The sequence below is a fragment of the Streptomyces sp. NPDC047043 genome, assembly GCF_040644055.1.
Taxonomy (GTDB): Bacteria; Actinomycetota; Actinomycetes; order Streptomycetales; family Streptomycetaceae; genus Streptomyces.
This window is the reverse complement of sequence record NZ_JBEYVO010000021.1, coordinates 170,955-218,494: the sequence shown is the minus strand read 5'-3', so window position 1 is coordinate 218,494 and position 47,540 is coordinate 170,955. Positions and strand designations below refer to the sequence as shown.

The window sequence follows — 47,540 nt, the reverse complement described above, 5'->3', positions numbered from 1 at the left end:
AGCAGCGGCAGGGTCTGCGAGGCGGTGACCAGTTCCCGCAGCGGATGGCGGGCCAGCACCGCATCGACCTCCGGCGTCAACGCCGCCGCCAGGCGGGTGGCGACCGGCAGGGTGTCGTCGCGCAGCGTCTGCGCCGCGGCCAGCACCGCTGCCCGCCCCGGGCCCTGGGGCACCCCGGCGGCCATCCGGTCGTACAGGTCGGCGCCCTCCTCGAGGACCAGGCCGGTGTCGATGCCGGCCGGGACCTTGATGCGGGCGGTGCGCCGCCAGGTGGTGACCGGGTCGCTCCAGGCCTCTACGCGGAACGTCCAGCGGCCCTCCGAGGTGGGCGTCACCTCGGCTCCCCAGCGGTCGGAGCCGGGGGCCAGTTCCCGCATCGGCGTCCACGGGCCGTGCTGGCCCTCCGGATCGGTCAGGACGACATTGGCGGCGACCGCGTCGTGGCCCTCGCGGAACACGGTCGCGGTGACCTCGAACGTTTCCCCGACGACCGCCTTGGCCGGGCGTTTTCCGCACTCCACGGCCGGGTGGACGTCCCGCACCGGGATGCGGCCGATGGCCGGAATAGAACTCATGAGTCTCACCTCAACCGTGCTCAAGACCGGGCCCTTCTGGCCCGGTCGGGGGGTACGAACTGCGCCGGAAGGCCTAGGCCTCCGCGCGGGAGCGTCGGTGCGCCTTCGGCGGACCGCGCCGGCCGACGGCCGGCGTCCGGGGCCGTTCGTCCTGCTCCTGGAGATAGGCGCCCAGGGTGGAGCGCAGATAACGCTCGGCGGCGTCCGCGGCCTCGCGGGCGCAGCGCTTGCCCATCAGCACGCACAAGGTGTAGCCCGAGTCCTCGAAGGTGGCCCGCACCGCTCGGTCCGCGGGGGACGCGAGCATGACGCGTTCCCAGGCCCGATAACGCCGCAGTTGCCGGGCGACTTCGGCTTTGGCCGGTAGCAGCATGGCGCCGTTCCCCTTCCGGGCTCGATCGCGCGTCTCCCGACCGTCGGGTGGCGGCCGTGCGTGCGCGGGCACGCACGGATGCGTTTACGGGCATCGAGGTCTTCACACATGGTGCATGCATGAGCACTCAACGTCCTGTTGGATCTTCAACCATCTCTGCCGTCCCAATCGTCCCGACAACCCCGGATGTGTGCTCGTGTTGCACGTATGGCGTAGTGCTCCCACTCTTGAGGTGACTCAGAAGCGATCAGCGCTCACGCTTCGCGTTCGGGTGCCCGTCCCGCCGGGACGGGGAAGGAGCGGGAGTTTCGCCGGTGAGGAGCCAACGAAGATGAAGACCGCAGTGCCCTGCTACTACCACCTCGACGTGGAAGTCGGCCCGGAGCGGATCGGACAGGTCAGGCGCATCCTGGCCGCTCACCTCAGGCTCTGGGATCTCGAGACGCTGGTCGAGCCCGTCTGCGGCGGGACCGAACTGCTGCTGAAGGCCATAGACGAACACGCGACGGACAAGAGCACGTCGATCGAGATGTGGTGGAACGGCCAGCATCTGATCACCGCCATCGGGGAGAACGACTGCGAGCTCCGCCCCGACCAGGACCTGCGTTCCTGCCTGGAACACATCGCCGCGATGAGCGACGGCTGGGGCTGCTGCGCCACCGACAACGGCAGCAAGGTCATCTGGTTCTCGCAGCGGGCCCGGGCCGGCGAGCGCGTGCCCCTCGTGCCGCTGCCGCCCGCGCCGAGCCTGCGCGAGGTGCTCCAGGTGCCCCGCGAGATGCCGGCCGCGGCGCTGGCCGCTCCGGCAGGCGATCCGGACGGCGCCCTGGAGGACGCCCGGTGACCGCGAAACGCCGGCGCAAGGCAAAGGCAGGGGTGCCCGTCTGGAGCGGGCACCCCTACCCGTTGGGCGCCTCCTACGACGGGAAGGGCACCAACTTCGCCCTCTTCAGCGAGGTCGCCGAACGCGTCGAACTGGTCCTCGTCGACGACGGCGGCGGTGAGCGCAGCGTCCCGGTGACCGAGGTCGACGGCTTCGTCTGGCACTGCCACCTGCCGGACGTCGGCCCGGGGCAGCGCTACGGCTACCGGGTGCACGGGCCGTGGCAGCCGGAGTTGGGCCATCGGTGCAATCCGGCGAAGCTGCTCCTGGACCCGTACACCCGGGCGGTGGACGGACAGGTCGACAACCACGCCTCGCTCTTCGAGCGCGCGGCCGACGGGCGTTCCCGGTACGACAGCGCCGGGCACACCATGCTCGGCGTGGTCACCGACCCCGCCTTCGACTGGGGCGAGGACAGCCCGCCCCGGCGGCCGTACGCCGACAGCGTCATCTACGAGGCGCACGTCCGCGGGCTGACCCGCACCCACCCCGACGTCCCCGCCGAACTCCGCGGCACCTACGCCGGGTTGGCGCACCCGGCGGTGATCGAGCACCTCACCGCGCTGGGCGTGACGGCGGTGGAGCTGATGCCGGTGCACCAGTACGTGCAGGACGGCGTCCTGCAGAGCCGCGGACTGTCCAACTACTGGGGCTACAACACGATCGGCTTCTTCGCCCCGCACAACGCCTACGCCGCCCACGGCACCCGCGGCCAGCAGGTCACCGAGTTCAAGTCCATGGTGAAGGCGCTGCACGCGGCCGGCCTCGAAGTGATCCTCGACGTCGTCTACAACCACACCGCCGAGGGCAACGAGAAGGGCCCCACCCTCTCCTTCCGCGGCATCGACAACGCCTCGTACTACCGCCTGGTGGACGGCGACTGGGGGCACTACTACGACACCACCGGCACCGGCAACAGCCTGCTGATGCGCCACCCCTACGTGCTGCAGCTGATCATGGACTCGCTGCGGTACTGGGTGACCGAGATGCACGTCGACGGCTTCCGCTTCGACCTCGCGGCCACGCTGGCGCGGCAGTTCCACGAGGTGGACCGGCTGTCGGCGTTCTTCGACCTGATCCAGCAGGACCCGGTGATCAGCCGGGTCAAGCTGATCGCCGAACCGTGGGACGTGGGGGAGGGCGGCTACCAGGTCGGCAACTTCCCGCCGCTGTGGTCGGAGTGGAACGGCAAGTACCGTGACGCCGTACGGGACTTCTGGCGCGCGGAGGAGCACACGCTCGGCGAGTTCGCCTCCCGGCTGACCGGCTCCTCCGACCTCTACCAGCACAGCCGGCGCCGCCCGCGCGCCAGCGTCAACTTCGTCACCGCGCACGACGGGTTCACCCTGCGCGACCTGGTCTCGTACAACGACAAGCACAACGAGGCCAACGGCGAGGGCAACCGGGACGGCGAGAGCGACAACCGGTCCTGGAACTGCGGCGTCGAGGGCGGGACCGACGAGCCGGGCGTGCTGGAGCTGCGCGCCCGTCAGCAGCGCAACTTCCTGGCCACGCTGCTGCTCTCGCAGGGCATCCCGATGCTCGGCCACGGCGACGAGCTGGGCCGCACCCAGCGCGGCAACAACAACGCCTACTGCCAGGACAACGAAGTCTCCTGGATCGACTGGGAGTTGACCGAGGAGCAGCGCGAACTCGCCGACTTCACCCGGTACGTCATCGGTCTGCGCGCCGCCCACCCCGTGCTGCGCCGGCGCCGGTTCTTCCGCGGCGAGACCGCGACGCACGCCCGTCAGCCGCTGCCCGACCTGGTGTGGCTGGCGCCGGACGCACGGGAGATGAGGGAGCAGGACTGGCGGCGCTCGGACGCACACTCCGTCGGCGTCTTCCTCAACGGCGACGCCATCGCGGAACCCGACCCGTGCGGCCGCCGGGTGGTGGACGACTCGTTCCTGCTCCTGCTCAACAGCTACTGGGAGCCGATGGAGTTCCTGCTGCCGGACGTCACCTACGGCGAACGCTGGACGACGCTCGTCGACACCGCCGTCCCGCTGGGCACCCCCGACGAGACGGAGCACAAGGCGGGCAGCACGATGACCGTCGAGGCCCGCAGCCTCGTCCTGCTCACCCGCCCCTCCCGCACGGCCGGCTGAGGGGCGGCGGAGGCCGGTTGTCCACGGAGGCGATCTGGCGCACGGGATCGTCCCCGGTTCTAATCAATGACTGTGGACGGGAGCATGGCAGCCGTCATCGGTGCGGCAGTGGGGGCGGTCGGAGGGCTTGGCGGCGGTTGGCTCTCTGTGGTCGGCCAGTTCCGGCACCATCGTGCGCAGCAGCATGCCGCTCGCGAACGGTGGCGTGACGAAATGAGGCGTGACGCCTACACCGCATACCTGGCCGCTACGCGTCAACTCAACGCGGCATGGTGGAAGATGGCCGACCAATTGGCCGCGCAAGGAAGCACACCGGCCGAATGGCAGGCAGCCTTCACGGAGACGCACGATGCCTGGGCAAGGTTCAGCACGGCCTCGTCGGCTGTGGCTGTGGCGGGGCCGCGGACGGTGGCCACCACTGCGGCAGACCTTCACCGGGCAATGCGGGAGTGGGAAATGATCGGCGTGGAGTGGGCGCGCGCGGCAATCCGGGACGGCATGGGTCATGTGACCGAATACCACGCCCGGTTCGAGGCCGCTGCCTCTGCCAAGCAGACGCCGCTTGCCGCCTTTCAGCAAGCCGCGCGCGAAGCGTTGAAGACAGAACACTGAAGCATCGGCCGGTCGGGGAGCACCCGCAGGCTCAGTGTTCGCGGCGTGAGGTCACCGTGAACTGCGCGCCGTCCGGGTCGCGCAGTACGGCCTCCTCGCTGCCCTTCGACAGGACGCTGCCGCCGTGCTGTTCCGCCGCCCGCACACAGGCCGCCACGTCCTCGACGGCGAAGTGGATCTGCCAGTGCGGCCGGATGGTGGGGTCGGGGGCCGCCCCCAGAGCGCCGGAGACAATGCGCGCCACGATGTCGCCCTGGCTGCGCAGCACGACCTCGCCGCCTTCGTACTGGACCTCGCAGCAACCGGGACGCTCGGTCGCCCAGTCCAGGACCTCGCCGTAGAAGATCGCGGCGTCGAAGGCGTCTCGCGTGTGCAGCCGGATGAAGGTCGGGGCCGCGAGCCGCCACTTCTCCCAGTTGGCGACGAGCGCGCCCTCCCAGATCCCGAAGGTCGCCCCGTCCCGGTCGGCCAGCAGCGCCGCCCGCCCGGGCGGGAAGGAGAGCGGCCCGACCGCGGCCGTACCGCCGCGCTCGGTCGCCCGCGCCACGGCCTCGTCCGCGCTGGGCACGGCGAAGTACGGCGTCCACGCCACCGCCATCTGCCACATGGTGGCGACGCCCGCGATCCCGGCCACCGGCGTCCCGTCCACCAGCGCCATCCGGAAGCGGTCGCCCAGCTTGGCGGAGCGCCACTCCCAGCCCAGCACGGCCCCGTAGAAGTCCTCGGTGGTGTCGAGATCACGGCTGGTCAGGCTCACCCAGCAGGGCGCCCCGGCCACGGAGTGCGAGGAGACGACATGTGTCGTGCGGCGGGGGCGTGAGATGTCGTGGTTCATGGCAGTCGCGTCCTGGTCTCGTCCACCGGCAGCCACCGGTCTCGTACCAGTGTCCAACCGGAACCGCTCCATGCGCCTGCCGAGTACCCGCTCGGCCGCCCCGAAACGGGTGGCGCGCCCTTCCGGCGCCCGGTGGCAACAGGGCGGATGAGTGACACGATGGAGGGGCCGGATGTGTAGACCCACGCCGCCGACGGGAGGTGACCATGCCCATGGACGAGGGCTCGGACCAGATCTTCGCGTTGCAGGAACAGGTCCAACAGCTCAAGGAGGCAGTGGTCTCGCACGCCGTCGTCGACCAGGCGATCGGCATGGTCGTCGCGCTCGGCCGGGTGACGCCGGACGAGGGCTGGGAGGTGCTGAAGGAGGTCTCCCAGCACACGAACATCAAGCTGCGCAACGTCGCGGAACTCATCCTCATCTGGGGGCGCAGCGGAACGATCCCCCCGGAGATCAGGGCCCATCTGGAGGACGCCCTGGACCGCTACGGCCCCACGCAGATCCCGGACGCCCCACCGGAGCGGTGAGGCGAGGAACCCACCAGGGGCCGTACGGCGCCTCGGCTCAGCGGGCCTCGGCGAGGAGTTCCTCACGCAGCTGGGAGAAGCAGCCGCTGAGCAGGCGTGACACATGCATCTGCGAGATGCCGAGCTGGTCGGCGATCCGGCTCTGCGTCATGCCCCCGAAGAACCGCAGGTACAGGATGGTGCGCTCGCGCTCCGGCAGCGCCTTCAGACAGGGCCCGACCGCCACGCGGTCGACGACGACGTCGTACGCCGGATCGGGGCCGCCGATCGCGTCCGCCAGCGCGTAGCCGTCGGTGCCGGGCATCTCGGCGTCCAGCGACAGCGCGGAGAAGCACTCCAGGGCCTCCATGCCGGTGCGCACCTCGCACTCGCTCAGCTGCGCGCACGCGGCGATCTCGGCCACGGTCGGGGCCCGCCCCGGTATGGTCTGCGACAGCTCCTTCACGGCCTGCCGCACCCTGTTGCGCAGGTCCTGGACCCGGCGCGGCACGTGCAGCGTCCACATGTGGTCGCGGAAGTGCCGCTTGATCTCGCCGGTGACGGTCGGCACCGCGTACGCCTCGAAGGCGTGCCCGCGGGCCGGGTCGTAGTGGTCGACGGCCTTGACCAGGCCGAGCGCCGCGACCTGGTAGAGGTCCTCGAGGGACTCGCCGCGCCCCTTGAACCGGACGGCGATCCGCTCGGCCATGGGCAGCCAGGCCTGGACGAGGTCATCCCTGAGCCGCCTGCGCTGCGGGCCGTCGGAGAGCCCCGCGAGCCGCTCGAAGTCCGTGCCGGTGTCGGGCGCGTCGTCATGCGGGTGGGGTTTGGTTCTGCCACTGGTGCTAGGCATCGTGCGCACCTCCCTGAGGCGGTGCCGGAGGGACGGACACCACGGGAGATGCGGGCTCGGACATGGAGACATCCGGGGCCTGACCGGCTCCCGTGGACGTGCCTCCTGTCCGAAGCACTCCATGCAGATGCCCGGGATGGGGCATACGAAACAATCCGGACGCTGCGGTGACGCTCCGCGGTCCTGCGACTGTGCACCGCCACGCTTTACCGCCGCTTGGGCTCATTACCTCTGCTACAGAGCTAATCTGTTGATGTGGAACCGGAAACCTTCCCGGACGAGCTGATCGACGCCCTCATCGGCGTCCAGCGACTCCTGCGGCGCCGACTGCGCCGGCAGATCGCCCCGCAGCTGCGCGGCGCCGAGGTCGAGCTGCTGCGCCTGGTCGTGGCGCAGCCCGGCATCGGCATCTCGGACGCCGCCAAGGACCTGTACCTGGCGAGCAATTCGGTGTCGACGCTGGTCAACCAGCTCTCCCGGCAGGGCTATCTGGTCCGCGAGACCGACCCCGCCGACCGGCGCGCCGCGCGCCTGATGCCCACCGCCGCGGCCGAAGCCCGGCTCGCCGAGTGGCGCAAGCGGCGCGGTGAACTCGTACGAGACGGACTGGCCGGACTCGACGAAGCGGACCGGGAGGCGCTCGCCGCGGCGATCCCGGCGCTGCGGACACTGGCCGACAACCTGCACGAGGAGGCCGAGGAGACATGACGCGGGACGCAGACACCGACCAGGCGGAGGCCGTCGCCTGCACCGGACTCGCCTACTCCTTCGGCGACACCCAGGCGGTGGACGGGCTCGAACTGTCAGTGGGGGAGGGCGAGGTCTTCGGACTCCTCGGCCCCAACGGCGCCGGCAAGACCACCGCGATCCGATGCATCACCACCCTGCTCCCGGTCCCCGCCGGCATGGTCCGCGTCTTCGGCCACGACGCCGCCAGGGACCGCATGGCCGTACGCCGTCTGCTGGGCTACGTACCGCAGCAGTTGTCCGCCGACGCCGGCCTGACCGGACGCGAGAACATCGCCCTGTTCGCCCGCGTCTTCGACGTCCCGCGCCGCGAACGCGACGCACGCGTCGGCCAGGCCCTGGCCGCCGTCGACCTCACCGACGCCGCCGACCGGCTCGCCGGCACCTACTCCGGCGGCATGGTCCGCCGCCTCGAACTCGCCCAGGCTCTGGTCAGCGCGCCCCGGCTGCTGATCCTCGACGAGCCGACCATCGGCCTCGACCCGATCGCCCGCACCGACGTGTGGGAGCACATCAACGCCGTGCGCGCCGCCACCGGCATGACCGTGCTGGTGACCACCCACTACATGGACGAGGCCGACCACTACTGCGACCGGGTCGGCCTGATGCACCGCGGCCGCATCCGGGCCCTGGGCACCCCCACCGAACTCAGGGAGGGGCTCGCCGAAAGCCGGGGCACGGACACCCTGCCGACCCTGGAGGACGTCTTCCGCGACGTCGCCGGCAGCGGCCTCGACGACCAGGCAGGAGATTTCCGCGATGTCCGAAGCACCCGCCGCACCGCGAACCGCGTCGGCTGACCGCACCCCGGCCGACGGCATCGATCTGTTGCTCAAGCCGCCCCAGCCCCGCGCGGGCTGGCGGCTGCTGCCCGCCCGGGTGGTCGCGATGTGCGCCGTCGAACTGCAGAAACTGCGCCACGACCGCACCGAGCTCTACACCCGCGCCGTGCAGCCCGCCCTGTGGCTGCTGATCTTCGGCCAGACCTTCACCCGCATCAAGGCGATCCCCACCGGCGGCATCCCCTACGTCGACTACCTGGCGCCCGGCATCATCGCCCAGTCCGCGATGTTCATCGCCATCTTCTACGGCATCCAGATCATCTGGGAGCGCGACGCCGGCATCCTCAACAAGCTGCTGGTCACGCCGACCCCGCGCTCGGCGCTGATCACCGGCAAGGCGTTCGCGGCCGGGGTGAAGTCGCTGATCCAGGCCGTCGTGGTCATCGTCATCGCCGCGCTCCTCGGCGTGGCACTGACCTGGAACCCCCTGAAACTGCTCGGCGTCGCGGCGATCGTGGTCCTCGGGTCCGCCTTCTTCTCCTGCCTGTCGATGACCATCGCCGGCATCGTCCTCAGCCGCGACCGCCTCATGGGCATCGGACAGGCCATCACCATGCCGCTGTTCTTCGGCTCCAACGCCCTGTATCCCGTGTCCATCATGCCGGGCTGGCTCCAGGCCATCAGCAAGGTCAACCCCCTGAGCTATCAGGTCGACGCCCTGCGCGGCCTCCTCCTCGGCACGCACGCGCACGTGGCCCTCGATCTGGCGGTGCTGTTCGTGGCCGCCGCACTCGGCATCACGGCCGCCTCCTCGCTCCTCGGCCGGCTGGCCCGCTGATCATGCCCTTCGGAACGTGATGTGCGGCACGCGCGCACACGCGCCGGCCGCGCCCGTGTGCCGATTGTTCCTGCGCACGGCTTGATCACTGATCAAAGGGGGCGAAGCCGCTGGCCACAGCGCATTCTGCTCATTTGACAGTGCGCTCAGGGCACAGATAGGAAGCAGCTCTCTGAGGTCGAAGAGGTGGACTGTGTACGAGCCGAACGTGGTCGGGGACTGGCAGGAGTACGACGAGCATGCCGGTCTGCGTCTGCGCGTCCACCGACTGGAAGCCGCCGAGCCGCCGCGCGGACGGGACGACGCGGCCGCCGGGCTGACGTACTTCAGCCTCCGGGTGACCGTGGAGAACCGCGGCAGCCGGCACCTCGGCGTCACCCTCGAGGACGGCCAGATCGACGTCAGGATCGGCCCCGACGGCGAGGCCGCGTTCATCGACTGGCGCAACTCGCAGTTCATCGAGGGCTTCGACGTCTACCCGCTGCGCCGGGCCACCGCCGTGCTGTTCGCAGCGGGCCCGGAGGCCGCCCTGAGCCAGGTCGACGTGCAGGTCCAGCTGCGCGTCGAGGAGGAGTGGACCGACCGCCGACTGTGGGCGGGCGGCATCGGCCTGCACGAGGAGCCCGCCTGCGCCCACGCGAAGGCGGGACGGGAGGGCCTGGCCCACCAGGTGAGCAACTTCCTGCGGGACCAGGCGGAAGAGGGCACCGCCTGAGCGGCGCCCGTCCGTCTCAGTGCGGGATGCCGTCGATGATCTCGCGTGCGCCCTGACGCAGCAGCGCTACGGCGACCGACGTTCCCAGCGTCGCGGGGTCGAGTCGGCCCGCCCACTCGTGGGCCTTCAGCCGGGTCTTGCCGTCCGGGGTGAACACGCAGGCGCGGAGGGACAGTTCGCCCCCCTGGTCCACGCGCGCGTACCCGGCGATCGGGCTGTTGCAGTGCCCCTGCAGCACATGCAGGAACATCCGCTCCGCGGTGGCCTCCCGGTGTGTGTCCGGGTCACCCAGAGCGCTGACCGCGTCGATGAGGTCGGTGTCGCCCTCCCGGCACTGCAGGGCGAGGATGCCCGCGCCGATCGACGGCATCATCGTCTCCGGCGAGAGAGTCTCGGTGATCACGTCCTGGCGTCCGATGCGCTCCAGGCCCGCCGCCGCGAGCAGCAGCGCGTCCGCCTCGCCGGCCGCCAGCTTCGCCAGCCGCCGGTTGGCGTTGCCGCGGAACGGTACGCACTCCAGGTGCGGGTGGGTGGCGGCGAGTTGGGCGACGCGGCGCACCGCGGAGGTGCCGACCCGGGTCCCCTCCGGAAGCTCGTCCAGCGTGAGGCCGTCCGGATGCACCAGGGCGTCACGGACGTCGTCCCGCTTCAGGAACGCGGCGAACGTCGTGCCCGCCGGCAGCGGCCGGTCGGCCGGCACGTCCTTGAGGCAGTGCACCGCGAGATCGGCCTCGCCGGCCAGCAGCGCGGCGTCCACCTCCTTGGTGAACGCCCCCTTGCCCTCCACCTTGGACAGCGCGCCCATCCACTTGTCACCGGTCGTCTTCACCGGCACCACCTCGGTGCGCACACCGGGATGCAGGACGGCCAACTCGGCGCGGACACGCTCCACTTGGGCGAGCGCCATCGGCGAGTCGCGGGAGACGATACGGATCAGTTCGGGGACGGACATGCGGACACGATAGACCTTCCAAAGGGGCCTCCCGTGCCGTACGGCCCCATTCGGGGGCCGGATCACACCGCGGGCAGCCGCCAGTCGAAGGGGAAGAGGTCCTCCTGCCAGCCCGGCGTCCCGGCGAGCTCGGCGGCCCTGGCCGGGGTGCGCACCAGGCAGCGGTGACGCAGGAGTTCGCACCGCTCGTCCGGCGTCAGCACGGAGCCGGTCCACTCCACGTCGATGCCGTCGCCGTCCGCCAAGGCGTTGAGCTCCGCGCCCGCAGCGGTGCGCAGGTCCACCCGCAGGTCCGTGCGCCACTGCGAGTTGTGCCCCCAGCCCTGGGACAGATCGACGGTCGGGCGGTGCCGGCGCCGGTATGCCCAGTAGAGCGGGGACCGGTCCGCCACACCGCGCTCGGCATGCCGGACCCCCGCGCGCACCCGGACCCCGGCCCGGCCGAACAGCAGCGGTCCCAGCCACAGCCCGGGCCACACGACCCCGGTGATCCGGACCGGCTCGTCCGGATCCTCGGCCTGCTCGACCTCGACGATCTCGTGCAGGAACGGATCGAACACGCCGCTCTCCTCGAACGACGTCATGCCGAGCCGCCCGAACAGCTCCAGGTACTGACCCATGGTCACGGCCGACGACCACGGCTCGTCCCGCCCGGTGTGCGGCTGAAACGCCAGCAGGAGCACGTCACTGACGCGGCTCAGCGCATACAGCTCCCACAGCAGCTCCTGGCACCCCGCGTCCGGCCCCTCCGCGGCCCACCGCGGCAGCAGCCCCGCCCCCGCGACGAGCTTCGCGCGGTACTCGCCCGCCGCTCGCTCCAGCCACGGCTCCACCACCGTGCCGTACACGTCCGCGCCTGTGTGCTCCCGCAGCCCCTCGAACAACTGCCGTGCGCAGAGCCAGCCCTCCTTCGTGTCCATGCGCGCACACTAGCCAGCCCCGGCACCGGTGATCCAAGGGTTTACCGCGGCTCCGCTACCGCGGCCGACACCCTGGGCTCCGGCCAGGCCAGCACCGCGAGCGCGCCCACCGTGAGCAGCCCGCCGGCCAGGAACGTGCCGCGCACCCCGACGACCGGCAGCAGCCCCGCGCCGAGCAGCGCCCCGGCGGCCACCCCCACGTTGAAGGCGGCCGAGTTGGCCGCGAGCGCCGTCTCGGTGCGGCCCGGCGCCACCCGCAGCACCTGGCTCTGCGTCGCCATGAAGACGGGCGCGACCGAGGCGCCGAGCAGCATGAGCAGTCCGACCGCCGCCACCCGACTGCTCCCGGCCGCGTACAGGCCCAGCAGGGCCGTCGCCTGCGTCGCCACCGGCACGGTGAGGGTGGCGCGCGGGAAACGGTCCAGGAGCGGCCCGGTGAGCGTGACACCGGCCAGTGCGGCCACGCCGAACGCGAACAGCACACCGCTCACCGCGTCCTCGTCGAACCCGCTGACGTCCTCGAGCAGGGCGGCGACGTACGTGAATCCGGCGAACATCCCGGTCACCGACAGGGCGGTGGTGGCGACGACGACGAGGAACCGGCGCCGGTCCGGGGCGGTGCCGTACGCCGCGTGATTCTCCTGGGGCCGGGAGGTCGGCAGCAGCACGGCGATGAGGACGAGGGAGACGAGCGCGAGCACGCCGAGCACGACGAACGGCGCCCGCCAGCCGCCGTGACCGCCCAGCCAGGTCCCGGCCGGCACGCCGAGCACCGTGGCCAGCGAACCGCCGACCGACAGCAACCCCATGACCCGGCCCCGCCGTCCGGGCGGGAACAGCCCGACCGCGACCGGCCCCATCACCACCCAGAACGCGGCCTGCGCGAGCGCGGTGACCACTCGCGCCGCGAGCAGCGGCCCGTACGAGACGGCGTCCAGCGCCGACACCCAGCTGGCCACGGCCAACAGCCCCAGGAGCCCGGCGAGCAGAAACCGGCGCGGCACGGACCCCGTGACATGGGCGGCCGGCAGCGACACCACGGCCACCGTCAGGCCGTACCCGGTGACCAGCGCGCCCACCGCCCCGAGCGACACCCCGAGGTCGGCCGCCATCAGCGACAGCAGGCCCACGGGCAGGTTCTCTGCGGTGTTGAAGGTGAAAGCCGCCAGCATCAGCGCCGCGACGACGGCGCCCCTGCGCCACGCGGCCGGACGTACGCTGCCCATCCAGGAGCCCTCCAGGGTTTCGCGAAACAGCCGGTGTCGGGAAACGGCCGGGGCAAGCGTGCTGGTCCCAGGGGGAGGGCTTCTACTGTTTCGATCCAGACCGAATCGGACGCGCTCACGGAGGCCGCCTTGCCGTTGACCCTGCATCTGGGCGCCGACGACCTGACACGCTGCCGGTTCGCGATCTCACCCCTGTGCCAGACCCACGAGGCGCTGCGGATGCTGCGCCGCCCCGCCCGGCACGGCTACCACCACGCCTGGCTGCGCCGCATGGGCCGCACCCTGGAAGGCCTCGACCTGTCGCCCCTGTGGCTGTTCGTCCCGCGACCCGGCGGCTACACCCCGGACTTCCTCGGCCCGCCGCCCGACGAGCCGTACCCCACCATCGACGACGAACTGGCCCGCATGCGCGCCACCGAACCCGGCCTGGCCCGCGCCGAGATGGCCCGTTCGCTCTCCTGCACGCCCGGTCTCGCCGAGTCGCCGCAGGCCCGCGCCGCACTCGACGACCCGGCCGGCACCGTCCGCCGACTTGCCGACCTCACCGAACTGGCCTGGCACGCCCTGCTCGCCCCGGACTGGCCGCGCCACCGCGCCGTCCTGGAGGCCGACATCGCCCACCGCTCCCGCAGGGCCGCCGACGGCGGTCTCGACGCGCTGCTCACCGGCCTGCACCCCACCGTCGACTGGGCCGGCCACACCCTCACCCTGCGCAGATACGAGGACCAGGCCGAGGCCCAACGGCCCGACGGGCGCGGCGTCCTGCTCATGCCGAGCGTGTTCGTGTGGCCGGACGTGGTCAGCGGCTTCGCCCGACCCTGGCAACCGACCGTCATCTACCCCGCCCGCGGCATGGGCCGCCTGCACACCGCCCCGGTGCCGCGCCCGCCGCAGGCCCTCGCCCGCCTCCTCGGCCACCAGCGCGCCGCCCTCCTCACCGGCCTGACCACCCCCGCCTCGACCACGGACCTGGCCCGCCGGCACACCCTGGCCCCGTCCACCGTGTCGGCCCACCTCACGGCGCTGCGCGAGGCGGGCCTGCTCGACTCACGGCGCCAGGGCTACTACGTGCTCTACGGGCGGACGGCCCTCGGAGACGCCCTGGTGAGCACCGACTAGGCCAGCGGCACGCTGAGTTCGATCGCGCGCTGCGCCGCCACAAGGGCCCGGTCGTCGCCGACGTCCAGGGCGGTGTCGGTGAACTTGATGACGTGCTCGTCGCCGTGCGCGAGCGCCCGCTCCACGACCTCCTCGGCCGTCAGGCGCGCCGGAGGCGTGTAGTCGACCGGTTCGGCGGGGGTGTACATCGCGGTGACCGCCGCGGACGCCGTCCAAGCCGCATGCAGACTGGGTGCCCACAGCTGCCGAGGCAGCGAACTCAGGGTGCGCAGCACGGCGTTGGGGGCCGTGGCCGCGTGGACGAGCATGGTCTCCTCGCCGTGGCCGTGGCTGGCGTACCGGTGCGTCGCGGCCGCCACCAGCTCGGTGAGCCGCTCCCGTGCGATGTCCGGGTCGGCCACATCGCCCGCCCAGAGCGGGAGTTGGCGTACCGCTGCCAAACGGGTGGAGAAGCCCCGCAACCCCTCGGGGATCGCGGGAACCCCGTCCAGGGATTCCGCGGCGGTCGCGGCACCGGGCAGCAGGGCGACGCCGGACACGGTGTGGTGCACGGCCGCCCAGTAGCCCAGGGCGTGGGCGAGTTCGGCGAGGCGGGGCTGGTTCTCGCCGGACTCCAGGCTGCGTACGGCGTGGCCGACCCGGATCACCGGGTGGGTGGCGCCGCCGTACAGGCCGGGCAGCAGGCGCGGCCACCACTCGGCAAGGACGCTCTGCCACGGCTGCTGGGCGAGGGCGCGGGAGAAGTGGTCGATCCAGTCGGCGGCCCGGCGTGGATCGCCCAGCGCCGAGGGCCAGTTGGCTGCGGTGACGGGGGCCGTGCGGTCGGGGAAGTCCTCGAGCTTGGCCCGGTACCGGTCGATCCAACGGTGCACGGCGTCCGCCTGGCCGTGTGCGGCGAGCGCCTCGACGACCATCGGGGCGTGGTTGCTGAGCCGTCCCAGTCGCTCAGGTCCCGAGGCGTGGAGTCGTTCCAGGGCTTCTTCGAGCTGCCCGCTCGTGTCGCTCGTGTCCATGCCACGACGCTAGGCAGCCGACCGGGACGGCGGATCGGGCGCGGGACGGAAGCCGGACGCGGCGCGGGTCCTAGACCCCGAGGACCAGATCCACCGTGAAACGGGCGGCTTCCACCACGGCCGTGGAGCTCTGCAAGGGGAGCCGCCCCGGGGGTTCAGGCGTTCGGGTCGAACGCGATGCCGGACGGCTTCGCCGACGACAGGTGCGAGGCGAAATTGCTGTCCTTCAGGCCGAAGTTGGCGCTGCCGAAGTCGTAGGCGCTCAGCTTGTCGCGCAGTCCGGCCGGGTAGCCGTTCCAGCCGACCAGCGGCGGGTACTGCCAGGTGTGCTTGTCGTTCTCCGGCGGCTCGTCGTTGGAGTTGGCCAGCCGGAAGCAGTGCGTGCTGATGCCGTCCTTGTGGTAGACGATCTTCGCGTGGCTGCCCTCGAAGCGCACGTCCGAGGCCGCGTGCACGGTGAACGAGCCGTGGTTGGAGGTGGAGACGTACTTGATCTGGTTGTCCTGCACCCAGATCACCACGTGCTCCCAGTCGTGGCGGTGCCCGCCGATACTGCTGCCCGCCACGGCCTGGTCCTTCTCGAAGTACAGGCCGTACAGGTACGCGCACCAGCCGTTGTTGCACTTGTAGCGCGAGTAGCTGTTGGTGTTGTCGAGGTCCGAGGCGTCGTGGCACTGCCCGTTGAGGGCACCGGTCGGCTTCAGGCCGCCGTTGATCGTGCCGTCGGGGCCGATGGCCGGGGTGGAGTAGCAGCCGTCCGTGTCGTAGTCGAACGCCGGCTGGTACGTGAACTCCGCGGACTCGGCATTGGCGGGCAGCGCCTGCGGCGGGGCGGCGAAGGCGGCGGTGGGGAAGGCGACGACGAGGGCGGCGGCGCCGGCGAGACCGGTCAGCCATCTCCTGCGGTGTGTCTTGAACACGGGTGACGACACTGCGTCCTCCTCTTGGTCCGGGCGCAGCCCAACGGCTGTGGGGGGCAAGGGAGTTCAGCATCCCGGGTTTTCACTTCCGGGCCAAGATGTCGCAGGCGTATCAGGAGTGAAGCGCAGCCCAATGTTCGGATTGTGACGGGGTGTCAGGCCGGATCGTCCGGCCGGTCGGCCGACGAGTCCTCCGGCGCGAGGTCCGGGCGCAGCCGCAGCCAGGACGGCTGGCGCAGCAGTCCGGCCCTGGTGCGCGTGCTGTAGCGGACCTCGCCGACCAGGCGGGGCACGACCCAGTGCGCGGCCGTGATCTGCGGGACGGGGTCGAAGGGGCACACGTCGGTCGCGCCCGCCCGCAGCAGCCCGGCGAGTTCGGTCCGCTCGGCCTCGCTCCAGCCGGTGCCCACGTTGCCGACGTACCGCAGGCGTCCCGCGGCCCGCTGGCCGAGCAGGACGGCGCCGGGCAGTCCCGACAGCCGCCCCTTGCCCGGCAGCCAGCCGCCCACGATCACGTCCTCGCTGTGCATGTTGCGGATCTTGATCCAGGCCCGGGAGCGCACCCCGGGCTCGTACGCCGAGTCCAGCCGCTTGCAGACCAGGCCCTCCAGGCCGTGCTCGCGGGTGGCCTGGAGGGCGTGCTCGCCGTTTCCGACGAGTGCGGCCGGGGTGGACCAGAACGGGCCGTCGAGAGCGAGCTGCTCCAGCATCCCGCGCCGCCGGGCGTAGGCGTGTGCGAGGAGGTCCTGGCCCGCCAGGTGCATCACGTCGAACAGGACGAGGTGCACGGGCACCTTCGCCGCCTGGCGGGCGGCCTTGGCCGGCGCGTGGGCCAGTCCCATGCGGGACTGCAGCAACTGGAAGTCGGCGCGGCCCTGTTCGTCCAGGGCCAGCACCTCCCCGTCCAGTACGGCGGGTGTCGTGCCGAGCGCAGTGCCCAGCGGCTGCAGTTCGGGATAGGCGGCGGTGATGTCCTCGCCGGAGCGGGCGCGCAGCAGCAGGCTGCCGTCGCCTTCGAGGTAGGCCACCACGCGCTGGCCGTCCTGCTTGGTCTCGTAGGCCCAGCGGGCGTCCTGCGCGGCCGACGGCAGGGTGCCGGCCGTGGCGAGCATGGGCGGGATGAGCGGGAGGGTCACGTGGTGAGTTGTCGACGGTGCCGTCCGCCGCCACTCGCCCCGCCCGCCGGTTTCCCCTGAACGGCGCTGCCCATGGGCCGCTCGGGGGCCCGTGGAACCTCCGCGGGCCGGCTGCTCAGCGCTCTCCGGGCGCCGGGGCCTGGACGAGGCCCGACTGGTAGGCGATGACGACCAGTTGGGCGCGGTCGCGGGCGCCCAGTTTCGTCATCGCGCGATGGACGTGGGTGCGTACGGTCAAGGGGCTGACGAAGAGCTTCTCGGCGATCTCCTCGTTGGAGTGGCCCTCGGCCACCCAGGCCATCACCTCCCGCTCGCGCGCGGTGAGTGCGGCCAGGTCCTCGGCCGCCGCCAGCCGTGCGCCCTGCGCGGGCGCGGTGAGGAAGCGCGTGATCAGGGCGCGCGTGGCGAGCGGGGAGAGCAGGGACTCGCCGGCGGCCACGGTCCGGATGCCGTCCAGGAGTGCGTCGGCGGTCACGTCCTTGCCGAGGAAGCCGCTCGCCCCGGCCCGCAGCGCCTGGGCGACGTACTCGTCGATCTCGAACGTGGTGAGGATCAGCACGCGTGTGCCTGCGAGGTCGGGGTCGGCGCAGATCGCGGACGTGGCGGCCAGGCCGTCGGTGCCGGGCATGCGGATGTCCATCAGGACGAGGTCGGGGCGGTGCACGCGTGCGAGGGCGACGGCCTCGCCGCCGTCGGTGGCCTCGCCGACCACCTCCATGTCGTCGCAGGAGTCGATCAGGATCCGGAACGTGGCCCGCAGCAGGGCCTGGTCGTCGGCGAGCAGCACGCGGATGGTCATGGTGTCCGTTCCTGTCGTCTCACGGTGGGTCAGGGTGCGGTGGGGTACAGGGGCAGTCGGGTGGTGACCTCGTAGCCGCCCTCGAGCCGGTGGCCGGCCTGGAGGGCGCCGCCGACGGACCTGGCACGCTCCCGCATGCCTATCAGGCCGAAGCCGTGGCCCGGGGCGGGGACCGTGGGTGTGGTGGAGGTGCCGTCGTCCGTGACGCTGATGGTGAGCTGGTCGTCGCCGTAGTGGAGGTGTACGTGCGCCGCCTCGGCCGCGGCGTGCTTGGTGACGTTGGTCAGTGCCTCCTGCACGATGCGGTAGGCGGTCAGGTCCACGCCGGGTGTCAGCGGCCGGGACGGGCCCTCCGTGATCACTTTGACGGTCAGGCCCGTGGACTTGAACGCGTCCGTCAGCTCGGCGAGTTGGCCGAGGCCGGGGGTCGGGGCGAGGGGAGCGTCGGGGTCGTCCTGCTGGCGCAGCAGGCCCACGGTGGACTTCATCTCGCGCAGTGCCGAGGACGTCGTACCGGCGAGGTCGGTGAGGATCTTCTGGACCTGTTCGGGATGGGTGCGGGCCAGGTGTGCCGCGGTGCCGGCCTGGGCGTTGGCCAGGGCCAGGTGGTGGGCGACGACGTCGTGCAGCTCGCGGGCGATGCGCATGCGTTCTTCGGCGACCCGGTGGCGTGCCTCCTCCTCCCGGCTGCGTTCGGCGTATTCGGCGCGGGCCTGGACGGCCTCCAGGTAGGCGCCCCGTATCCGGATCGTGGTGCCGGTGGCGACCGGGAGCAGCAGCCAGGCGGCGGGGCCGAGGGTCTTCAGGGGCCAGGGGTGGTCGTTGGGGTCGACGAGGAAGGCCGGGGTCACCACCACCGCGAGGGTGGCGAAGAAGAAGATCCGGGTGGTGGGGCGGTCGGTGGTGACGGCCAGCCGCAGGAGGGCGAGCATGACCGGCGCGAGCACCAGCGGTGTGAGCAGATGGCCCAGCGCGGCGGTGGCCGCGGCACCGAGGGCGGTCACGGTGACGACGGTGCGGGGGTGGCTGCGCTGCCAGAACAGGGCACCGCAGGAGACGGCCGCCAGGAGGATCGTCAGGCCCACCGAGTCCGGCCGGTCGGTGCCGGGCACGCGGATCTCGCTGCCGAAGAGGAACGCGGCGAACAGCAGCGCGGACGTCATGGTGTCGACGGTGCGGACGTGGTCGTCCGCGTATCGCTGCCAAGGGATGCTCATCGCGCCTCTCCGGTCGGGTCCTGGAAGCCATGGTGGGCGATGCCCGCCGGGAACGACGGGCGAGGGTCGCCCGTGTCCGGCGACACGGGCGACCCTCTCGGGGCAAGAGGGACTGGTCAGATGCGGGCGGACTCCCGTACGGCGGGCTCGGCGGGGGCCGGGCCGGCGGGGTCCGTGCGGGTGAGCGCCTCGCCCTCGACGTCGACGACGGGCAGCGCCCGGTCCAGCCACCGCGGCAGCCACCAGGCCGCCTTGCCGAGCAGGGCGAGCACGGCCGGTACGAACGCCATGCGGACGACGAACGCGTCCAGCAGGACGGCCGCGGCCAGACCGAACCCGATCATCTTGATCATCGATTCGCCGGCGCCGATGAAGCCCGAGAACACCGCGATCATGATTGCGGCGGCGGCCACGACGACCCGGGCGCTGTGCCGGAAGCCGCTGGTGACGGCCCGGCCGGGCGGGTCCCCGTGGACGTACGCCTCCCGGATCCGGGCGACGAGGAAGACCTCGTAGTCCATGGCGAGGCCGAACACGATGCCCACCAGGAAGATCGGCATCAGGTTCATGATCGGGCCGGTCTCCGCCACGCCCAGCAGCCCTGCGCCGTAGCCCCACTGGAAGACCGCGACGACCGAGCCGAGCGCGGCGAGGACGGACAGGAGGAAGCCCAGGGCCGCCTTGAGGGGGACCAGGACGGACCGGAAGACCACCAGCAGCAGGACGAAGGCCAGGCCGACCACGACCGTGAGGTAGGGGATCAGCGCGGACTGCGTCTTCTCGGAGATGTCGATGTTCAGCGCGGTCGTGCCGGTGACCTCGAAGGTCGCCCCGGTCGAGGCGTCGATGGCGGGGCGGTGGTCGCGGATGGCGCCCACCAGGTCCTGGGTCTTCTTGTCGCTGGGGCCGGTGGCGGGGGTGGCGGCGAACACCGCGGTGTCCCCGGCCGCGTTGAACCGGGCCGGCGAGACGGACACGACGCCCTTCTCCCCGGCGATCTTCTCGGAGATCGCCGTCACGGCGCCCTCGGGGTCACTGGCCCCCTTGGCGTCCACGACGATCGTCAGTGGCCCGTTGAAGCCCGGGCCGAAGCCCTTGGCGAGGGCGTCGTAGGCGCGCCGTTCGGTGGTCGACGTCGACTTGACCTCGTCGCCGGGCATGCCCAGCTGCAGATCCGTCACCGGTACGGCGAGCGCACCCAGGCCCACGACGCTCAGCAGCAGTACCGCGGCCGGTCGGCGCAGCACGAACCGGGCCCAGCGGCTGCCCCCGTTGTTCTCGCCCGCCTCCTGGATACGGCCGCTTCTGCGGGCGGAGCGCGCGAGGACGGCGTTGGGCCACCAGCCGAGCAGGGCCGGCACGAGCGTCAGCGAGATCAGTACGGCGACGACGACCGCGCCGGCCGCCGCCAGGCCCATCTTGGTGAGCATCGGGATGCCCACCACCGACAGGCCGGCCAGCGCGATGACCACGGTGAGCCCGGCGAAGACGACGGCCGAGCCCGCGGTCCCGGCGGCGAGCCCCGCCGCGTCCTGCGGTGCGCGCCCCTTGGCGCGTTCCTCGCGGAAGCGGGAGACGACGAACATGGCGTAGTCGATGCCCACCGCGAGGCCCAGCATCGTGGCCAGCGTGCCCGTCGTCGACGACAGCCCCAAGGCGTTCGCCAGGGCGAGGATCGAGGCCATGCTGACACCGACGCCGACCACCGCGGTCAGCAGCGGCAGTCCGGCCGCGGCCAGCGAGCCGAAGGTCAGCAGCAGCACCACGGCGGCGATCCCGATGCCGATCGCCTCGGCCGCGCCGCCCGCGGCCGGCTTGGAGGCCAGGGCCGTACCGCCGACCTCGACGGTCAGCCCCGAGTCCCGGGCCCGGTCGATGGCGGTCTCGAGGTGCTTCCTGCCGGCGTCGGTGAGGTCGTCGGCCCTGGTGTTGAAGGAGACCGTCGAGTACGCGGTCGAGCCGTCCTTGCTCACCGCCTGCGCCTGGAAGGGATCGACGGCGCCGGAGACCTGGGAGCCGTCGGCCGCCTCCTTCACGAACTTCTCGATCACCGTGCGGTTGGCGGTGGCGGTGACCTTCTGCCCGCCGGGCGCGACGAACACGACGCGGGAGCTCGCGCCGTTCGCGGTGGTGCCGGGGAAGCGCTGCTCCAGCAGGTCGAACGCCTTCTGCGACTCGATGCCGGGCATGGAGTCGGTCCTGTCCTCGGCGGCGGGGGCGGTGGCGGCTGCGGCACCGACGGCGCCGAGCACCACCACCCACAACAGGACGAACAGCAGGCGCCGCCGGAAGGCCAGTCGGCCCAGCCGGCACAGGAAAGTTGCCATGGAAACGGGGGTCCCCCATCCGATCTCGGGTACCTGCCCAGACTCCCGGGACGGAGCCGTCCGGTCGTCGTGCGTCTGCCGACAATCGGGCCTACTGAGAACGCAGTAGACGGTCCGTCACCGTCATCCCGGAGCACGACCGGGACGTCGTCGCAGCGGTGGTGGAGCTGGCTGCACCACCGGTTCGGGAGCGCACTCCATCGAAGCGGCGGGCCCGCGACGGAAGGGTTTGCGGCACACGTTCGAACCGTTCACCGTCCCGGAAGGAAGCACCGATGAAGCCCCTGCTGGCGTCGCGGCCCGTGCTCTGGTTCCTGTTCCTGTTCAACCTCGCCGTCGCGGCCGTGGCCCCCTTCGCCGTCGACGGCGCGCAGGGCGTGCTGACCGCCGTCGGCATGGGCGTCGTCTCCCTCGGAGCGGGGGTCAGCCTGCTGCGCGGCCGCAGGAAGCCCGCCTGATGGCCGCGGACCGTCGGCCGGCGATCCGCTCGCCGCGGCAGGCGCTGCGGGCGCGGTCCGGTCACCAGCAGCATGCGCGGCTTGCCGACATGTCGCCGAGCCAGCCGACCACGGGCGTGGCCACGGCGGTGGCGAGCAACGTGGCCGTCACGGCCGACGCGGTGTCCGACGAGGGAGCGTCCAGCAACCTGGGCAGCTCCGGGACGATCGGGATGCCCAGCGTCTGCATCAGCGAGCCGATGATGTCGGCGAAGGCCAGACCGCCACCACGGCGCATGGCCGCGCCGCCTGACGGCCGCGGGTTGGTGTTGTTTTTCTGGGAAGGGCGTCGGACTTGACGCTCTCCCTCCTGGGGGAGGGAGATTCTCATGGCTCGCGCTGTGAGACTTCCTGCTTCATCGCCGACTGCCCGCCCGGAGTTATCCGTTGAGGTCTTACACCGGCTCCACAGGCCGACACCGCCCGTCCGGCGGCCAGAAGGTTCTTCGCCGCGTTCACGTCCCGGTCGTGGGTCGTGCCGCAGTCGCATGTCCAGGTGCGGACGTGCAGCGGCATGCTCTCGGCGAGCGTGCCGCAGTGGGAGCACAGCCTGGAGGAGGGGAAGAAGCGATCGACCGCGATCACTTCCCGCCCGTACCAGGCGGCCTTGTACTCCAGAAGGCTGCGGAACTCGGCCCATGCCGCGTCGCTGATGGCGCGGGCCAGGCTCCGGTGCTTGACCATGTTGCGCACGATCAGGTCCTCGATCACGATCGTTTGGTTGTCACGAACGAGTCGGGTGGTCAGCTTGTGCAGGCCGTCACGGCGCCGGTCGACGATCCGCGCATGGATCTTCGCGACCCTGCGTCGGGCCTTCCTGCGGTTGGCGCCGTCTCCCTTGGCCTTACGGGCAACGCTGCGCTGGGCCTTGGCGAGCCGGGTCCGGTCGCGGCGCTCGTGCCGGGGGTTGGCGATCTTCTCGCCGGTGGACAGGGTCAGCAGGTGATCCAGGCCGACATCCACGCCGACCGCCGCATCCGTGGCCGGAAGCGGCTTCAGGCCCGGGTCCTCGCACAGCAGGGACACGAACCAGCGGCCCGCGCTGTCCTGCGACACCGTCACGGTGGACGGCCTCGCCCCTTGCGGGAGGGGCCGGGACCACACAATGTCCAGCGGCTGCGCCATTTTCGCCAGCGTCAGCCTTCCGTCCCGGAAGCGGAATCCGCTGGTGGTGTACTCCGCGCTCTTGCGGGACTTCTTCCGGGACTTGAAGCGCGGGTACCTGGCCCGCTTGGCGAAGAAGTGGGTGAACGCGGTCTGCAAGTGCCGCAGCGTCTGCTGCAACGGCACCGACGACACGTCGTTGAGGAACGCCAGCTCCCCGGTCTTCTTCCATGCCGTCAGCATCGCCGAGGTCTGGTTGTAGTTGACCCGCTCCTGCCGCGCCCACGCCTGAGTGCGGGCGGCGAGTGCCAAGTTGTAGACCTTGCGCACGCAGCCGAACGTGCGCGACAGCTCGGCCGCCTGCGCATCACTCGGATAGAAGCGGTACTTGAACGCCCGCTTCACGCACGTCGGGGTCACGCTCACAAACTAGTGAAACCTCATGCGAAGACCAAACTGCGGGCCAGAGTCCTGCTATCCGTCTTGGCGGCGAATCGCATGCCCTCACCCTGCTCCGCAGGAGTCCGTTTCCTCCCCGCCCTGAAGTGAAGGGCGGAGAATCCACGGAGAAATCAGATGAAGAAGCCTCCATGCGATGGGGGAGAGGGGCCGAAATCCCGGCCGAGTTTAAGTCAGCTGCTTGACTTACCTTAGAGGCTCCGTTTGCCTGAGCGTGCGGCGACCGCCGGACGGAGGAGGGCGTATGCACCCGACCGAGGACGAACGGCCCCTGAGCTATCCGTTGCACGGCGCTACGGCCCTGGAGCCGCCCGCCGAGTGGGACGCGCTGCGCGAGCGCTGCCCGTTCGCGCCCGTGACCCTGCCCAGCGGGGACGAGGTGCTGCTGCTGACCCGCCACGAGGACGTCCGCCGGATGCTCTCCGACGGGCGGTTCGCCAGCATGCTGCGCGCCGAGGGCGCGGCCCGGCTCGCGGACGACGAGTCGGGCGGGGTGTTCGGCGGCGACATGGCGATGGCGATTCCGGCCCGCGGCGAGGCGCACCGGCGCTGGCGCCGGACGGTGGGCCGGTGGTTCACCGCCGAGCGGGTGGCCGCGCTGCGGCCGGGCATCGAGGCGGTGGCCGAGAAGCTCGTCGACGACATGGTCTCCCACGGGCACCCGGCGGACCTGCGGGCACAGCTGGCCTTCCCGCTGCCCCTGTGGGTGATCTGCGACCTCCTCGGCGTCCCGGCCGCGGACCACGACCGGTTCTCGTACTGGTCCGACGTCCTGCTCAACCTCACCCGGTACGGCCAGGACGAGATCGAGCAGGCGCAGGACGACTTCGTCGACTACCTCGCCGCGCACGTCTACACCAAGCGGGAGATGCCCAGCGCCGACCTGCTCAGCGACCTCGTCGTCGCCTGGGACCCGGACGGCGACCCCATGTCCGAGCGCGAACTGGTCTTCACCGGCCAGGCCCTGCTGGTCGCCGGGCACGAGACCACCGCGAACGTCATCGGCAAGACGGTGGCCCTGCTCCTGGCCGACCGCAGCCGCTGGGAACGGCTGCTCGCCGACCGCTCGCTGGTCGGCCCCGCGGTTGAGGAGGCGCTGCGCTTCGACGCCGACCCCGGCATCGGCGTGCCCCGCTATCTCGACGAGCCGCTCGAGATCGCAGGCCACCTGCTGCCGCCCGGCACGACCGTGCTGTGCAGCACCGCGGCCGCCAACCGGGACGAGAGCGTCTTCGACCTGCCCGACGAGATGCTCCTCGACCGCGGCCCCAACCCTCATCTCGCCTTTGGCGCCGGAGCCCACTCCTGTCTGGGTCAGGACCTGGCCCGCGCGGAGCTGTGCACCGTGCTTCACGTGCTGTTGCGTAGGCTTCCGTCGCTGGAACTCGCCGCACCGCCGGCGGACCTGCGACGGCTCGAGGGGCTGGCCGTCGGAGGGCTGAGCGAAGTCCCGGTGCGGTGGTGAGCATGACGGGCAGGACGGTGCGGGCGGAACAGGTCAGCGCGACACGGGAGCTGATCCTGACCGCCGCCGAGCGGCTGTTCGCCGAGCGTGGTGTGAACGCCGTCTCCAACCGTCAGGTCAGCGAGGCCGCCGGACAGGGCAACAACACGGCCGTCGGCTACCACTTCGGCACCAAGGCCGACCTGGTCCGCGCCATCGTCCGCAAGCACGCGGAGCGCATCGAGGAGATCCGGGCCCGGCTGCTGGCCGGGATCGGCGACTCCACGGACGTACGCGACTGGGCGGACTGCCTGGTGCGCCCGATCCCCGAACATCTCGCGAACCTGGGCGGCCCCACCTGGTACGCGCGGTTCTGCGCGCAGCTGATGACCGACCCGTCGCTCCACGAGATCCTGGTCGAGGAGTCCCTCGCCTCCCCGACCCTGCGGCAGATCATCGACGGGCTGACCCGCTGTCTGCCCGAGCTGCCCCCAGAAGTCCGCGCGGAACGCGGCGAGATGGCCCGCCACCTCATCGTCCACATGCCCGCCGAACGCGAGCGCGCGGTCGCCGAGAACCTGCCCACGCCCCGCGCCAACTGGCACGACGCGGCGAGCGGCCTCGTCGACGCGCTCGTCGGCCTGTGGCTGGCTCCGGTGGCGCCGGGCCGCTGAGTGCTCAGCCGGCGGCGCCGAGCGTCTTCAGGACGGCGTCGGCCATGCCCCGTTCGCCCCGCTCGTTGGGATGGACGGAGGCGGCCTGCGCGAGGGGCACGAGCGGCTCCACCCAGCGCGTGTCCCGGGCCGAACAGGCGTCGCGGCCCACGGAGGGCGTGTACGTGTCGACGTACCCGGCCTCGGCGGCCTCGGCGCGCTTTTGCAGCACCGTGTTGAGCTGCTGCTCCTTGGCGTGCAGATAGGCGACGTCCCCGGGTGCGAGGCCCATCCCGCCGCCGCAGCCGGAGTCCTTGGCCGGCAGGATCGCCGGGTACCCGACGACGTACACACGGGCCTCGGGTGCCCGGCGCCTGATCTCGCCGAGGGTGCGGGCGAGTCGCTCGTCCACCGCGTGGATCTTCTCCTGAACGGCGTCGGTGTCCCCGGAGGCATACCGCTCGCGGCACGGGGCGTCCTTGCCGGCGTGCTCGCCGCGGCTGAGTGCGTAGTACAACACCCCTTGCTCCACGCACTGCTTGATCATCGAGCTGAAGCCGATGTCGTTCCCGCCGATGCCGAGGGTCACCAGCCGCGTCCGGGCGGACAGCGCCGACAGCTGGGCCGCGTTGGTGCCGTCGTCGGTGACCTGCGCGGCGGACAGGTCGGCGAGGGTGGCGCCGCTGCAGCTCACATCGCGGAAGTCGCTTGCTGCGAGCCCGAGTCGGCGGGCCACCAGCGCGGGGTAGTTGCGGTCGGAGCGCTCGCAGCCGGCGGGTTTGCCGTTCTGGTCCGGGATGCGCGGACCGGCGGTGTAGGAGTCGCCCAGCGCGACGTAGGGACCCTTTGGCGGGGCCGGATCGGCGTCGTCGTGGTGGGCGACGCCGACCGCGACGCCCAGCGCGGCGAAAGCGAGCACCCCGGCCAGCCCGGCTCGTACAGAGGTCTTCATCGGTGTGTCCTGCTCTTCCGTCTCGGAGGGTCCCGCGCCGCTGGGGCGCGTCCGGACACGGCGAATGCCGAACCGTGGCTCGGCCGGGGGAGAGCGGCTGGGACAACCGAGCGGGGGCGGAGGAGTCGCCGCCTCCGCGGACCTGGCGCCGGTCGGGGAGACCGGGACTTCATCCCGTACGGCGATACGGGTTGCTTGCGTCAGGCAAGCACAGATAGATTACTTGAGTCAAGCAATGGATCCGATTTACTTGAGTTAGGCAAGCAGAACGGTAGGGTGAGTGGCATGCCCCCCTCGTCGCAGAACGGCACCGTCAGCGAGAGGCCTGCGCTCGCTCGCGGGGCCGGACAGCACGTCCTGGTCGTCGCGGGCGAACCGGATCTGGCCGAACTGCTGTCGACCACGCTGGAGCTGGCGGGCTACCGCATCAGCCTGGCCGGCACCGGGACCGAGGCGATGGCGCGAGCCATGCAGCACCGCTACGACCTCGTGGTCCTCGACGCCACGCTGCCGGACCTGGCGGGCCTCGGCAGGGCGCGCCGCCCGCCCGCCGCCCACCGGCCGCCGGTCCTCTTCCTGACCGCGTACGACTCCCTGGACCGGCTCCTGCCCGAACTCGGACTGGGGGAGAAGGACTACGTGACCAAGCCCTTCCGGGTGGCCGAAGTCCTGGCCAGGATGCAGGTGTTGCTGCGCGGCCCGAACCGGGGCTCGCGCCGGGACGGCGGACTCGCCTACTGCGACCTGGTCCTCGACGACGCCCAGTGCCAGGCGCGGCGCGGCAGACGCGCGCTCGACCTGACCCCCGCCGAGTACCGGCTGCTGCGCCACCTCCTCGTCAACGCGCACCGGGTGCTGTCCAAGGAGCAGATCGGCCGCTACGTCTGGGGCGACTTCCGCGGCGGCAACGCGATCGAGCAGCTCGTCTCCCGCCTTCGCCGCAAAGTCGACCGGGAGGATGCGCCGGTCCTGATCCACACGCGCAGAGGCTTCGGTTACTGGCTCGGGAAGGCCGACGCGGAGATCTGACAAGCCGGAGAGCAAACACCTGGCGGTGTATGCGGGCCCTCGTGAGGGGCGGCGACCTGACAGGGGGCGCCGCCCCTCACGGCGTGTACGGCGCTCGCGTCCGAAGTGACGTCATGCCCTCAACTCACTTGCTTGGCAAGGGGGTTGTCAAAATCCTGCCCGTGTGTCGGGCGGTCGCCGATCGCCTCAACTCGCAATGTGATCCGGCTCACGTCAGCTTTCTGTCAGGTGACTGACCGGAAGGCGTCAGCCCCCTCTGTTTGCATGTGCTCATCGAGGCCTCGACCACTTCACCCCGGCGCTCCGCCCGAACGGAGCCCCCCACCACCGAGGAGAACCATGGCCGACACCCTGGCCACACCCGTGCCCGAAGTGCCGGACGCCGCCCCCGAGTTCCCGATGCCCCGGGCGGGCCGCTGTCCCTTCGACCCGCCGCCCGCCCTGAAGGACCTGCAGGAGCAGGCACCGCTCGTCAAGGTGCGCCTGTGGGACGGCAGCGAGCCGTGGCTCGTGACCCGTTACGCCGAGCAGCGGGCGATCCTGGGCGATTCCCGCGTCAGCGCGGACACCGACCGGCCCGGCTACCCGACCAAGGCCTCGCCCGACGCCGGCGAGGGCAAGCTCAGCTTCATCATGATGGACGACCCCGAACACGCCCGGCTGCGCCGGATGGTGACGGCGCCGTTCGCCATCAAGAAGGTGGAGGCCCTGCGGCCCGCCGTGCAGCGGATCGTGGACGACCTCATCGACGACATGCTGACCGGACCGCAGCCGGTGGACCTCGTGGAGGCGTTCGCCCTGCCGATCCCCTCGCTGGTGATCTGCGAACTGCTCGGCGTGCCCTACGACGACCACGCCTTCTTCCAGGACAACACCAAGACCATGGTCCACCGCGACGCCACCCCCGAACAGCGGGGACAGGCAAGTCGCGAGGTGGCCGCGTATCTGGCCGAACTCATCGGCAAGCGGCTCGCCGAGCCCGAGGACGACCTCCTCTCCAGCATCGCCGGGCGCATCACCGCCGGCGAGATCGACCACCAGCAGGCGACCGAGATGGCGCTGCTCCTGCTGATCGCGGGCCACGAGACCACCGCCAACATGATCGCCCTGGGCACCCTCGCCCTCCTGGAGAACCCCGACCAGCTCGCCCTGCTGCGCGAGAGCGACGACCCCGAACTCGTCGCATCCGCCGTCGAGGAACTACTGCGCTACCTGCACATCACCCACCTGGGACGGCGCCGCGCGGTCACCGAGGACATCGAGATCGCCGGCCAGGTCATCAAGGCCGGCGAGGGCGTGATCATGGTCAACGAGATCGGCAACCGCGACCCGAAAGTGTTCCCCGACCCCGACCGGCTCGACATCACCCGCGACGCCCGCCGCCACGTCGCCTTCGGCTTCGGCGTCCACCAGTGCCTGGGCCAGCCACTGGCGCGCATGGAGCTCCAGGTCGTCTACGGCACCCTCTACCGGCGCATCCCCACGCTGAAGCTCGCCTGCGACCTTCAGGACGTCAGGTTCAAGCACGACGCGTTCATCTACGGCGTCCATGAGCTGCCCGTCGCCTGGTGACGGCTCCCCGTCCCGCGAACCCTCGACAACCACGAAAGAAACAAAGGGGATTGACATGAAGGTGGAGCTGGAGGCCGACAAGTGCGTCGCCTCGGGGCAGTGCGTGCTCGCCGCGATGGACGTGTTCGACCAGGACGACGACGGCATCGCGATCCTGCTCGACGACAAGCCCGCGCCCGAACTCCTCGACGACGTCAAGGAAGCCGTCGCGGTCTGCCCGGCCGCCGCGATCCGACTGGTCGAGCAGTGAGGCGCATCGTCGTCGTCGGAGCCTCGGCCGCCGGACTCGCGGCGGCCGAGACCCTCCGCCGTGAGGGCTACGACGGCACCCTCACCCTCGTGGGCGACGAACCGCATCCCCCGTACGACCGCCCGCCCCTGTCCAAGCAACTGCTCGCCGCGGAGTGGGAGTCCGGGCGCCTCGCCCTGCGCACCCCCGCCGACCTGACCGCCCTCGACCTCGACCTGCGCCTCGGTGTCCCGGCCACCGGCCTCCGACTCGCCGACAGCAGCGTGGGGTTGGCGGACGGCTGCGAAGTGCCCTACGACGGACTGATCGTGGCCACCGGAGTGCGGGCGCGCCGGCTGCCCGGCGAGGGTGCGCATGTGCTGCGCACCCTGGACGACGCGCTGACGCTGCGCGACCGGCTCGGGCCGGGGCTGCGGCTGGTCGTGGTGGGCGCCGGATTCCTCGGGGCGGAGGCCGCCGCCGTGGCCTGGCGGCTCGGCGCCGAGGTGACCCTCCTCGAACCGGCTCCCGTGCCCCTGGCGCACGCCGTCGGCACGGAGGTCGGCGAGCTGCTCACCCGTGCCCACCTCGAGCGGGGCGTGGACCTGCGCTGCGGGGTGAGCGTGCGCGAGGTGACCGAGGACGGGGTGCGGCTCGCGGACGGCGAGGTGATCGAGGCCGACGAGGTGCTGGTCGCCGTCGGCTCGCTGCCGAACACCGAGTGGCTCGAGGGCAGCGGACTGACCGTCGGCGACGGCGTGGTCTGCGACGAGTACTGCGAGGCCGCCCGGAACGTGTACGCGGCCGGCGACGTCGCCCGCTGGTACAACCCCCTGTTCGGCACGGCCATGCGGATCGAGCACCGCACCAACGCCGCCGAACAGGGCATGGCCGCCGCCCGCAACCTGCTCGCCCCGGCAGCCCGCAAGCCGTTCGCGCCGGTGCCGTACTTCTGGTCCGACCAGTACGACATGAAGATCCAGGCGTACGGCTATCTGCGGGGGCACGACGAAGTCGCCGTGGTGGACGGCGACCTGGGCGAGCGCCGGTTCGTCGCCGCGTACCGCACCGGCGACCGCGTGACCGGCGCCCTCGCGGTCGGCATGCCGCCCAAGGCCATCCGGCAGTGGCGGCAGGCGATCGCGTCCGGAGCGATGTGGGACGAGGCGGTGCGCAGGCAGCAGCCCTCTCCAACAGGGGCCTGAAACAGGACGGTTGGGCGGGGCGCGACGGCAGGCGCCAGCACAGGGCCCGGGTGAGGCGGATTCCGCGTCACCCGGGCCTTCTCATGCTTCCGGTGCCGGCGGAGTCGTACGTTCGCAGTACCCCGAGGTAAACGCACGCAGTAGATTACTTGAGTTACGCAACAAGATGGTAAAGTGGGTCGCATGGCCACACCACCGCTCCCCGACGTCCCCGTCACTCCCGCGTCCGAGGAGGTGACCGAGATCGAGCGTGCGCTGACCCGCATCACCTACCTGAGCACGCGCGCCCGCCAGCACGACCGGCTGATGGCCCTGGCCGGCGTCCCGCTGGACCGCGCCGCGGTGGCGCTGCTGCGACAGGTCGCCGACTCGGAGCCGCTGCGTCCCGGGGAGCTGGCCGTCCAACTGGGGGTGGAGGCCTCCCACATCACACGCACCGTGCAGCAGCTGCAGAAGTCCGGTTACGTCACCCGCGTCCCCGACCCCGACGACCGCCGCGCCCAGCGCATCCAGCTCACCGAGGCCGGCCGGCAGGCCATAGACCGCATCCGCGACGCCGGTGCCCGCGGGATGCAGCTGGCCCTGTCCGACTGGTCGCCCGAGGAACTGGGCCAGCTCGCCACGCTCTTTCACCGCATGGTCGACGACTTCCTCGCCTACGCCATCGACGAGGAGCCGGAGGAGCAGCCGGTCGCGCGGGCGGGCACCGTCTGACCTAGGGCGAGGTCTCGCGGCGGCGACGGCCGGGCGTCCCCCGCACTGACGTCGGCTCCACCGGCGGCATCGGCTCGCGAAGACCGCACAGCAGGAGCCGGCCCAGAGCGGGCAGCGCGATCAGGGGGACCAGGGCGGTCTGCAGTGAGGTCGCGTCGGCCAGCGCTCCGACGGCAGGGGCGGCCAGCCCGCCCACGCTCACCGTCAGCCCCAGCGTCACGCCACTCGCGGTGCCCATTCGCCGGGGCAGAAAATCCTGGCCGAGCGTGATGTGCAGAGCGAAGGGGACGTACAGGCCGGCCGAGGTGAGGGCGACGAACAGGTAGACCACCGGGCCGGGGACGAGGACCACGCCCGCGACGGCCAGGACCGTCAGGACGTACGACCGGCGCACCACCGTGACACGCCCGTACCGGTCGGCAAGCCGGCCGCCCGCCAGCGTGCCCAGCGCACCGCCGACGTACAGCACGAAGAGCGCCGCCGCCCCGGCCGCCTCGCCGTCGCCGGTGCGCTCACGCACGTGCAGCGAAATGAAGGCACTCAGGCCGACGAAGACGATCGAGCGGCAGACGATCGCGCCGGACAGGCGCAGGAACGATGCCCAGTCGTCAGTGCCGGTGGCCTCGGGGGCACGGTCGGCTCGGGCGCGGCTGCCCGAAGAGCGCACTGCGGCCGCCCACGACATTGCCCCCGCCACCGCAGGGAGGGTCAGCAGAGGGGTAGCGCGCAGGCCCCAGGTGGCGACGACCGCGGCGACGAGCGGCGGGGCGAGTGCGAAGCCGATGTTGCCGCCGAGGGAGAACCAGCCCATCGCCGTGTTGCTCCCGCCCGCGGCGACGCGGGCCGCCCGGGCCGCCTCCGGGTGGTAGGCCGCGACACCGATGCCGGAGACGGCGACGGCCGCCAGAGTGAGCGGATACGAGCCGCCGAGCCCGCACAGGGCGACACCTGCCCCCGCGGTCAGCGCGCTGAGCGGCAGCAGCCACGGGAGCGGGCGCCGGTCCGTCAGCGCCCCGAACAGCGGCTGCACCAGCGACGACAGCAGGGAGGCGGCCAGGACGACGCCCGAGGCGGCGGCGTAGGTGTAGGCACGCTCGGACACGAAGAACGGCACGAGCGCGGCGACGGCTCCCTGATAGACGTCGACGCAGGCGTGGCCCAGGGAGAGGAGGGCGATGGGGCGGTTGCGAGAGGTGGACACCCTGCGATCGTCGGGGGAGCGGTGCCTGGCCCGCTTTCGATAATCTGCCTACTTGTGTCGAACATCCGCCACACCCCGAAGGCGCCGACCCGCGCGCGGAGCCTCGCCGCCGGAGAACGCATCGACGCGCACCGGCACGACGAGCACCAGATCGTGTACGCGGGATCCGGTGTCCTGGCCGTCACCACCGACGCCGGTACCTGGTTCGCCCCCGGAACCCGTGCCATCTGGGTGCCCGCGGGAACCGCGCACGCCCACCGCGCCCACGGGCATCTCGAGCTGCACCTGGTCGGCCTGCCCGCCGGCGACAACCCCCTTGCCCTGGACGCGCCGACCGTCCTCGCGGTCAGCCCGCTCCTGCGCGAGCTGATCCGCACCTACACCCGCGACCCCGACCAGGACAGCCCCGAACGCCGCCGTCTGCTCGCCGTCCTGCGCGACCAACTGCGCGCCTCGCCCCAGCAGCCGATGCGCCTGCCCACCCCGACCGACCCCCGCCTGGCCGCCGTCTGCGCGATCGTCCACACGAACCCCGCCGACCCCCGCACCCTCGCCGCCCTGGGCGCCGCGACCGGCGCCGGCGAACGCACCCTCAGCCGTCTCTTCCGCAGCGAGTTCGGCATGACCTTCCCGCAGTGGCGCACCCAGTCCCGCCTCTACCACGCCCTGCGCATGCTCGCCGACGACACACCCGTCACGACGGTCGCCCACCGCTGCGGCTGGTCCTCCACCAGCGCCTTCATCGACGTCTTCCGCCGCTCCTTCGGCTGCACGCCCGGAACGCACAACCGCCGCGCACAGACCGCCCTTTCCGGACGGTGAACACCCAGCCCCGCTGCCATCCCCCTTCTACCCTCCGGTAACATCGCCCGGCAGGTCATCAGAGGAGGAACCGTGTCACGGTCCGAACGCTCGCCCCTGCTGCTCGCCGGCCTGCTGGCCACCGCGGGTGTCGCCCACTTCGCCTCGCCACGCCAGTTCGACGCGACCATCCCGCAGGCGCTGCCGGGCACGCCCCGGACTTGGACGTACGCCAGCGGCGCCGCGGAACTGGCACTCGCCGCGGGCATCGCGCTGCCCCGCACACGGAAGACGGCGGCCCTCGCAGCCGCCGCGTTCTTCGTCGGCGTCTTCCCCGCCAACGTGAAGATGGCCGTCGACTGGCGCCACCGCCCCACGCCGCAGAAGGCCGCGGCCATCGGGCGGCTGCCGCTGCAGCTGCCCCTCGTGCTGTGGGCCCGCAGCGTCGCGAAGAACGGGGAGGGACGGTCGTGACCGAGCGCATCGACGTCGGCGTCAAGGTCGACGACTTCGAACTGCCGGACGAGACCGGCACCCCCCGCACGCTGTCCGAACTGCTCGCCGACGGACCGGTCGTGCTCTTCTTCTACCCCGCCGCCCTGACCGCCGGCTGCACCGCGGAGGCCTGCCACTTCCGCGACCTGGCCGCCGAGTTCGCCGCCGCCGGCGCCCGGCCCGTGGGCATCAGCGGCGACACCGTCGACAAGCAGCAGGAGTTCACCGGCCGCCACAACCTCGGCATGCCGCTGCTGTCCGACGCCGACGGCTCGATCCGCGAGCTGTTCGGCGTGAAACGGGGCTTCAGCCTGGCGCCCACCAGACGGGTCACCTTCGTCATAGACCAGGACCGCACGATCCTCGAGGTCGTGCGCAGCGAACTGCGCATGAACACCCACGCCGACCGCGCCCTGGCCGCCCTGCAGGCTCGACAGAAGTGACGTCACGGACGTGACGTCAACGAAGCGGAGGGCCCTACCCCCTCCGTTTCGGGTCACATACCCGAGGCTCGGAACCCCGGCAGCTCGTGACCACAACTGGCTGAGGTGGTCCGGCCGCGTCCAGCGTCGCTTGCAGCGATGGTGCGTTCGAGTACGGCGGCCTGGACGGCATCCGGTGTCATGCTCGTGACCGGCTCCGTGTCGCTGTGCGCCCACACACGACTGCTGCTGAGGCCGGCAACGGCGCGCCCCTTCGCCGGATCCGGTTGAAGCGGTGGGACAAAAGCACCATCCTGAAGCCTATGGAGCACGCCCCCGCTGCCGCGATCGTCGATGCCCGGGGAATCGTGACCGGGTGGAGCGAAGGCGCCCGGCGGCTGACGGGATTCCCGGCCGAGGAGGCCGTGGGCCGGGCGGTGCGGGACCTGGTCGCCGAGGAGCCGCCCGGCGAGGCCGTGGCGGCGCTGCACGGCACCGCCGTCCTGCGGCACCGCGACGGCTCGTCCGTCACGCTCGCGCTCAGGGCGTGCGCAGTGCTGGGCGAGGGCGGTGAACCGGCCGGCTACATGATCACCGCCGAGCCTCCCGGAGACCCCGAGCCGACGCTGGCCGGCCAGGCCTTCCAGCAGGCGGCCATGTCCATGTCGGTCTTCGACACCCGGCAGCGCTATCTGCGCCTCAACGACGTGGCCTGCCGGGTCATGGGGGTGCCCGAGGAGGTCCTGCTGGGGCGGCACTTCCCGGAGAGTGTGGAGGACGCCGAGCACAGCCGCGGCTTCCTGGCCCATCTCCGCCAGGTGGCCGAGACGGGTCGGCCGACCCGGTACGAGAGCTACGCCGGGGCCCCCGCCCTGAACCGGGACCACGCCTGGACCACCGACATGTGGCCGCTGCGGGACGCCTCCGGCGAGGTCCACGCGGTCGCCCTGGCCGCGTTCGACAGCACCGAGCAGTACTGGGCCCGCGAGCGCCTGGCGCTGCTGAACGAGGCGGCGGCCTGCATCGGCACCACCCTGGACGTGGTCCGCACCGCCGAGGAGCTCGTCGAACTCCTGGTGCCCCGCTACGCGGACTTCGCCAGCGTCGACCTGCTCGACTGGGTCCTCGGCGCCGAGGAGCGGCCCGCGCTGCTGGAGGCGGACGTCGTGCTGCGCCGCGTGGCCCACGGTTCCGTCACCGAGGGCACGCCGGAGGCCGCCGTGCACGTGGGCGAGACGGACATCTACCCGTCGTTCTCGCCGCCCGCGAAGGCGCTGCGCAGCGGGCGGGCCGTCGTCAGCCAGGCGGGCGAGCCGGACTTCATGCGGTGGGTCGCCGAGCGCAACGCCCGGGCCCCCGCCGGCCGCCCTCACCGCAGAGGTGTGCACTCGTTGGTCGCGGTACCGCTGCGGGCCCGCGGCACCACGCTCGGGGTCGCCGTCGGCGTCCGTATCGCCAATCCGGACGACTACGGCGGCGACGACGCCGTCCTCGCCGAGGAAGTCGCCAGCCGGGCCGCCGTGTGCATCGACAACGCCCGTCGTTTCGCCCGTGAACGCACCACCGCGCTGGCCCTCCAGAACAGCCTGCTGCCGAGGGGACTGCCCGGGCAGGCCGTGGTCGAGGTGGCGCACCGCTACCTGCCCTCCGGTTCGCTGGTCGGTATCGGCGGCGACTGGTTCGACGTGATCCCGCTGTCCGGCAGCCGCGTCGCCCTGGTCGTCGGCGACGTGGTCGGCCACGGCATCCCCTCCTCGGCGACCATGGGCCGCCTGTGCACGGCCGTACGCACGCTTGCGGATGTGGACCTGCCGCCGGACGAGCTCCTCACCCACCTCGACGACCTGGTCACCCACCTCGCGTCGGACGAGAGCGGCGAGGCCGCCGAGCTCGGCGCCACCTGCCTCTACGCCGTCTACGACCCCGTCTCGCGCCGCCTCAACCTGGCCGCGGCCGGACATCCGCCGCCGGCCCTGCTGCTGCCCGACGGCACCGCGAGCCTCGTACCGATGACGGCCGGGCCCCCGCTCGGCGTCGGTGGGCTGCCCTTCGAGGCGACGGAGCTGGAACTGCCCGAGGGTTCCGTCGTCGCGCTGTACACGGACGGTCTGATCGAGGACCGTGACCGGGACGTCGACCACGCCACCACCGAACTGTGCCGCGCGCTCGCCGCGCCCGCGGACACCCTCGAGACGCTGTGCGACACGGTCCTGAAGGCCGTACTGCCGGAGGAGCCCAGCGACGACGTGGCCCTGTTGCTGGCCCGCACCCGGGCGCTGGGCGAGGACCGGGTCGCCACCTGGGACATCACCCCGGACCCCGAGCGCGTGGCCGCGGCCCGCCAGGCGGCCACCGAGCAGCTGACCGCCTGGGGCCTGGACGAGGCCGCCTTCGTCACCGAACTCGTCGTCAGCGAACTGGTCACCAACGCGATCCGGTACGGCGCCCCGCCTGTGCAGCTGCGGCTGATCCGCGACCGCAGCCTCATCTGCGAGGTCTCCGACGGCAGTTCCACCTCACCGCATCTGCGCCGGGCCCACGCCTTCGACGAGGGCGGCCGGGGACTGCTGCTGGTCGCCCAGCTCACCCAGCGCTGGGGCAGCCGCCAGACGGGCCGCGGCAAGACCATCTGGGCCGAGCAGACGCTGCCGCCGGTCTGATCACTGGAAGTCGCAGCCCGGGTTCGGGACGTCCTCGGAGTAGGGCGCGCCGTGCGGAAGGATGTACAGCACTTCGAGGATCAGCGGAGTGGTGCCCTCGTTGCGGCCGAGGTGGACATCGCTCGGCCCACCCGGCTCGCGCACGGTGGTGCCGGTCTTGTAGACGCCGTCCTCGGCGCAGTCCGAGTGGTAGTGGCTGAGTGTGCCCTGCCGGACGAAGCCGTAGACCGGGCCGTCGTGGAAGTGCCAGCCGGTGCTCTGGCCGGGCGGGACGGTTACCTCCCGGACGACGTAGTCGGTGTTCCCGATGGTGGTGGTGCTGATCAGCTTTCCGGTCACCCCCGGACCGGGCGGTGTGGCACCGGCGGTGCCGCAGGTCAGGACGGTGCCGGTGACGATCGTGCCGACGACGGCGGTACGGAGCGCGTTGCGCATGCGGTGGGCCTCCCGGGCAAGGGACGAGGGACGACGGACGGGGTTCGAAGATCGAGTACCGCCGTGAACATAAGCGCCCGGAGGGGCAGTTGGGGCCGGAACGCGTCAATCCGCCCTGTCGTACGGCGAGTTCGGCCACCGCCCGTGCCGCGGCCGGCCGCTCAGGCCGCCGCTCGCTCCCGCACCACGTCCTGCGGCTTCTTGTCGTCCCGCAGCCCCAGGTACCGCGGGTGGCGCAGCATTCCGTCCCGCGTCCACTCGGTGAAGTCGACCTGTGCGACCAGCTCCGGCCGCACCCACCGCGCGCCCGCCTCCCGTACCCGGTCCTCGAACGGCGGGCTGGAGGTGCGCAGTTCGTCGAGCCGTTCGCGCAGGGAGATCAGCGTGGGCCGGTCGAAGCCGGTGCCGACCTTGCCCGCGTATCGCAGCTTCCCGTCCTGGTAGTAGCCGAGGAGCAGCGCGCCGAGGCCGACACGGCTGCCGGCCGGTTCGGTGAATCCGCCGACGACGAACTCCTGCCCCTGGGAGCACTTCAGCTTCAGCCAGTCTTTGGACCGGCGCGGCTGGTAGTCGCCGTCGGCCCGCTTGGCGATCAGACCCTCCCAGCCGCGGGCGCAGGAGGCGGCCAGCAGCTCGGCGCCGCCTTCGTTGCGGTGGGAGGTCAGCCGTAGGGGAGAGCGGTACGTCAGCGCGCGGCGCAGCAGGGACTTGCGGGTCCGCAGCGGCAGCCGCGTGAGGTCGGCTCCTTCCAGCCTGAGCAGGTCGAACACGTAGTACGTCACCGCGACACCGCTCGCCTCGACGTCCTGCCGGCGCGTCAGGCCCATGCGCTGCTGGAGCCGGGCGAAGTCGGTGCGGCCCCGTGTGAACGCGACGACCTCTCCGTCGACGGTGAAGTCCGTGCACGACTGGGCGGCCAGCGCGGCCACGATCTCCGGGTAGGTGTCGTTGAGGCGACGGCCGGTGCGGGACAGCAGCGTGACCCGTTCGCCCTCCCGCACCGCCAGCAGCCGTACGCCGTCCAGCTTCCGCTCGAAGATCCAGTCGCCGTCGAAATCCCGGCGGTCACTGAGCGTGGCGAGCATCGGACGGGCGGCGAGCTCGGCGCCCGGGCGCGCCTCGCCCAGCAGCTCGCGCTGATCGTCGGGGAGTGAGTCCAGCAGGCCGGTCACCGCGGGTCACTGCTCCCCGGCAGCCGTCGCGACCTGGGCGAGCGTACGGCCGCTGCTCACCGATCGGGCCCGGCGCGGATCCGGTGACCCGTGGCCGCGGGACTTCCCGCCGCCGGCCTTGACCAGCAGCCACGCCTCTTCGCTGTCACCGTCCTTGCCGCCGCGGAACCGTGTGAGCGCGTACTCGCCGTGCAGCTTGGACCCCTTGAGCCGGAAGCGTGCATGACCGTGTTCCAGCGACTCCTCGAAGTCGACGGGCTGCCCCTTGCGGTCGTGGCTGAGCGGTTCATAGGTGCCGTGGTCCCACACGATCACGGTGCCGCCGCCGTACTCTCCCTGCGGGATCACGCCCTCGAACTCCTCGTACTCCAGCGGATGGTCCTCCGTGGGCACGGCGAGCCGCTTGTCCTGCGGATCGTTCGAGGGGCCCTTCGGGATCGACCACGACTTCAGTACGTCGCCGACCTGCAGCCGGAAGTCGAAGTGCATGGTGCTGGCGTCATGGATCTGCACGACGAACCGGGGTTCCTCGCCCAACGACGCGGATCCCCCGCGTGGCTCCTGGGTCCGCCCGAAGTCGCGCTTGCGGTGGTAGTCCCGCAGCCGGTTCTGCTCGGCCACCTCCGGCTCCTTCCCTGCACCCTGTTTCCGTGGGTCCCCGGGTACCCGGCGGGCGGCTCAGAACTCCTCGTGCACCTCCGGGTCCCCGCCGAGGCGCCGGTGGGTGCGCTCGGCGACCGCCGTCATCTGGGCGGGGTCCAGTTCGAAGCCGAAGACGTCCAGGTTCTGGCGCTGCCGCTCAGGGTTGGACGACTTGGGAATGGGCACCGCGCCCAGCTGGGTGTGCCAGCGCAGGACGACCTGGCCGGGGGTCACCCCGAGGTCCTCGGCCACGGCGATGACGGCCGGGTCGTCCAGCAGGCCCTTGCCCCGGCCCAGGGGGGTCCAGCTCTCGGTGAGGATGCCCTTGGCGGTGTGGAAGGCGCGCAGCTCGTCCTGCGGGAAGAACGGATGCAGCTCGACCTGGTTGACGGCGGGCAGGACCCCGGTCTCCTTCTCCAGCCGCTCCAGGTGCTCGGCGGTGAAGTTGGAGACGCCGATGGAGCGGACCAGGCCGTCCTCCCGCAGCTTGATCATGGCCCGCCAGGAGTCGACGTACCGGTCGAGGCGGGGCAGCGGCCAGTGGATCAGATACAGGTCCACGTACTCCAGGCCGAGCCGGCGGCGGGAGTCCTCGAAGGAGGCGAGGGTCTCCTCGTAGCCGTGGTGGCGGCCCGGGAGCTTGGTGGTGACGACGACCTCCTCGCGGGGGACGCCGCTGCGGGTGAGACCGAGGCCCACGCCCGTCTCGTTGCTGTAGTTGGTTGCCGTGTCGACCAGACGGTAGCCCAGGCCGAGGGCTCCGGACACGGCACGTTCGGCCTCCCCCTCGCTCATCGGGTAGGTGCCCAGGCCGAGGGCGGGGAGGTTGGTGTCGTCATTGAGCGTGTGCGTCGGGATGCTGATCACCGTGGGACCTTTCCCTCGACTGTGCTGTACCTCCAGCCTCGGGGATGGAGTGAGCTGTGATCAACCGGACGGGCCGGGGACGAGGGCAGCGGACGGCATGGGCGGCACCGTGGAGCAGCGGGCGGCGCGATCAGGGCGTCCCACGTCACGGGACGTCGTCCGGCTCGGCTACCGCCCCGACCGCCTGGCGTGCGGCCTGCCCCGCCGTACGGCCGTGATCGGCCTGGTCACCGACGAGATCGCCGCCTCACCCTTCGCGGGCCGATTGCTGCGCGGCGCCATGGAGACCGCCTGGGACAGCGAGGACCTCGTCCTGACCGTCGACCCCGGCGGCGACCCGGCCACGGAGGACGCGGCGCTCGCCGAACTCCTTGACCGGCGCGTCGACGGCATCATCTACACCCCGTGATCCCTGCCGAGCGGGACCGATCGCGGCGGGCGTCCTGCACGCCGCGACCCGGCTCGGCATCACCGTGCCCGCCGCACTGTCGGTGGTCGACTACGACTACCAGGAGCACATGGCCGCGCAACCGCCCCCCGCCCTCACCTCCGTCGCGCCGCCGCACCGGGCGAGGGGCGAGGTCGCCGTACGACTCCTCCTCGATGCCGTCGACACCGGCCGCACGCCGCCGGCGACCACACGGCGCCTGGCCTGCCCATTGATCAGCCGAGCGTGCGTGGGACCGGCTCCCGCTCGGTGACGGCCGAGTCCCGTCCGCGGTCGAGCCGTTCGCCGGCCGTCCCCGAAGCCCGACTCGCCGTCGCGTGCAGCTGCGGGCCCCGTGCCGGCCAGGATCCGTACGAGGCGCTGTCGCCATGCCCCGCCAACGCTGTCACGATCTTCACAAGGCGGCTCGCGTGGAGCCGGTGCGGACGATCAACGGAGCGCGTATGACGACGGACTGGGGCACGGCGGCGGGCAGCGAACGGGTCGCGGGGATCGAGGTGAAACCGGTCGCCGGGCACATCGGGGCCGAGATCACCGGCGTCGATCTGGCCGGCGACCTCGAGGACGCCGTGGTGGCCGCGATCCGGGCGGCGGTGCTGCGCTGGAAGGTGGTGTTCTTCCGCGGGCAGCGGCTGGACCACGCCGGGCACGTGGCGTTCGCGCGGCGGTTCGGTGCGCCCGTGGTGCTGCGCAAGCGCGGCAGCGCCTCGCCGCCGGACTTTCCCGAGGTGGAGACGACCGCCGACCGGCTGGAGCTGGGCGGGAAGTTCGGCATGGAGCACGACGAGTGGCTGCAGCGCCGGCGGCACACCCTGCTGCGCGGCTGGCACTGCGACCACGGGGCCCGTATCGACCCGCCGGCCGCGACGATCCTGCGCGCCGAGACCGTGCCGCCGTACGGAGGCGACACGACCTGGTCGAACCTCGCGGCCGCGTACGCCGGACTGTCCGCGCCCGTGCGGGAGTTCGTCGACGGGCTGCGCGCCGAGCACCGGCTCGGCGTCGGCTACCAGCCGCGGCCCGGCGACGACGCCTACCTGCGCCATCTGCTGGACCGTCAGGTCGCCTCCGTGCACCCGCTGGTGCGGGTGCATCCGGAGACGGGGGAGCGGGTCCTGTTCGTCAACGGCTACTACCTCGAGCAGATCGTCGACGTCTCCCGCCCGGAGAGCCGGGCGATCCTCGACATGCTGCTGGAGCAGGCGGTGCGGCCCGAGTACACGGTGCGGTTCCGCTGGGAGCCGGGCAGCGTGGCCTTCTGGGACAACCGGGCCACGATCCACCTCGCCCCCGGCGACAACGCCCACCTGGACTTCCCCCGGATCATGCACCGGGTGATGCTGACGGGCGACATCCCGGTCGGCGTGGACGGCAAACCGTCGGAGCCGGTGGCCGGGACCGAGCCCGGCCGCTGGTGATTTCAGGCGGCGGGCTGCCAGCCCAGCGCCGGGCCGAGCTTCGTGGCCATGTCGGTGAGGATCTGCACGTAGTCCTCGTGCCCGAAGGTGAACGGCAGCGCGAACGCCACCTCGTCCACCTCGCGGAACGCGGCATGCGCATGGAGGCGTTCGGCGATCTCCTCGGAGGTGCCGACGATGTCCGGCGCGAACAGCAGCCGGGCCGGGCCCTGCGGTGACGTCGTACGAGGGGCGCGCTTGGCCGCGAACTCCTCGTACTTCGCCCGCTGTTCGGGCGAGGCGGAGTCGGTGGGGATGACGACCAGGCCCTGCGAGACGCGGGCCGCCTCCCCGTCGGGGTGCCGGTCGCGAAAGGCGCGGATGTGGGACAGCTGGATCTGCGCGAAGTCGAAGTCCGCGTCCCCATCGGCTCCTTCGGCCTTTACGACACTGCTGGTCAGGAAGTTCATGCCGTGCTCGCCGGCCCAGCGCGCCGAACTCAGGCTGCCGCCGCCGTACCAGAGCCGGCGGCCGAGGCCGGGGGAGTGCGGCTGCACCCGGTCGGAGAACACCTCGAAGCCCTCGACGCCGCTGAAGTCGGTGGCGCTCTTGCCCCGCACGAGGTCCAGCAGCCGCCGCACCCGCTCGTAGGAGAAGTCCTCGACGTCCGCCGTGTCCGGGTAGAGCGCCTGCTTGACCTGGTCGTAGTGCATCGGCGGGCCCACGCTGACGCCCGGGTTGATACGGCCCCCGGACAGGATGTCGACCGTCGCCAGGTCCTCGGCCAGACGCAGCGGGTTCTCCCAGCCGAGCGGGATGACCGCCGTGCCGAGTTCGATACGGCTGGTGCGCTGCGAGGCCGCAGCCATCACGGCGACGGGGGAGGAGATGCCGTACTGGAGATGGCGGTGGCGCAGCCACGCGCTGTCGAAGCCGAGCCGTTCGCCCAGCTCGATGATCTCCAGCGTGGACTCGTGGCCGCGGCGCGGGTCCGCCTCGTCGAACAGGCCGATGGTCAGGAAGCCGAGCTTGCGCAAGGGGCGTGCGGTGGGCGGCACGGGCTCCTCCGTAGTTGTTTGATGTATCAAGTAATACGGCAGTGCCAACCCGGCCGCCCCCAGAACTGTTCCCGCCGCCCGGGTCAAGATCAGGCCAGCGGAATCGTCACCTCGTCCTCGACCGGCGGCTCGACCTCCTGGGCACGGTTGCCGGTGGCCGCGTAGCAGCGCAGCCGGACCGCCTCCGGGGTGACGTCCAGGCGCAGGAAGCACTTGAAGAAGGGCGGGCTGTACGTCGCCGAACTCGGCGAGAACAGCTGTGTGTAGATCTTGCGCACGGGCAGGCGGAACCGGGACGTGCGGTCGGGGCGGCCGCCCGCGCCGAGCAGGCTCGCGACGAGTCGGGTGCGGCGGGTGACGCGCACGGGCCCGCCGGGCGTGCGGGTCGGTGCGATGCCGAGGCGTTCGGCGACGACCGCCATCGCCTCGGCCTCGGTGAGGGTGAAGAAGCGGCGCAGGCGCAGGCGGCGGCCGTAGAGCTTGCTGTAGAAGGCGAGGGAGTCACCGCGCAGCGGATAGCAGCGGAAGTCCTCCTCGGTGACGTTCGCGATGTCGACGCGCGGGATGGTGTGGGTGGCGTGCATGAACGCGCCGCCGCCGCCCGAGACGACGTACTGGATGGTCCGGCCGTGCACCTGCACCGGGTAGCGCTGGTAGTTGTGGATGTCGCCGCCGATCGCCGCGACGTAGTGGTGCTCGGGGTCGCGGACGATGTCGTCGACGGTACCGCCGCCGCCTTCGATCGTGCAGGGGTGGTGTTCGCCGTCCACGTACAGCGGCGAGCCGGTGATCAGAATCTTCGGGCGGGGTCCCTTGGACACCTCGCGCAGCCAGGCGCCCTGTTCGGCGTCGATGGTGCCGAGCAGGCCCGTGTCGATGCCGATGAGCCGGACGGGCCCGGCGTCGATGGCCCAGTACGGGCCCGGCTGGAAGGCCTGTTGGGCCGGTGCCGACCGCAACTGCCGTGCCTCGTCCAGGCGTTGGCCGTCGTTCGCGCGCGGCCGGTGCCACAGAAGCGAGCGCAACCAGGCCCGGGTGAAGGGGCGTTGCGCGGGCTCGGGGGTCAGGGGCGGGGCGTCCGCGCAGAAGACCCGCATGAAGGCGCCGAGATCCTCGTACCAGTCGTGGTTGCCGGGTATCGCGTAGATCGGCGCCCGGTAGTCCTGGTAGGGCCGGAAGAACTTCGTGGCGTAGTCGTCCGCGCTGCCCACCGGGTAGATGACATCGCTGGCGACGACAGTGAAGTTGGTGTCCTGACTGACCTTCAGAAAGCCGGGCACGACGGCGTATTGAGGGTCGTCGCCCTCGCCGGTGTCGCCGATCACCATGAAGGAGAAGCGGTCCGGGTCCTCGCGCCGGATCACCTTGTCCGCGGGCGCGCCGGCCGCCTCCCGCTGGGCCACCCATCTGCTGCGCGTACGGCCCGTGGGGTCCCCGAACCAGGAGGCCACCACGCCGTTGCGGGCGGCCCACAGCGTCCTGGGGTTCAGCCAGGAGATCTTCTCGACCCTGGCCGGCATCAGCTGCTTGTACCCGCCTGGTTCGGCGGCGCCCCAGCCGGCGCCTTCGGCGGTATCGCGTGAAGAGTCAGACACCGCTGAACCGTAACAACGATCAAGTGGTGTACGGGAAGGGGGTGCACGAGGCGGTCGGGTCGCGTTCGTGGTCAACGGGCGCTCTTGACATGGTCAGGGGCCCGCGACGTACGTTGAGGCGGCAAGTTCCGTACCGGTGGAGGGCCGCGATGCACGTTCCTGGCACGGCACTGCACGGTGCCGGTACGGGCACGCGGCTGATCATCCGCCGACATGTCGACTACTGCCGTACCGCTTCCGCGGTCTGTCCTTCCGTACGTGGCTGAGCCCCGGCCGGCGCGCATCGTCCGTCGGCCGCGTGTGTGTCGTGGACCGGGCGTCCTCGCGCTCGACGACCCCTGCTGCTGATCAGTTCCTCATTCCCGACCGCCTCGACGACATCGTCGACCTGCTCGTACCCGAACTGCAGGAACGGGGCGTCTACCGCACGGAATACACCGGTACGACCCTGCGCGAGCACCTCGGCCTGCGCGAGCCGCTCACCCACCGCACGGCGCTCGAGGCACGGCGGGCGGACTGACGGATCACCACTCGCGGGCGCGCGGTGGGGCCCACTGCGGCTGCGCGCCGCCGTCCGGACCCTGCTGGGATCGCGCGGGAGGGGCGGGGGCGTAGGAGTCCTGCCGTGACCGCGCGGTCCCCGGGGTGTGGTCGAACAGGGTGCCGCCGTTGCGCGGCGTGGGAATCTTCCCCTGGCCGGCCGCGCGGTCCTTGCGGGACGAGGACGATTTGTTCCACTCGCCGTCGCCCAGCACCAGCAGCGGGTCGAACATCACCACCACGCCTGCCAGCAGCAGGAAGACGGCCGGTCCCAGCAGCATCGGGAGCAGCAACGAGGTCGGCGAGTCGCCCGCCCAGGCCCCGCTGCCACTGCCGTGCACATGGACGCTGACGGCGGCCATCGCCGTGTAGTGCATGCCGGACACCGCCACACCCATGACCAGGCTGGCGCCCAGGCTGGTCAGGAAGCCGCGGATGGTGACGGCCGCCCACAGCGCGGCGGTCGCGGCGACGATCGCGATGCCGACCGACAGGGCGACGGTGAACGTGTCGTACTGGATGTCGCCGTTCACCTCCATCGCGGCCATGCCGAGGTAGTGCATCGCGGCCACGCCGAGCCCGGTGATCACACCCGCGACGGACAGGGTCAGCGTGCCGGCGCCCAGATAGCCGACGATGAACACGCCGATGCCGACCACGACGATCGCCACGGCCAGGCTGAGCAGGGTGAGACCGACGTCGTAGCGGATGCCGGTCTCCTGGACCTGGAAGCCGAGCATCGCGATGAAGTGCATCGTCCAGATCCCGCAGCCGATCGAGGCGGCACCGAGCGCCAGCCAACCGGGCTTCCAGGACTGGTCGTTGAGCAGGGACCGGACGATGCAGCGCAGTCCGAGCGCCCCTCCCAGGCAGGCCATCAGATAGGCCGCCACCGGAGTCACCGCACCGTAGCGGAACCCGTCAATGGTGCCTTGCATATGCCAACTCCCCCCAGAGTCACGGCATTTCGTGGAGCAATTGTTTACGGGTGAGTGGCCTGTGAAGGCAAGGGATTACCGGCGGTAAGCGAATAAAATTCAACTTCCTGCGACTGGCTTCGGTCATGGAGGGGCGAGTTCCGGCCATGAACGGGTTCGCCGGCGGCCCGCGCGACCTCAACAGGCGGTCACAGCCTTCGAGTTCGCGCGGGCGCGCCGAGTACTGCCCCCGGGGATCAGCCCTGCTGGACCGGCACGACGACCAGTTCGGCGATGTTGACGTGCGGCGGTGCGGCGACCGAGAAGGCGATGGCTTCGGCGATGTCCTCCGCGGCCAGCGGGCGCAGGTCGGCGCGCATGCGGGACAGGGTGGTGCGCATGTCGTCGTCCTGCATGTCCGAGCCGAGTTCCGTGACGGTGACGCCGGGCTCGACGTTCCGCACGCGGACGCCGCGGGGCCCCAGTTCGGCGCGCAGGTTACGAGTCAGATGGGCGACAGCGGACTTGGTGGCGCAGTACACCGACCAGTTGGGATAGAGCGAGTGGCCGGCCACGGAACCGACGTGCACCAGATCCGCCGGGAGCCCCCGGGCCGCGGCGGCCAGCAGGCCGTCGGTGAAGGCGCGCGCCGTGTGCAGCAGACCCCGCAGGTTGACGTCGATCATGCGGTCCCACTCGTCGGTCCGGGCGGCCTCGAAGGGAGCGCCGAGCATCACACCGGCGTTGGCCACCACGAGGTCGACCCCGCCGAGTTCCGCGGCGACGGCACGCGCGGCGGTGTCCACGGCCTCCGGGTCGGTCAGGTCGACGGCGAGGGGCAGTACGGTGCCGGCGGCCGTGGCCCGCAGCCGCTCGGCCAGCTCCGTCAGCCGGTCCGCGCGCCGCCCCAGGAGCGCGACGTCGGCCCCGCCGGCGGCGAGGCGCCGGGCCGTGGCGGCACCGATCCCGCTGGAGGCGCCGGTCACGACCGCGACGCGACCGGTCAGAGGCTGGACGGGACGGGCGGAGTCGGTGGTGAGAAATTCGGTATCGGTCTTGCGAAGTTCGGAAGTCATGCCTCCGACCCTGCGCCCCCCGCGCCGCCCTGACCAGGCCGCTCTTCTCCGGGGAGAGCTGATCGTAGGAGTTCTACGGCCACCTTCCGATCTCCCCTCCCGGGCTGTGCCGTGCCTAGGGTTGGATCCATGGACAGCACGAACCCGCTCGGGGATTACCTGCGCGCCCGCCGTTGCCTGGTACGGCCCGAGGACTCGGGACTGCCGGTGTCGGCCCGGCGCCGGGTGGCGGGGCTGCGCCGGGAAGAGGTCGCGCTGCTGGCCGGCGTCAGCGCCGACTACTACGTACGGCTGGAGCAGGGCCGCGAGCGGCATCCCTCCGCCCAGGTGGTCGAGGCCCTGGCTGCGGCTCTGCACCTGGACCCGGAAGCGGCCGACCATCTCCACCACTTGGCCCGCCCGGGACCGGTCCCCGGACGAGGGGCCGCACGGACGGGCCGGGAACGGGTCAGCCCGGTCCTGCTGCGGATGATGGAGGGCTGGCACCGTACTCCGGC

The 47,540-nt window shown here is 71.7% G+C and carries 47 protein-coding genes and 3 pseudogenes (1 of these 50 only partly in view); 25 read left to right on the top strand and 25 right to left on the bottom strand.

Annotated elements, in window-relative coordinates:
- Positions 1–575, bottom strand: a 575-nt coding sequence (locus ABZ880_RS31265; protein WP_361269480.1) for a maltotransferase domain-containing protein, incomplete at its 3' end; no start/stop codon positions are given.
- A 73-nt stretch (positions 576–648) separates the two neighbouring features.
- Entirely contained in the window at positions 649–948 is a 300-nt protein-coding gene (locus ABZ880_RS31260) for a DUF5133 domain-containing protein (protein WP_361269478.1), read from the bottom strand.
- A gap of 331 nt (positions 949–1,279) precedes the next feature.
- Between ABZ880_RS31260 and ABZ880_RS31255 the strand changes: the two genes are divergently transcribed.
- The 3 genes from ABZ880_RS31255 to ABZ880_RS31245 all read left to right on the top strand — a co-directional run bounded on the left by ABZ880_RS31255 (position 1,280) and on the right by ABZ880_RS31245 (position 4,554).
- On the top strand, positions 1,280–1,792 hold the full coding sequence (locus ABZ880_RS31255) for a pep a2 (RefSeq protein ID WP_361269476.1): 513 nt from the start codon (positions 1,280–1,282) through the stop codon (positions 1,790–1,792).
- 32 nt (positions 1,793–1,824) lie between these two features.
- A complete protein-coding gene (glgX, locus tag ABZ880_RS31250; protein ID WP_361269503.1) occupies positions 1,825–3,942 on the top strand; it encodes a glycogen debranching protein GlgX in 2,118 nt (705 codons plus the stop codon).
- 84 nt (positions 3,943–4,026) lie between these two features.
- Positions 4,027–4,554 carry a hypothetical protein gene (locus ABZ880_RS31245; RefSeq protein WP_361269473.1) on the top strand — a complete coding sequence of 176 codons (528 nt, stop codon included), beginning with the start codon at positions 4,027–4,029 and terminating at the stop codon, positions 4,552–4,554.
- A gap of 31 nt (positions 4,555–4,585) precedes the next feature.
- Here the strand turns inward: ABZ880_RS31245 and ABZ880_RS31240 are convergent, their stop codons facing one another.
- Positions 4,586–5,389: a VOC family protein gene (locus ABZ880_RS31240; protein ID WP_361269470.1), complete on the bottom strand. Its 804-nt coding sequence runs from the start codon at positions 5,387–5,389 to the stop codon at positions 4,586–4,588.
- A 206-nt stretch (positions 5,390–5,595) separates the two neighbouring features.
- Between ABZ880_RS31240 and ABZ880_RS31235 the strand changes: the two genes are divergently transcribed.
- A complete protein-coding gene (locus ABZ880_RS31235) occupies positions 5,596–5,916 on the top strand; it encodes an ANTAR domain-containing protein (protein ID WP_361269468.1) in 321 nt (106 codons plus the stop codon).
- A 37-nt stretch (positions 5,917–5,953) separates the two neighbouring features.
- Here the strand turns inward: ABZ880_RS31235 and ABZ880_RS31230 are convergent, their stop codons facing one another.
- A complete protein-coding gene (locus tag ABZ880_RS31230) occupies positions 5,954–6,748 on the bottom strand; it encodes an RNA polymerase sigma factor SigF (protein ID WP_361269465.1) in 795 nt (264 codons plus the stop codon).
- A 255-nt stretch (positions 6,749–7,003) separates the two neighbouring features.
- On the opposite strand from ABZ880_RS31230, the gene ABZ880_RS31225 reads away from it, so the two are divergent.
- The 4 genes from ABZ880_RS31225 (at position 7,004) to ABZ880_RS31210 (ending at position 9,830) form a co-directional block, all read left to right on the top strand.
- Positions 7,004–7,456, top strand: coding sequence for a MarR family winged helix-turn-helix transcriptional regulator (locus tag ABZ880_RS31225; protein ID WP_361269462.1), 453 nt, complete (start codon positions 7,004–7,006; stop codon positions 7,454–7,456).
- Positions 7,453–8,295 (top strand): ATP-binding cassette domain-containing protein, encoded by an 843-nt coding sequence (locus tag ABZ880_RS31220; protein WP_361269460.1) that lies wholly within the window; start codon positions 7,453–7,455, stop codon positions 8,293–8,295. Before ABZ880_RS31225 ends, ABZ880_RS31220 begins: the two co-directional genes overlap by 4 nt.
- Positions 8,255–9,115, top strand: coding sequence for an ABC transporter permease (locus tag ABZ880_RS31215; RefSeq protein ID WP_361269458.1), 861 nt, complete (start codon positions 8,255–8,257; stop codon positions 9,113–9,115). Before ABZ880_RS31220 ends, ABZ880_RS31215 begins: the two co-directional genes overlap by 41 nt.
- Before the next feature lie 193 nt (positions 9,116–9,308).
- Positions 9,309–9,830, top strand: a complete 522-nt coding sequence (locus ABZ880_RS31210) for a hypothetical protein (protein ID WP_361269455.1) — start codon at positions 9,309–9,311, stop codon at positions 9,828–9,830.
- 16 nt (positions 9,831–9,846) lie between these two features.
- Here ABZ880_RS31210 and hemC read toward each other — a convergent pair whose 3' ends face one another.
- The 3 genes from hemC to ABZ880_RS31195 form a co-directional block, all read right to left on the bottom strand.
- Positions 9,847–10,782, bottom strand: coding sequence for a hydroxymethylbilane synthase (gene hemC / locus ABZ880_RS31205; RefSeq protein WP_361269452.1), 936 nt, complete (start codon positions 10,780–10,782; stop codon positions 9,847–9,849).
- A gap of 62 nt (positions 10,783–10,844) precedes the next feature.
- Positions 10,845–11,702 (bottom strand): hypothetical protein, encoded by an 858-nt coding sequence (locus tag ABZ880_RS31200; protein ID WP_361269449.1) that lies wholly within the window; start codon positions 11,700–11,702, stop codon positions 10,845–10,847.
- A gap of 41 nt (positions 11,703–11,743) precedes the next feature.
- Positions 11,744–12,928, bottom strand: a complete 1,185-nt coding sequence (locus ABZ880_RS31195) for an MFS transporter (RefSeq protein ID WP_361269447.1) — start codon at positions 12,926–12,928, stop codon at positions 11,744–11,746.
- A 129-nt stretch (positions 12,929–13,057) separates the two neighbouring features.
- Between ABZ880_RS31195 and ABZ880_RS31190 the strand changes: the two genes are divergently transcribed.
- Positions 13,058–14,047 carry a DUF5937 family protein gene (locus tag ABZ880_RS31190; RefSeq protein WP_361269445.1) on the top strand — a complete coding sequence of 330 codons (990 nt, stop codon included), beginning with the start codon at positions 13,058–13,060 and terminating at the stop codon, positions 14,045–14,047.
- Here ABZ880_RS31190 and ABZ880_RS31185 read toward each other — a convergent pair.
- From ABZ880_RS31185 to ABZ880_RS31160, 6 genes are all read right to left on the bottom strand, one after another.
- A complete protein-coding gene (locus ABZ880_RS31185) occupies positions 14,044–15,060 on the bottom strand; it encodes a questin oxidase family protein (RefSeq protein ID WP_361269443.1) in 1,017 nt (338 codons plus the stop codon). The two genes, ABZ880_RS31190 and ABZ880_RS31185, sit on opposite strands and share 4 nt — an antisense overlap.
- Before the next feature lie 155 nt (positions 15,061–15,215).
- The gene (locus ABZ880_RS31180; protein ID WP_361269440.1) at positions 15,216–15,992 is read right to left on the bottom strand and encodes an NPP1 family protein; all 777 of its coding nucleotides are present in this window, start codon (positions 15,990–15,992) and stop codon (positions 15,216–15,218) included.
- A gap of 143 nt (positions 15,993–16,135) precedes the next feature.
- The gene (ligD, locus tag ABZ880_RS31175) at positions 16,136–17,116 is read right to left on the bottom strand and encodes a non-homologous end-joining DNA ligase (RefSeq protein WP_361269437.1); all 981 of its coding nucleotides are present in this window, start codon (positions 17,114–17,116) and stop codon (positions 16,136–16,138) included.
- A 115-nt stretch (positions 17,117–17,231) separates the two neighbouring features.
- The gene (locus ABZ880_RS31170; protein ID WP_361269435.1) at positions 17,232–17,915 is read right to left on the bottom strand and encodes a response regulator transcription factor; all 684 of its coding nucleotides are present in this window, start codon (positions 17,913–17,915) and stop codon (positions 17,232–17,234) included.
- 29 nt (positions 17,916–17,944) lie between these two features.
- A complete protein-coding gene (locus ABZ880_RS31165; protein WP_361269432.1) occupies positions 17,945–19,132 on the bottom strand; it encodes a sensor histidine kinase in 1,188 nt (395 codons plus the stop codon).
- Between the two features lie 116 nt (positions 19,133–19,248).
- Entirely contained in the window at positions 19,249–21,459 is a 2,211-nt protein-coding gene (locus ABZ880_RS31160; protein ID WP_361269430.1) for an MMPL family transporter, read from the bottom strand.
- Between the two features lie 275 nt (positions 21,460–21,734).
- Between ABZ880_RS31160 and ABZ880_RS31155 the strand changes: the two genes are divergently transcribed.
- On the top strand, positions 21,735–21,917 hold the full coding sequence (locus ABZ880_RS31155) for a hypothetical protein (protein WP_361269427.1): 183 nt from the start codon (positions 21,735–21,737) through the stop codon (positions 21,915–21,917).
- 88 nt (positions 21,918–22,005) lie between these two features.
- Here the strand turns inward: ABZ880_RS31155 and ABZ880_RS31150 are convergent.
- Together ABZ880_RS31150 and ABZ880_RS31145 are read right to left on the bottom strand one after the other, a co-directional pair.
- A pseudogene (locus ABZ880_RS31150) lies at positions 22,006–22,194 on the bottom strand (MFS transporter); the annotation flags it as partial.
- Positions 22,195–22,283: 89 nt separating this feature from the next.
- Positions 22,284–23,486, bottom strand: a complete 1,203-nt coding sequence (locus ABZ880_RS31145; RefSeq protein ID WP_361269425.1) for an RNA-guided endonuclease TnpB family protein — start codon at positions 23,484–23,486, stop codon at positions 22,284–22,286.
- 277 nt (positions 23,487–23,763) lie between these two features.
- On the opposite strand from ABZ880_RS31145, the gene ABZ880_RS31140 reads away from it, so the two are divergent.
- Both ABZ880_RS31140 and ABZ880_RS31135 read left to right on the top strand, forming a co-directional pair.
- Complete coding sequence (locus tag ABZ880_RS31140) at positions 23,764–24,984, top strand: cytochrome P450 (protein WP_361269422.1); 1,221 nt, start codon at positions 23,764–23,766, stop codon at positions 24,982–24,984.
- A gap of 2 nt (positions 24,985–24,986) precedes the next feature.
- Positions 24,987–25,637 (top strand): TetR family transcriptional regulator, encoded by a 651-nt coding sequence (locus ABZ880_RS31135; RefSeq protein WP_361269419.1) that lies wholly within the window; start codon positions 24,987–24,989, stop codon positions 25,635–25,637.
- A gap of 4 nt (positions 25,638–25,641) precedes the next feature.
- Here ABZ880_RS31135 and ABZ880_RS31130 read toward each other — a convergent pair whose 3' ends face one another.
- The gene (locus ABZ880_RS31130) at positions 25,642–26,568 is read right to left on the bottom strand and encodes an SGNH/GDSL hydrolase family protein (RefSeq protein WP_361269417.1); all 927 of its coding nucleotides are present in this window, start codon (positions 26,566–26,568) and stop codon (positions 25,642–25,644) included.
- Between the two features lie 285 nt (positions 26,569–26,853).
- Here ABZ880_RS31130 and ABZ880_RS31125 point away from each other — a divergent pair, with 285 nt between their 5' ends.
- From ABZ880_RS31125 to ABZ880_RS31105, 5 genes are all read left to right on the top strand, one after another.
- On the top strand, positions 26,854–27,597 hold the full coding sequence (locus ABZ880_RS31125; RefSeq protein WP_361269414.1) for a response regulator transcription factor: 744 nt from the start codon (positions 26,854–26,856) through the stop codon (positions 27,595–27,597).
- Between the two features lie 339 nt (positions 27,598–27,936).
- A complete protein-coding gene (locus ABZ880_RS31120) occupies positions 27,937–29,169 on the top strand; it encodes a cytochrome P450 (RefSeq protein WP_361269411.1) in 1,233 nt (410 codons plus the stop codon).
- Between the two features lie 55 nt (positions 29,170–29,224).
- On the top strand, positions 29,225–29,419 hold the full coding sequence (locus ABZ880_RS31115; RefSeq protein WP_361269409.1) for a ferredoxin: 195 nt from the start codon (positions 29,225–29,227) through the stop codon (positions 29,417–29,419).
- Complete coding sequence (locus tag ABZ880_RS31110) at positions 29,416–30,603, top strand: FAD-dependent oxidoreductase (protein ID WP_361269406.1); 1,188 nt, start codon at positions 29,416–29,418, stop codon at positions 30,601–30,603. Before ABZ880_RS31115 ends, ABZ880_RS31110 begins: the two co-directional genes overlap by 4 nt.
- A 183-nt stretch (positions 30,604–30,786) precedes the next feature.
- Positions 30,787–31,317, top strand: a complete 531-nt coding sequence (locus ABZ880_RS31105; RefSeq protein ID WP_361269403.1) for a MarR family transcriptional regulator — start codon at positions 30,787–30,789, stop codon at positions 31,315–31,317.
- 1 nt (position 31,318) lies between these two features.
- Here the strand turns inward: ABZ880_RS31105 and ABZ880_RS31100 are convergent, their stop codons facing one another.
- Positions 31,319–32,518, bottom strand: coding sequence for an MFS transporter (locus ABZ880_RS31100; RefSeq protein WP_361269400.1), 1,200 nt, complete (start codon positions 32,516–32,518; stop codon positions 31,319–31,321).
- A 54-nt stretch (positions 32,519–32,572) separates the two neighbouring features.
- Between ABZ880_RS31100 and ABZ880_RS31095 the strand changes: the two genes are divergently transcribed.
- From ABZ880_RS31095 to ABZ880_RS31080, 4 genes are all read left to right on the top strand, one after another.
- Positions 32,573–33,340, top strand: coding sequence for a helix-turn-helix transcriptional regulator (locus ABZ880_RS31095; RefSeq protein WP_361269397.1), 768 nt, complete (start codon positions 32,573–32,575; stop codon positions 33,338–33,340).
- A gap of 72 nt (positions 33,341–33,412) precedes the next feature.
- A complete protein-coding gene (locus ABZ880_RS31090; RefSeq protein WP_361269394.1) occupies positions 33,413–33,793 on the top strand; it encodes a DoxX family protein in 381 nt (126 codons plus the stop codon).
- Positions 33,790–34,257, top strand: a complete 468-nt coding sequence (locus ABZ880_RS31085) for a peroxiredoxin (protein WP_361269392.1) — start codon at positions 33,790–33,792, stop codon at positions 34,255–34,257. Before ABZ880_RS31090 ends, ABZ880_RS31085 begins: the two co-directional genes overlap by 4 nt.
- A 302-nt stretch (positions 34,258–34,559) precedes the next feature.
- Positions 34,560–36,896: a SpoIIE family protein phosphatase gene (locus ABZ880_RS31080; RefSeq protein WP_361269389.1), complete on the top strand. Its 2,337-nt coding sequence runs from the start codon at positions 34,560–34,562 to the stop codon at positions 36,894–36,896.
- On the opposite strand, the gene ABZ880_RS31075 is transcribed toward ABZ880_RS31080, so the two are convergent.
- The 4 genes from ABZ880_RS31075 to ABZ880_RS31060 form a co-directional block, all read right to left on the bottom strand.
- On the bottom strand, positions 36,897–37,331 hold the full coding sequence (locus ABZ880_RS31075) for a cupin domain-containing protein (protein WP_361269387.1): 435 nt from the start codon (positions 37,329–37,331) through the stop codon (positions 36,897–36,899). It lies immediately after the preceding gene.
- A gap of 161 nt (positions 37,332–37,492) precedes the next feature.
- Complete coding sequence (gene ligD / locus ABZ880_RS31070; protein ID WP_361269384.1) at positions 37,493–38,503, bottom strand: non-homologous end-joining DNA ligase; 1,011 nt, start codon at positions 38,501–38,503, stop codon at positions 37,493–37,495.
- Positions 38,504–38,509: 6 nt separating this feature from the next.
- Positions 38,510–39,124 carry a DNA polymerase ligase N-terminal domain-containing protein gene (locus ABZ880_RS31065; protein ID WP_361269380.1) on the bottom strand — a complete coding sequence of 205 codons (615 nt, stop codon included), beginning with the start codon at positions 39,122–39,124 and terminating at the stop codon, positions 38,510–38,512.
- A 57-nt stretch (positions 39,125–39,181) separates the two neighbouring features.
- Positions 39,182–40,012 (bottom strand): aldo/keto reductase, encoded by an 831-nt coding sequence (locus tag ABZ880_RS31060; RefSeq protein ID WP_361269377.1) that lies wholly within the window; start codon positions 40,010–40,012, stop codon positions 39,182–39,184.
- 97 nt (positions 40,013–40,109) lie between these two features.
- Here ABZ880_RS31060 and ABZ880_RS31055 point away from each other — a divergent pair.
- Positions 40,110–40,713: pseudogene (locus ABZ880_RS31055) on the top strand (substrate-binding domain-containing protein).
- A 190-nt stretch (positions 40,714–40,903) separates the two neighbouring features.
- A complete protein-coding gene (locus ABZ880_RS31050) occupies positions 40,904–41,878 on the top strand; it encodes a TauD/TfdA family dioxygenase (protein ID WP_361269375.1) in 975 nt (324 codons plus the stop codon).
- A 2-nt stretch (positions 41,879–41,880) separates the two neighbouring features.
- Here the strand turns inward: ABZ880_RS31050 and ABZ880_RS31045 are convergent, their stop codons facing one another.
- Together ABZ880_RS31045 and ABZ880_RS31040 are read right to left on the bottom strand one after the other, a co-directional pair.
- Positions 41,881–42,915, bottom strand: a complete 1,035-nt coding sequence (locus ABZ880_RS31045; protein ID WP_361269373.1) for an LLM class flavin-dependent oxidoreductase — start codon at positions 42,913–42,915, stop codon at positions 41,881–41,883.
- Positions 42,916–43,004: 89 nt separating this feature from the next.
- Entirely contained in the window at positions 43,005–44,510 is a 1,506-nt protein-coding gene (locus tag ABZ880_RS31040) for a metallophosphoesterase (protein WP_361269371.1), read from the bottom strand.
- A 355-nt stretch (positions 44,511–44,865) separates the two neighbouring features.
- On the opposite strand from ABZ880_RS31040, the pseudogene ABZ880_RS31035 reads away from it, so the two are divergent.
- Positions 44,866–45,030, top strand: a pseudogene (locus ABZ880_RS31035) (F420-dependent methylene-tetrahydromethanopterin reductase); the annotation flags it as partial.
- 4 nt (positions 45,031–45,034) lie between these two features.
- Here the strand turns inward: ABZ880_RS31035 and ABZ880_RS31030 are convergent.
- Positions 45,035–45,988: an MHYT domain-containing protein gene (locus ABZ880_RS31030; RefSeq protein ID WP_361269368.1), complete on the bottom strand. Its 954-nt coding sequence runs from the start codon at positions 45,986–45,988 to the stop codon at positions 45,035–45,037.
- Between the two features lie 236 nt (positions 45,989–46,224).
- Positions 46,225–47,043 carry an SDR family oxidoreductase gene (locus ABZ880_RS31025; protein WP_361269366.1) on the bottom strand — a complete coding sequence of 273 codons (819 nt, stop codon included), beginning with the start codon at positions 47,041–47,043 and terminating at the stop codon, positions 46,225–46,227.
- A 129-nt stretch (positions 47,044–47,172) separates the two neighbouring features.
- Here ABZ880_RS31025 and ABZ880_RS31020 point away from each other — a divergent pair, with 129 nt between their 5' ends.
- Positions 47,173–47,540, top strand: the 5' portion of a protein-coding gene (locus ABZ880_RS31020; RefSeq protein WP_361269363.1) for a helix-turn-helix transcriptional regulator. Its footprint extends 487 nt past the window's final position; 368 of the gene's 855 nt are visible here — the first part of the coding sequence; the start codon lies at positions 47,173–47,175; the stop codon falls past the right edge of the window.

What these genes read in the sequence shown, in the direction of transcription:
- ABZ880_RS31245 (WP_361269473.1), top strand. Translation starts at nt 4,027, where the DNA reads ATGGCAGCCGTCATCGGTGCGGCAGTGGGGGCGGTCGGAGGGCTTGGC.
- ABZ880_RS31030 (WP_361269368.1), bottom strand. Translation starts at nt 45,988, where the DNA reads ATGCAAGGCACCATTGACGGGTTCCGCTACGGTGCGGTGACTCCGGTG.
- hemC (WP_361269452.1), bottom strand. Translation starts at nt 10,782, where the DNA reads ATGTCCGTCCCCGAACTGATCCGTATCGTCTCCCGCGACTCGCCGATG.
- ABZ880_RS31115 (WP_361269409.1), top strand. Translation starts at nt 29,225, where the DNA reads ATGAAGGTGGAGCTGGAGGCCGACAAGTGCGTCGCCTCGGGGCAGTGC.
- ABZ880_RS31255 (WP_361269476.1), top strand. Translation starts at nt 1,280, where the DNA reads ATGAAGACCGCAGTGCCCTGCTACTACCACCTCGACGTGGAAGTCGGC.
- ABZ880_RS31130 (WP_361269417.1), bottom strand. Translation starts at nt 26,568, where the DNA reads ATGAAGACCTCTGTACGAGCCGGGCTGGCCGGGGTGCTCGCTTTCGCC.
- ABZ880_RS31230 (WP_361269465.1), bottom strand. Translation starts at nt 6,748, where the DNA reads ATGCCTAGCACCAGTGGCAGAACCAAACCCCACCCGCATGACGACGCG.
- ABZ880_RS31120 (WP_361269411.1), top strand. Translation starts at nt 27,937, where the DNA reads ATGGCCGACACCCTGGCCACACCCGTGCCCGAAGTGCCGGACGCCGCC.
- ABZ880_RS31215 (WP_361269458.1), top strand. Translation starts at nt 8,255, where the DNA reads ATGTCCGAAGCACCCGCCGCACCGCGAACCGCGTCGGCTGACCGCACC.
- ABZ880_RS31160 (WP_361269430.1), bottom strand. Translation starts at nt 21,459, where the DNA reads ATGGCAACTTTCCTGTGCCGGCTGGGCCGACTGGCCTTCCGGCGGCGC.
- ABZ880_RS31240 (WP_361269470.1), bottom strand. Translation starts at nt 5,389, where the DNA reads ATGAACCACGACATCTCACGCCCCCGCCGCACGACACATGTCGTCTCC.
- ABZ880_RS31200 (WP_361269449.1), bottom strand. Translation starts at nt 11,702, where the DNA reads ATGGACACGAAGGAGGGCTGGCTCTGCGCACGGCAGTTGTTCGAGGGG.
- ABZ880_RS31140 (WP_361269422.1), top strand. Translation starts at nt 23,764, where the DNA reads ATGCACCCGACCGAGGACGAACGGCCCCTGAGCTATCCGTTGCACGGC.
- ABZ880_RS31260 (WP_361269478.1), bottom strand. Translation starts at nt 948, where the DNA reads ATGCTGCTACCGGCCAAAGCCGAAGTCGCCCGGCAACTGCGGCGTTAT.
- ABZ880_RS31135 (WP_361269419.1), top strand. Translation starts at nt 24,987, where the DNA reads ATGACGGGCAGGACGGTGCGGGCGGAACAGGTCAGCGCGACACGGGAG.
- ABZ880_RS31105 (WP_361269403.1), top strand. Translation starts at nt 30,787, where the DNA reads ATGGCCACACCACCGCTCCCCGACGTCCCCGTCACTCCCGCGTCCGAG.
- ABZ880_RS31050 (WP_361269375.1), top strand. Translation starts at nt 40,904, where the DNA reads ATGACGACGGACTGGGGCACGGCGGCGGGCAGCGAACGGGTCGCGGGG.
- ABZ880_RS31125 (WP_361269414.1), top strand. Translation starts at nt 26,854, where the DNA reads ATGCCCCCCTCGTCGCAGAACGGCACCGTCAGCGAGAGGCCTGCGCTC.
- ABZ880_RS31080 (WP_361269389.1), top strand. Translation starts at nt 34,560, where the DNA reads ATGGAGCACGCCCCCGCTGCCGCGATCGTCGATGCCCGGGGAATCGTG.
- ABZ880_RS31025 (WP_361269366.1), bottom strand. Translation starts at nt 47,043, where the DNA reads ATGACTTCCGAACTTCGCAAGACCGATACCGAATTTCTCACCACCGAC.
- ABZ880_RS31155 (WP_361269427.1), top strand. Translation starts at nt 21,735, where the DNA reads ATGAAGCCCCTGCTGGCGTCGCGGCCCGTGCTCTGGTTCCTGTTCCTG.
- ABZ880_RS31185 (WP_361269443.1), bottom strand. Translation starts at nt 15,060, where the DNA reads ATGGACACGAGCGACACGAGCGGGCAGCTCGAAGAAGCCCTGGAACGA.
- ABZ880_RS31075 (WP_361269387.1), bottom strand. Translation starts at nt 37,331, where the DNA reads ATGCGCAACGCGCTCCGTACCGCCGTCGTCGGCACGATCGTCACCGGC.
- ABZ880_RS31195 (WP_361269447.1), bottom strand. Translation starts at nt 12,928, where the DNA reads ATGGGCAGCGTACGTCCGGCCGCGTGGCGCAGGGGCGCCGTCGTCGCG.
- ABZ880_RS31165 (WP_361269432.1), bottom strand. Translation starts at nt 19,132, where the DNA reads ATGAGCATCCCTTGGCAGCGATACGCGGACGACCACGTCCGCACCGTC.
- ABZ880_RS31170 (WP_361269435.1), bottom strand. Translation starts at nt 17,915, where the DNA reads ATGACCATCCGCGTGCTGCTCGCCGACGACCAGGCCCTGCTGCGGGCC.
- ABZ880_RS31235 (WP_361269468.1), top strand. Translation starts at nt 5,596, where the DNA reads ATGCCCATGGACGAGGGCTCGGACCAGATCTTCGCGTTGCAGGAACAG.
- ABZ880_RS31220 (WP_361269460.1), top strand. Translation starts at nt 7,453, where the DNA reads ATGACGCGGGACGCAGACACCGACCAGGCGGAGGCCGTCGCCTGCACC.